At 64.9% G+C, this 49,128-nt stretch carries 46 protein-coding genes; 13 read left to right on the top strand and 33 right to left on the bottom strand.

All coding sequences use genetic code 11. The annotated features are described in order from the left end of the window. On the bottom strand, positions 1 to 756 hold a 756-nt coding region (locus ON44_RS05020), incomplete at its 3' end, for a cupin-like domain-containing protein (protein WP_040686615.1). Positions 757 to 995: 239 nt separating this feature from the next. On the opposite strand from ON44_RS05020, the gene ON44_RS46505 reads away from it, so the two are divergent. From ON44_RS46505 to ON44_RS05005, 3 genes are all read left to right on the top strand, one after another. Further along, positions 996 to 2,519, top strand: coding sequence for a hypothetical protein (locus ON44_RS46505; RefSeq protein ID WP_051181540.1), 1,524 nt, complete (start codon positions 996 to 998; stop codon positions 2,517 to 2,519). Positions 2,520 to 2,562: 43 nt separating this feature from the next. Next, positions 2,563 to 2,994 carry a D-aminoacyl-tRNA deacylase gene (gene dtd, locus ON44_RS05010; RefSeq protein ID WP_040686614.1) on the top strand — a complete coding sequence of 144 codons (432 nt, stop codon included), beginning with the start codon at positions 2,563 to 2,565 and terminating at the stop codon, positions 2,992 to 2,994. A 256-nt stretch (positions 2,995 to 3,250) separates the two neighbouring features. Then, positions 3,251 to 4,753 (top strand): hypothetical protein, encoded by a 1,503-nt coding sequence (locus ON44_RS05005; protein WP_040686622.1) that lies wholly within the window; start codon positions 3,251 to 3,253, stop codon positions 4,751 to 4,753. A gap of 62 nt (positions 4,754 to 4,815) precedes the next feature. Here ON44_RS05005 and ON44_RS05000 read toward each other — a convergent pair whose 3' ends face one another. Genes ON44_RS05000 through ON44_RS04990 form a run of 3 tightly spaced genes read right to left on the bottom strand, consistent with a single transcriptional unit; the run spans position 4,816 to position 8,296 of the window. Then, positions 4,816 to 6,108, bottom strand: coding sequence for a glycoside hydrolase family 130 protein (locus ON44_RS05000; protein WP_040686613.1), 1,293 nt, complete (start codon positions 6,106 to 6,108; stop codon positions 4,816 to 4,818). Continuing rightward, positions 6,108 to 7,118, bottom strand: coding sequence for a hypothetical protein (locus tag ON44_RS04995; RefSeq protein ID WP_040686612.1), 1,011 nt, complete (start codon positions 7,116 to 7,118; stop codon positions 6,108 to 6,110). The genes ON44_RS05000 and ON44_RS04995 overlap by 1 nt, the downstream gene beginning before the upstream one ends. After that, positions 7,115 to 8,296 (bottom strand): glycosyltransferase, encoded by a 1,182-nt coding sequence (locus tag ON44_RS04990; protein WP_040686611.1) that lies wholly within the window; start codon positions 8,294 to 8,296, stop codon positions 7,115 to 7,117. The genes ON44_RS04995 and ON44_RS04990 overlap by 4 nt, the downstream gene beginning before the upstream one ends. 246 nt (positions 8,297 to 8,542) lie before the next feature. Between ON44_RS04990 and ON44_RS04985 the strand changes: the two genes are divergently transcribed. Continuing rightward, the gene (locus tag ON44_RS04985) at positions 8,543 to 9,634 is read left to right on the top strand and encodes a glycosyltransferase family 4 protein (RefSeq protein ID WP_040686610.1); all 1,092 of its coding nucleotides are present in this window, start codon (positions 8,543 to 8,545) and stop codon (positions 9,632 to 9,634) included. Between the two features lie 17 nt (positions 9,635 to 9,651). Here the strand turns inward: ON44_RS04985 and ON44_RS04980 are convergent, their stop codons facing one another. The 3 genes from ON44_RS04980 to ON44_RS53915 form a co-directional block, all read right to left on the bottom strand. Next, a complete protein-coding gene (locus ON44_RS04980) occupies positions 9,652 to 10,101 on the bottom strand; it encodes a DUF5994 family protein (RefSeq protein ID WP_040686609.1) in 450 nt (149 codons plus the stop codon). A gap of 41 nt (positions 10,102 to 10,142) precedes the next feature. Further along, entirely contained in the window at positions 10,143 to 10,592 is a 450-nt protein-coding gene (locus ON44_RS04975; RefSeq protein WP_040686608.1) for a DUF5994 family protein, read from the bottom strand. An 86-nt stretch (positions 10,593 to 10,678) separates the two neighbouring features. Further along, positions 10,679 to 10,801, bottom strand: coding sequence for a DUF6131 family protein (locus ON44_RS53915; RefSeq protein WP_373283127.1), 123 nt, complete (start codon positions 10,799 to 10,801; stop codon positions 10,679 to 10,681). A gap of 61 nt (positions 10,802 to 10,862) precedes the next feature. On the opposite strand from ON44_RS53915, the gene ON44_RS04970 reads away from it, so the two are divergent. After that, a complete protein-coding gene (locus ON44_RS04970) occupies positions 10,863 to 11,579 on the top strand; it encodes a TetR/AcrR family transcriptional regulator C-terminal domain-containing protein (protein ID WP_040686607.1) in 717 nt (238 codons plus the stop codon). An 11-nt stretch (positions 11,580 to 11,590) separates the two neighbouring features. Here the strand turns inward: ON44_RS04970 and ON44_RS04965 are convergent, their stop codons facing one another. Together ON44_RS04965 and ON44_RS04960 are read right to left on the bottom strand one after the other, a co-directional pair. Next, positions 11,591 to 12,004 carry a DUF5994 family protein gene (locus ON44_RS04965; RefSeq protein WP_040686606.1) on the bottom strand — a complete coding sequence of 138 codons (414 nt, stop codon included), beginning with the start codon at positions 12,002 to 12,004 and terminating at the stop codon, positions 11,591 to 11,593. Beyond that, on the bottom strand, positions 11,970 to 12,656 hold the full coding sequence (locus ON44_RS04960) for a TetR/AcrR family transcriptional regulator C-terminal domain-containing protein (RefSeq protein WP_245567013.1): 687 nt from the start codon (positions 12,654 to 12,656) through the stop codon (positions 11,970 to 11,972). Before ON44_RS04960 ends, ON44_RS04965 begins: the two co-directional genes overlap by 35 nt. A 272-nt stretch (positions 12,657 to 12,928) precedes the next feature. Between ON44_RS04960 and ON44_RS49950 the strand changes: the two genes are divergently transcribed. From ON44_RS49950 to ON44_RS47665, 3 genes are read left to right on the top strand one after another with little or no spacing between them, the layout of a single operon-like run. Next, the gene (locus ON44_RS49950; protein ID WP_157187052.1) at positions 12,929 to 13,102 is read left to right on the top strand and encodes a hypothetical protein; all 174 of its coding nucleotides are present in this window, start codon (positions 12,929 to 12,931) and stop codon (positions 13,100 to 13,102) included. A 20-nt stretch (positions 13,103 to 13,122) separates the two neighbouring features. After that, a complete protein-coding gene (locus ON44_RS04955; RefSeq protein WP_051181538.1) occupies positions 13,123 to 14,391 on the top strand; it encodes a fatty acid desaturase family protein in 1,269 nt (422 codons plus the stop codon). Next, on the top strand, positions 14,372 to 15,046 hold the full coding sequence (locus ON44_RS47665; RefSeq protein ID WP_306306462.1) for a class I SAM-dependent methyltransferase: 675 nt from the start codon (positions 14,372 to 14,374) through the stop codon (positions 15,044 to 15,046). Before ON44_RS04955 ends, ON44_RS47665 begins: the two co-directional genes overlap by 20 nt. Before the next feature lie 513 nt (positions 15,047 to 15,559). Here the strand turns inward: ON44_RS47665 and ON44_RS04945 are convergent. The 11 genes from ON44_RS04945 to rpsH form a co-directional block, all read right to left on the bottom strand. After that, complete coding sequence (locus tag ON44_RS04945) at positions 15,560 to 15,907, bottom strand: type II toxin-antitoxin system PemK/MazF family toxin (RefSeq protein ID WP_174414996.1); 348 nt, start codon at positions 15,905 to 15,907, stop codon at positions 15,560 to 15,562. Further along, entirely contained in the window at positions 15,904 to 16,122 is a 219-nt protein-coding gene (locus ON44_RS04940) for a ribbon-helix-helix protein, CopG family (RefSeq protein ID WP_040686604.1), read from the bottom strand. The genes ON44_RS04945 and ON44_RS04940 overlap by 4 nt, the downstream gene beginning before the upstream one ends. 50 nt (positions 16,123 to 16,172) lie before the next feature. Beyond that, entirely contained in the window at positions 16,173 to 16,970 is a 798-nt protein-coding gene (map, locus tag ON44_RS04935) for a type I methionyl aminopeptidase (RefSeq protein WP_040686603.1), read from the bottom strand. A 6-nt stretch (positions 16,971 to 16,976) separates the two neighbouring features. Then, positions 16,977 to 17,522 carry an adenylate kinase gene (locus ON44_RS04930; RefSeq protein WP_040686602.1) on the bottom strand — a complete coding sequence of 182 codons (546 nt, stop codon included), beginning with the start codon at positions 17,520 to 17,522 and terminating at the stop codon, positions 16,977 to 16,979. After that, positions 17,519 to 18,841, bottom strand: coding sequence for a preprotein translocase subunit SecY (secY, locus tag ON44_RS04925; protein WP_040686601.1), 1,323 nt, complete (start codon positions 18,839 to 18,841; stop codon positions 17,519 to 17,521). The genes ON44_RS04930 and secY overlap by 4 nt, the downstream gene beginning before the upstream one ends. 138 nt (positions 18,842 to 18,979) lie before the next feature. Then, positions 18,980 to 19,423, bottom strand: a complete 444-nt coding sequence (gene rplO / locus ON44_RS04920; protein WP_040686600.1) for a 50S ribosomal protein L15 — start codon at positions 19,421 to 19,423, stop codon at positions 18,980 to 18,982. A gap of 1 nt (position 19,424) precedes the next feature. Continuing rightward, complete coding sequence (gene rpmD, locus ON44_RS04915) at positions 19,425 to 19,616, bottom strand: 50S ribosomal protein L30 (RefSeq protein ID WP_040686599.1); 192 nt, start codon at positions 19,614 to 19,616, stop codon at positions 19,425 to 19,427. A gap of 2 nt (positions 19,617 to 19,618) precedes the next feature. Then, positions 19,619 to 20,281, bottom strand: coding sequence for a 30S ribosomal protein S5 (gene rpsE, locus ON44_RS04910; RefSeq protein WP_040686598.1), 663 nt, complete (start codon positions 20,279 to 20,281; stop codon positions 19,619 to 19,621). A gap of 31 nt (positions 20,282 to 20,312) precedes the next feature. Then, positions 20,313 to 20,720: a 50S ribosomal protein L18 gene (rplR, locus tag ON44_RS04905; protein WP_040686597.1), complete on the bottom strand. Its 408-nt coding sequence runs from the start codon at positions 20,718 to 20,720 to the stop codon at positions 20,313 to 20,315. A gap of 2 nt (positions 20,721 to 20,722) precedes the next feature. Continuing rightward, positions 20,723 to 21,262, bottom strand: a complete 540-nt coding sequence (gene rplF, locus ON44_RS04900) for a 50S ribosomal protein L6 (RefSeq protein ID WP_040686596.1) — start codon at positions 21,260 to 21,262, stop codon at positions 20,723 to 20,725. A gap of 14 nt (positions 21,263 to 21,276) precedes the next feature. After that, complete coding sequence (gene rpsH, locus ON44_RS04895; protein ID WP_040686595.1) at positions 21,277 to 21,675, bottom strand: 30S ribosomal protein S8; 399 nt, start codon at positions 21,673 to 21,675, stop codon at positions 21,277 to 21,279. A gap of 275 nt (positions 21,676 to 21,950) precedes the next feature. Between rpsH and ON44_RS04890 the strand changes: the two genes are divergently transcribed. After that, entirely contained in the window at positions 21,951 to 24,728 is a 2,778-nt protein-coding gene (locus ON44_RS04890) for an ATP-binding protein (protein ID WP_040686594.1), read from the top strand. A gap of 73 nt (positions 24,729 to 24,801) precedes the next feature. Here the strand turns inward: ON44_RS04890 and ON44_RS04885 are convergent, their stop codons facing one another. Continuing rightward, positions 24,802 to 25,758: an endonuclease/exonuclease/phosphatase family protein gene (locus tag ON44_RS04885; protein WP_040686619.1), complete on the bottom strand. Its 957-nt coding sequence runs from the start codon at positions 25,756 to 25,758 to the stop codon at positions 24,802 to 24,804. Positions 25,759 to 25,989: 231 nt separating this feature from the next. On the opposite strand from ON44_RS04885, the gene ON44_RS04880 reads away from it, so the two are divergent. Continuing rightward, the gene (locus ON44_RS04880) at positions 25,990 to 26,643 is read left to right on the top strand and encodes a Uma2 family endonuclease (RefSeq protein WP_051181534.1); all 654 of its coding nucleotides are present in this window, start codon (positions 25,990 to 25,992) and stop codon (positions 26,641 to 26,643) included. Between the two features lie 97 nt (positions 26,644 to 26,740). On the opposite strand, the gene ON44_RS04875 is transcribed toward ON44_RS04880, so the two are convergent. Genes ON44_RS04875 through rplN form a run of 4 tightly spaced genes read right to left on the bottom strand, consistent with a single transcriptional unit; the run spans position 26,741 to position 28,183 of the window. Further along, a complete protein-coding gene (locus ON44_RS04875) occupies positions 26,741 to 26,926 on the bottom strand; it encodes a type Z 30S ribosomal protein S14 (protein WP_014981705.1) in 186 nt (61 codons plus the stop codon). A 4-nt stretch (positions 26,927 to 26,930) separates the two neighbouring features. Beyond that, positions 26,931 to 27,494, bottom strand: coding sequence for a 50S ribosomal protein L5 (gene rplE / locus ON44_RS04870; RefSeq protein ID WP_040686593.1), 564 nt, complete (start codon positions 27,492 to 27,494; stop codon positions 26,931 to 26,933). Position 27,495: 1 nt separating this feature from the next. Further along, positions 27,496 to 27,813, bottom strand: coding sequence for a 50S ribosomal protein L24 (gene rplX / locus ON44_RS04865; RefSeq protein ID WP_040686592.1), 318 nt, complete (start codon positions 27,811 to 27,813; stop codon positions 27,496 to 27,498). 1 nt (position 27,814) lies between these two features. Then, on the bottom strand, positions 27,815 to 28,183 hold the full coding sequence (rplN, locus tag ON44_RS04860; RefSeq protein ID WP_040686591.1) for a 50S ribosomal protein L14: 369 nt from the start codon (positions 28,181 to 28,183) through the stop codon (positions 27,815 to 27,817). Between the two features lie 346 nt (positions 28,184 to 28,529). Here rplN and ON44_RS04855 point away from each other — a divergent pair, with 346 nt between their 5' ends. Then, on the top strand, positions 28,530 to 30,575 hold the full coding sequence (locus tag ON44_RS04855; RefSeq protein WP_083897659.1) for a M13 family metallopeptidase: 2,046 nt from the start codon (positions 28,530 to 28,532) through the stop codon (positions 30,573 to 30,575). Between the two features lie 97 nt (positions 30,576 to 30,672). After that, positions 30,673 to 32,709, top strand: coding sequence for a M13 family metallopeptidase (locus tag ON44_RS04850; RefSeq protein ID WP_245567011.1), 2,037 nt, complete (start codon positions 30,673 to 30,675; stop codon positions 32,707 to 32,709). Positions 32,710 to 32,881: 172 nt separating this feature from the next. On the opposite strand, the gene ON44_RS49945 is transcribed toward ON44_RS04850, so the two are convergent. After that, positions 32,882 to 33,229: a hypothetical protein gene (locus tag ON44_RS49945; protein ID WP_040686590.1), complete on the bottom strand. Its 348-nt coding sequence runs from the start codon at positions 33,227 to 33,229 to the stop codon at positions 32,882 to 32,884. Between the two features lie 271 nt (positions 33,230 to 33,500). On the opposite strand from ON44_RS49945, the gene ON44_RS04840 reads away from it, so the two are divergent. Beyond that, positions 33,501 to 34,484: an ABC transporter substrate-binding protein gene (locus tag ON44_RS04840; RefSeq protein WP_040686589.1), complete on the top strand. Its 984-nt coding sequence runs from the start codon at positions 33,501 to 33,503 to the stop codon at positions 34,482 to 34,484. Between the two features lie 2 nt (positions 34,485 to 34,486). Here the strand turns inward: ON44_RS04840 and ON44_RS04835 are convergent, their stop codons facing one another. The 7 genes from ON44_RS04835 to ON44_RS04805 all read right to left on the bottom strand — a co-directional run. Continuing rightward, positions 34,487 to 35,551 (bottom strand): MAB_1171c family putative transporter, encoded by a 1,065-nt coding sequence (locus ON44_RS04835; protein WP_040686588.1) that lies wholly within the window; start codon positions 35,549 to 35,551, stop codon positions 34,487 to 34,489. 44 nt (positions 35,552 to 35,595) lie between these two features. Beyond that, positions 35,596 to 37,365, bottom strand: coding sequence for an MFS transporter (locus tag ON44_RS04830; RefSeq protein ID WP_040686587.1), 1,770 nt, complete (start codon positions 37,363 to 37,365; stop codon positions 35,596 to 35,598). A gap of 85 nt (positions 37,366 to 37,450) precedes the next feature. Further along, complete coding sequence (locus ON44_RS04825) at positions 37,451 to 38,215, bottom strand: ABC transporter permease (RefSeq protein ID WP_040686586.1); 765 nt, start codon at positions 38,213 to 38,215, stop codon at positions 37,451 to 37,453. Continuing rightward, positions 38,212 to 38,976 carry an ABC transporter permease gene (locus tag ON44_RS04820; RefSeq protein ID WP_040686585.1) on the bottom strand — a complete coding sequence of 255 codons (765 nt, stop codon included), beginning with the start codon at positions 38,974 to 38,976 and terminating at the stop codon, positions 38,212 to 38,214. Before ON44_RS04820 ends, ON44_RS04825 begins: the two co-directional genes overlap by 4 nt. Beyond that, entirely contained in the window at positions 38,973 to 39,929 is a 957-nt protein-coding gene (locus ON44_RS04815; RefSeq protein WP_040686584.1) for a daunorubicin resistance protein DrrA family ABC transporter ATP-binding protein, read from the bottom strand. The genes ON44_RS04820 and ON44_RS04815 overlap by 4 nt, the downstream gene beginning before the upstream one ends. Next, a complete protein-coding gene (locus ON44_RS04810) occupies positions 39,926 to 44,485 on the bottom strand; it encodes a non-ribosomal peptide synthetase (protein ID WP_040686583.1) in 4,560 nt (1,519 codons plus the stop codon). Before ON44_RS04810 ends, ON44_RS04815 begins: the two co-directional genes overlap by 4 nt. Before the next feature lie 70 nt (positions 44,486 to 44,555). Continuing rightward, positions 44,556 to 49,128: non-ribosomal peptide synthetase (locus tag ON44_RS04805; RefSeq protein WP_040686582.1), on the bottom strand; the 4,573-nt coding region annotated here is incomplete at its 5' end.

Genomic DNA, 49,128 nt, shown 5'->3' with positions numbered 1-49,128 from the left:
CCACCAGAACATCGGGATGTAGAGGATGTCGCCGGTCTCGAGAACCACGTCGTAGCAGGACGCATCCTGCAGCTTCTCGAAGCTGCTCACATCCGGGTCGAACTCGTCGGGGAGTCCGGTGTAGGGGTCCGAAACCTTCATCGGAATCCGGCCGTACACATTGCGGTACTCATTCGGCGGAAACAGCCGGACCCGCTTGCGGCCGTGCAGCTGAATCAGCAGGCCGTGCCATGGATCATTGTGCAGCGGTGTCAGATTGCCCTGCTGGCCGATCCACACACTGCTCGCCGCCGAGCTCTGCTGCCGGGTGCCGACGCGCGAGGGCAGCTGATCGGCGAGCGGCTGCGGGTCGGCGGCGGCACGCGAGTAGTAGTTCTTGCCCGGCTTCGGCTCGTCGAAAACCGCTGCCATGACATCACGGTATTCGAGCACCTCGACCGGCGACGTCTCCTGTGTGAAAACGTTGGTCGTACTGGTCAACGCGGCGACCTTCTGGTCGCCGTATTTCTCTCGCAGCGCTTGCGGCTGAAAGTCCTCGAATACCGGCCAAGTTGTTGCGACACCGCGGAATACGACCGGAGTCTGTTTATCGAAGACGGCCTCGAGTTGGAAATCTCGATCGGGTACGACCAGCCCCTGCTGCCCACCCGTCGACCGATTCAGTACATCGCGGACACTTCGACCGGCCCACAGCACGAAACTGGCTAGGAAAATAGGAGCCAGCGTGACCGGCCTCTCATCGTAACCCTTAGTCATATCCCCGTGTCTTCTAAGAATTGGTGCACTGCTTCGACTTTCGGTTGCCCGAAGCAACCCTCACTGCGCCGTGAGCCCGACCCTATCGACAACCTCGAATCTACCGTCCCGATCCGTGCCCACTGCTGGGAAGATCGGGACACGCAATCACGGCCCGAGCAGGTGGACCTCCCACGGACGGCAACAACCGGCGCGGGGCGCTGGCTTAGGGTCGGGGTACGCCGATTTCAGGAGATGTCGTGCCCGACTTGCCTTCGGACCCATTGATTTCGCTGGTGACCGTGCGTGGACTTATCAAGACGCGGTTCGCGTCGTCGGACACCATCGCGGGCATCGACATTGCCGGACAATACGTCGCGCCGGGCATCATTCAGGTGGTCGTGCTCGAGCAACTCCGCACCGCCGAGGCCGTCACTTCCGACCAGCTCGCCCACTGGGCGATCGACACCACCGAACTCTTCGAAGTGGCCGAGGCGAACACTCGTGCCGCCGACCGCCTGGAGATCGAATGGCGGAACTACAACAATGCGCACTTCGCAATTCTGAGCGGCTCGGATTTCGCAAGTGCCCACTCGAAGTGGCTCGGCGACTATCCGGTAATCGGAACGTACGGAGCACTTTTCGTAATCTCGCACGAGGGCAACCTCTACGCACATCCGATTGTCGGGCCGAATGCGCGGACGGCGATGATCCTGCTGGGCAAAGTCGCCGCCAACACCTATCGCAGCGAGCCGCGGCCCATCAGTCCGGCGGTCTACTGGTGGCGGGACGGTGCGATCAGCCTCGCCGCCATAACCGAGATCGATCCCGACCACAATGTCGAGGTGCGCCCGACCCCGGAATTCGAGGCGTTACTGACCAGCCTGGCGGTGACCTGCGAGTTCGCGGTGGTGCCCGCCGACACGGTCGATACCGCTCTCGACGCGCTGGAGCAGTACCGGCAAATGTGCGCCGCGCCGGACCACAGTGCGACCACACCCATCGTCGACAACCTCATTGCCGAGATCGAGCGCAACGGCGCCACCATCGGATTCGTTGCGGCCGTAGCGGATTCGCGCGGCGCCGTACTGCGCACCTGGGGATCGGACCGGGGTAGGCATCTGCTCGCGGTACTGGAACTCACCAAGGACCGCGACCTCGCTGTGTTCGATGTCGAGACGGGCCACCTCTATGACCCTCGCGGCCACGTCGATGTCCACGTGACCGTCGGTGACGGCCGGTCACTGCCCTACCTCACCCCCGCACTGCTCGAGGACTTGGTGGTCGCCGCCGCCGACCCGGACGACCCGTTCCTGGTCGTCGCACGCGCGGACGAGACCTACATTCGAACGCGCCGCCACGAGTGGGTCTACGAAATCGAGCACCGGGCGGGATCCGCGTCGGAACACTTTCGCGTATACACCCTGCGGCACAAGTTCGTTCGCGACGTCATCTGGGCGTGGGCCTGCGGTGACCCGTCATGGACGGTCGCGGTGCACTGGCGGCGGGTCGATCCGACATCGCCCGGCATCGAAGCGGCGTCCGGGCAGGAAATCCTGCGGGACGAATTGTCGTCCACCGGTTCCGGCCTCACGCCCGACGCACTTGCGCTCCTCGATACCTTTCTGACACTTCGTGATACGCCGATCCCGTCGATGGATCTCGCTCCGCTTGACGACCTTGCGATCGACCCCGCAATCTTGCGCGACCTGGCGTCATCACATACCGAAGACGCACACCCGATCGCCGAAGCCGAGACAACCGACGACCCCGACGAGATCTGAGGGCGGACCGGCCGCAGGTGCACCCGGGTGCGAGGATCGACGAATGCGAGTACTGGTGCAGCGCGTATCCGCCGCGCAAGTGACCGTCGACGGACAGACCGTGGGCCGGATCGAACCGAACCCGCAAGGCCTGGTCACCCTCGTCGGCGTGACGCATGAGGACACCGAATCCACCGCGAAGGCATTGGCGGACAAGGTGTGGCGGTTGCGAATCCTGGAGGGGGAACGCGCGGCCGCGGATCTGGATGCGCCCATTCTCGTGGTCAGCCAGTTCACCCTCTACGCCGATACCGCCAAGGGGCGGCGGCCGTCCTGGTCCGCCGCCGCGCCCGGCCCCGTCGCCGAACCGCTGGTCGAGACCTTCGCTCAGGCACTGCGCGAGCTCGGCGCAACCGTCGCCACCGGGCGGTTCGGCGCGCATATGCATGTCGAACTCGTCAATGACGGTCCCGTGACACTGCTGTTGGAGGGCTGAACACAACCGCCCGAGCGCAACCACCCCTGACAACGTCGCGAACCGTTGGTTTGCTCGGCTACACTCACGAACCACGCGGAACAGCCACGGCGTCCGCGAGCGCGGTTGCCATGGCTGTCAACAGGTCGATCGCGGCGGCACCGGTCGCCGGTTGATTGCCTGCTCATTCCGGCCATTTCTATGGCAAACTCGGTCGAGCAGAATGCGGCCGCTCGACGACCGTGACGCGGAAGGTGAAGCGGGAGTTGAGGTCGCGATGGATCTGAGTGCACTCGAGCGTCGGGTAGCCGAGGATCGCCGGGCAGCGATCGACCGGACGGTCGAGAACGAATTGCGTCTGGCCTCGTCGCTGTGTGACCTCGCAAAAGGCCTGGTCGCGACCAAGAACGGCCCCGGCAGGGATCGGACCGCCGAGGCGCTGGCGCCATCGCAGGAGTCCGTCGGCATCCGGCTGCACTGGCTCGCCGCCGGTCGCGTTACCGCCGAGTTCGCGGGCGAGGTCCAGGATGCGCTACGCGTCTTCGAGCAGGCGACCCGGCACATCGGCCACCGAGAGCTCGCGGCGAGCACCATCCGCAATGCCTGCCACACCTATCGCCAAGTATCGCGGACGCATCCGCAGGTGGCCGCGGTCTGCGCGGACGGGCTGTCGAAATGCGGCGTCTGGTTGTGCCGCCTCGACCCGAAGGCCGCCGTCGCCGCCAGCGAGGACGCCGTGCGCATCCGCAGCGCGCTGTTCGCGGCGAATCCGGAACAGTCCGGGAAATATTTGGCCAGCCTGAATATGCTGCTGCGCACGCTGATGGTCGGCCGCCAGCGCAAACAAGCCGTGGCGATGTACCGCGAGCGATATGCCGCACTGACCTCACCGGAGATGACGGCACGGCTGCGCGAAACCCGGATCGAGGACATCGACCTCACCAACAAGACCTTCACCGCGCTCACCAAACTCGAAGCCCGGACCTTGCAGCGCGCGGGACATCTGACGCAGCAGCAGATTCTGTACCAAACCTCCGGCGATCTCGCCACGATCGAGGAGATCAACTGGAAGCTCGCTTTGGTCGGCCTGAAGCCGCTGGCCGCGGGTGCACTACCCGATCCCCCGTCCCGGCCGGTGGAAATCGGTGCGACCTTCGGCGCATTGAGTGTCCGCTGCAGCGCACGCGACGCCGTCGCCCAGGTTCGCGCCGCGATCATCGCGGCCTACGCCACCGACAACGCGCGCCAGGTCGATCGCTCGGCCGTGCGCGGCGCACACGAAACCCATTGGCATACCTTCGATCCCGAACTGAACTCCGCCGAATCTCTCGGCGATGACGTAGTGCTGATCGAACAGCCCTACGGCGGTTCGGTTGTCGTCATGAGCCTGAACTGGGAGATCGCACCGGTCGGCAAACACCCACTGGCACAGCACCTTTCCGCGCGCTGGCCGGTGATCAGCGTTACCGCGAACGAGAAGATGTCCTACGAGCTGTGCCGATACGAGGACGGCGTGGCCACCCAATACGCCGCACTCGGCCGCCCGAGCGGACAAGCCCCGCTCGATGCCCCATTGGCACCCCTGGATTTCGCGGCCCTGGCCGACTACGGCGCGGACTATGCGTCCGAAACCCAGGTCCGTGCCGCTTTCGGCAACACCGATATGTTCGCGAAACTCACCCATCTGCCCGCCAGCGGCATCCGGCAAGCGGCACTGGCCATTCCGCTCGCGGACTACGGCGACAACGTCCTTTTCTTCCGCAAGTCGAGCGCGGGCTGACGAAATACCCCGACTCCTTGTGCCTGTCGAGATCGGTCACCCGGATCCCGGCGCCGACAGATCTAAGCGATGAGCTGTCGGCGCAGAGCGGACAGGTCGACGAACGCGAACCTGATAGCGGAGTCACCGCAGCCGTAGGGCAGCACCAGGGTATTCCGGTGGACGAGCGCGCCGCACGAGTACACGACGTTGGGAACATAGCCGTCGCGTTCGTCTTCGTTCGGGGTCAGCAGCGGCTCACGGAGGGCGCCGATGAGTCGAGTCGGGTCGTCGAGATCGAGCAGGATCGCGCCGATGCCGTACGTGCGCATCGGACCGACGCCGTGGGTCAGCACCAGCCAGCCGTCGGGTGTCTCGATCGGTGGACCGCAGTTGCCGAGTTGGATCAGTTCCCAGGGTTGGGTCGGTCGATAGACGGTGACCGGCGCACGCCACACACGGGCGTCGGAAGAGCTGACCACACTGATGTTTTCCCGGTCCCACCGCGAGAGCATCAGGTAGCGGTCGTCGACGCGGCGCGGAAACAGTGCCATCCCTTTGTCTTCGGCGCCGGACCCGGCCAGCCGAGTGCTGACGAACGTGCCGAAATCGTTGGTGCGCAACAGCCGTGGCGCGATATGGGCGCCGTCGAAGGCGGTGTAGGTGCCGTAGTAGGTGACCGTCCCATCCGCCTCGGTGAACCGGGTCAGCCTCGCGTCCTCGATGCCGCGGCTCTCGTCGGGGCTCTCGGGAAAGAGCACCCGCTCCGATAGCGGACGATCGGCGGGGAAGTTCACGGTGTAGTTGCCTGCCGCCGAGGCGGCGACCCGGCCGGTATCCAGGAACGGCGAAGGCTTGTCGAGGCGAACCGAATCATGTTGTGCGACTGTGCCGGTCCGGAATTCGATGCTCGAGAGGTGCCCCTCGCCGAGTGCGCGCACGCTCATGACGAACCGCAGTTCGCCCGACGCCAGACCGGATTGGTCCGGGTGCGCGACGATCGACGGATTGAACAGCGCCGCGGCTTCGACCGCATACTCCTGGGTGAAGTACGCGCCGATGAGCTGTCTGCGCGCGGGCGTCAGTGTCCCCCTCCGCGGCAGCAGATGTTCGACGAGCGCCGCGTGCGTGGCGAATATCGCGTCGATATCGCGGTGGCGATCGCCGAACCGGCGGCGCACGGAAGCCAGGCCGGCCAGCATGTCCGCATCGGTGAGTGCGAGCACCCGGTCGATGATGGCCTCGGCCCGTGAAATCCCTTGTCCGAGAATCTCTTGGCCGGGCAGAAATAGCCTGGCCGAGACTCTGCGGGCATCCGGCAGCAGCACCACGGTACTGCGCCGGACGAGATCGGCGGGATTGGCGGAGTTGGCCACTACCCGGCAAGCGTGAGTCGGCGCGCCTGTTGCTGCGTGGAGATCAGCGCGAGCGTCGACTCGGCGCCCTGGTTCTCGTTTCGGCCGGTGTGCTCGAGTCCGTCGCAGCAGCCGCCGCTGATCGGGTCGATCAGGGGAGTGTCGACGTCGTTCGTGCCGCGGAACCACGCTTCACACAGCAGTACCGCATCCTTCCACTGCTGGTCACCGGTGTCGTCGTAGGCGCGAGCGCAGGCGTCCGCCAAGGTCGCGACCTCGATGGGTTGCTGGTCGAAGCCGGGCCGGGTTTCGCCCGTCGCCCAGCCGTCGACCGGGGTGACCGATAGATGGTCACCCGAGGTTTCGATCTCGAGTAGCCAGCGCAGCATCGCGAGTCCATCGGCGTACACGCGGCCCTGTCCGGGCAGTAGCGTGCCGACCGCGAGCAGCGCTTCGGCCAGCACCGCGTTGGCATAGTGCAACCGCGGCTCGGGCCAGCGCCAGTCGAGACGGCGGGTCGGCGGGCCGATCCGGCCGCCGGCGGCGGCCAGTAGTTCACGCGCTTGTGTGTTTCCCGGCTGGACACGCAGCACCTCGGCGGCGCCGAGTGCGGCGAAGGCCATTGCCCGGGGAAATGGGGACCGCCGGTGCGCCCCGATGGTGAAGTGTGCCAACGCGACCTGCGCCAGATCGGGTTTGCGGGCGACGACGGAGCCGAGTGCCCACAGGGCGCGGCCCCAGTGATCTTCGAGGCTCGGTTCGTCCTGCCAACTCCGGTCCGTACCCCGTCGATTGTGGCAGCTTCCGTCCTTGTTCAGTGCCGCGATGATGAAGTCCAGATACACGCCGGTGTTGTCGAGTAGTTGTTCGGTCGGCTCGGGCTCGCGAACGGCCACCACGAGTGCGCGCGCGACATCGTCGACGCAGTAGCCATTTTCGATGCGGGGCGTGGTGAGCTTCGCGTGCTCGAAGATGCCGCACTCGTCGCTGAGTCGGTAGAGGTGCGCGAAGGAGATGCTGATGGTATTCATGCCGTGGCCAGCTTCCTATCGGCCCGCAGCGTTTCCGCTGCCAGGTCCCGGTACTTTCGGCTTACCGAAGTCCAAAGCAGTTCGGGTGCGATACGTTTCGCTTCGGCACCCATTCTCGCCGCAAGGCCCGGTTCGGTGATCACGCGGCGCAGTGCGGCGGCGATATCGGTCGGCGACTCTCGATCGACCAGCAGACCCGCGCCGCTCGACAGCAGTTCTTCGGCATGCGGGAAGGCGGTCGATACCACCGGTTTGCCCGCCGCCACCGCCTCGATCAGCACGCCGGACGTCACTTGCTCGCGGGAATCGTAGGGCAGCAGAACGATATCCGCCTGCCTGATCAGCCGGTACAGCTCGACGTTGGAGAGGTAGCGGGCGTCGAAGTGGACGGCGTTGGCGACGCCGCGGCGCTGGGCACGGTCGACTAGGCCGGTGCGATAGGACTCACCTTGGCGCGCAAGCACTCTCGGATGTGTCTGTCCCACCACCCGGTACTGTGCGGCCGGGCGCAAGTCGGCTAAGTGTGCCATCGCGTCGATGCCCCATTCGATGCCTTTTCCCTCGCCGAGCAGTCCCCAGGTCAGGATTACCGGCGTCCGGGAGATCGGCTGGTGTTGGTCGCCTGGCTGTCCGGAGCGATTGTCGGTGGCACCGTGCGGAATCACCCGTACCTTGGCCGGGTCGACGGCGTAGTGGTCGATGAGTCGTCGGCGAGCCGTATTCGTCATGGTGACGACGGCCGCGCAATCGCGAACAAGCTGCTCGAGGATCATCCGCTGCTGTGGTGTCGGGGTGACCAGCACCGTATGCAACACGACGATGGCCGGAACCCGAAGGGCGCGAACGATTTCGAGGACATCGACGCCGTCCCGCCCGCTATAGATGCCATATTCGTGCTGAATGATCGCAATATCGAAGCCGTTGAGTGCGATGGCCGCGGCGGTGGCACCCCGGTGGTCGCTACGCTCCCACTGATGTGCCACCTCAGGGGGCGGTGTCGGATCCGGACTGTCGACCACGGAGACGACGCCGACGGTTGGGCGGCGCCCGAAATCGACCGACACGAAACCGATTTCGCCGGGTGCGGTCAACGCATCGACGAGTGCGCCGGTGAAGGTCGCCAGCCCGCACTGGGTCGGTGAATAGGTACTCAGAACGCCATAGGACCGAACCGACACTACGCCAGCCTTTCCGCTTCGAGGCAGCGCCGAAGGTGCCGCTGTCTGCAGCCACTCAATTGGCTGATCGTGTTGCGCTGAAGCGCTTGAGAATCCGCTCCGGAGAAAAGACACGCAGGGATCGGCAACCAGGTCACGATCATAACACTCGGATCTGCGGAAATTAGTGTGATATGATCGGCGCATCATGTTCGCCCACATCTGGGGCGGCTCTCGGCGGTCTTGCCGCCAGTAATCGAGGATTTTATGAGAATCGGCGTTATCGCGTCGGTCGCACACCGTACACCTCCGAAAAACTATGGTCCGTGGGAGCAAATCGCTTCGACGCTGGCCGAGGGGTTTGTCGCGCGTGGGCACGATGTCACACTGTTCGCAACGGCGGACTCCGCGACCTCGGCACGGCTGGTCTCCGCCGTCCCGTCGGGATACGAGGAAACGACCGGTGCGGATGCGAAAGTCTGCGAAGCACTGCATAATTCGACGGTATTCGCGCGGGCCGGTGAATTCGACATACTCGCCAACCATTTCGACTTCATGCCACTGACTTACAGCAGGCTGGTGTCCACACCGATGGTGACGACTATTCACGGCTTCTATTCACCGAAAATCGTTCCGGTTTATCGTGAATTCAGTGATATCGCCCACTATGTGGCGGTCACCGATGCCGATCGTGACCCGGATCTGCGCTATGCCGCAACGATTCATCACGGTATCGATCTCGCCCAGTTCACATTTCGTCCGAAGCACGGCGAATATTTGCTCTTTCTGGGCAGAATTCATCCGGATAAAGGGACGCACCTGGCGATCGAGGTGGCGCGTAAGGCCGGACTGCCATTGATCATCGCGGGCGTGATCCAAGACGAGGAATACTTCCGCTCGGCGGTCGAACCGCATCTCACCGGCACCGATGTGACCTACCTCGGTCCGGTCGGTCCGGCAGAGCGGGACGCGCTACTCGGGGGCGCCCGTGCACTACTGCATTTGATCGGTTTCGCCGAGCCGTTCGGCCTGTCGGTCGTCGAAGCCATGGCCACCGGGACACCGGTCATCGCAACACCATTGGGTTCGATGCCGGAGATCATCCGCCACGGTCGCACCGGATTTCTCGTCGCCGATGTGGCGGGTGCGGTCGCGGCGGTATCGGACCTCGGGCGACTCGACCGTGCCGCCTGCCGAGACGATGTCTTCGAACGGTTCACCGCTGATCGCATGATCGATGCCTATCTAGCGCTATTCGAGCGGATCGTACGAGATTCCGGACATCGCACCGAATCGGCCGAGCCGGTACCGCAACAGGCCATCGGCTCGCCCGGACTGTTCTCGCACGCCGGACTGTAATCGACAGTGCCCCAGCGTTATCGGGTCCCAGCCGGGGTGCCGATTTGGTGCGACGTTTCGGTTCGCGTCGCCCACCGCATGCGACTGTTCGCTTGATCGGGCGGGGTATCGGCGGGGATGACCAGCAGGGCCAGATGAGCGCCGCCTGCGCCTACCAGATGCATGACATCGTGTGGTTGGGCAGCGCCTGGTCCGTGCAGTCGGATGCCGTCGTCGTGGTCGATGCGGCGTTGCGCGAGGCTGACCGCGTTCCAGCCGAAACCGATTCGCACGGTCGCGCCGAGGCGTGGGGTGAGGACGTTGATCAGATCGTGCAATTCGGCGGTGAGATTGGCCGTCCACGGCCACCATGCGCCGTCGACATGCCCCGGGCCGGAGCCGCTGCCGCGCAGTAGCAGGCGTGGCGTGCGGGTAGGTGTCCGGAACGGTTGCAGGTTACGTAGGGGCGGGCCGATGTTCCCGGTCATATCCCGGTGATTGGTTATCGGGCGGTGCGCCCTGATGTGAGTCATGATCTTGTCTCGATTCCACTGGCGGCCAGGGTCGCCGGTTCGGGGTTGACGGCGGCCATCAGGGCCGCATGCGCGATGTCCTCGGCAGTGGCCGACGGGATTACGCGGAGCACGATCAAGCCGCTGTCGCGGCCGAAGACGAACATCGTGTTCCACCGCTCGAAGCGATAGGGATCGAGCCGGACCGCGCGGTTGCCGACGGTCATTTGCTGGGGTGCGCGTGACCAGCACGCGGGGTCATAGACGACGCGCCAGACCGGACCGAGCCCCACCGATAGGACCGCCAGCAGATCTGGCAGTTCGGCGGTGAGTTCGCCGGATCGGGGCCACCAGGCGCCATCGATATATCCATCGCGGTCGGCCTTCGGCTTCAGCCTCAATCGCGGCGTGTATTCCGGCGGGACGCGATGTCGAGCGGCCGGTGAGCGGATCTTTTTCGGTGCCATGATGGTGCTCCTGTTTCGGCTGTGGTGCCCGCCGATTGATGGGCGTCGCGGGTATACGCGACGGTGCCCGCGTGCCGTCTGGACGGTCAGTAGAAGTGGCGGCGACCGTGGATGGGGTGGCCGCTGGTGCCCGCGAGCGTGAGCACCAATCCAATGACGACGACAATGACTGGTTCTTCCAGTAGACGCCGATTATGCCGTAATGTCAACGCTGTAGGTCTACGATAATGACCTACAGTGGAGATCCCGGGAACTGGAGAATGCTTCGAAATGACCGAACCACCGACCGATCACACGAACTCCCGATCCGGGCGACCCACAGGCCGGGGCGACGGTCCGGTGACCAGGGCGACGGTGCTGCAAGCTGCACTCGAGATCGTAGATCGGGACGGGATCGACGGACTTTCGATGCGGCGGCTGGCCGACGCGGTGGGCCGGGATCCGATGGTGGTCTACCGGCATGTGGCCAATAAGGCCGCGGTGCTCGACGGCGTCGCCGAGGTCGTCTTCGCGCAGTTGTCGGTCGATGCCTCCGATGCGGACTGGGCTGCTCAATTGCGAGTGATCGCACGCGATTTCCGGCGCTTGGCGCTGGCCCATCCGAAGGCGGTGCCGCTGCTGGTGACCCGGCCGTTGGCGACACCGTTGGGGCTGCGTCCGCAGGCAGTGGTCCGCCCCCTCGAAGACATCCTCGCGCTGCTCACCGGTGCCGGGTTTTCCGGTGCGGATGCCCTGCACATCTACCGTGCGCTGTTCGGCTTTCTCTACGGTCACGTACTCAACGAATTGCAGGAGATCGTGGAGCGTCCCGAGGAAACCGACGAGGTGCTGCGCCTCGGGCTGCATCGGCTGCCCATCGCGGAGTTTCCGTTGCTGCGCGAGCTCGCTCCGGCGCTGGCGGCCTATGACGGCGCCACCGAACTCGAACGAGGTCTCGATATTCTGCTCACCGGACTCGCGGCGACGCTGCCGGGCCAAGGGCGATGATCGTTTGCCACTCAGGCCCACGCTCCGCCTTCTGAGTCCCAACGTTGCTGTGCCGCAGTCGTTTCGGTGTCGGCCGGGGTAACCACCACTAGCGTGAGCTCGGTACCGCTTACCCCGAGAACAGCGAGCGTATGCCGGTCCTTGTGCCGGTAGCCGTCGAGCCGCACCAGTCGCCCGCCACTGGCGAGTTTCCGTGGCGCTGCGGCCCATTCGTCGAGGTGATAGATCACTCGATGGATCGGGCCGAGCCGGGCCGCGACCGCGGTGAGCAGATCCGGCAGTTCGGCCACGAGGTCATTGCCGCGCGGACGCCACATGCCGTCGACCGAGCCGGCGGCGTCCGTCGTGAATTCGAGTTCCTGTCGCAGCCGACGGGAATTCGGTGGGTGTCTACCCGAGTCGATTCGGGTCAGTTGGTGCGTCATGGTCGACGCTCCCCTCTGGGCCGCGTGGCGGCCGTGTCATGGTGGCGGTGAGGCCGGTGAGCAGAATGTCCAGGCCCTGTTCGAGTTCGACGACGCCGTCGTAAGCAGCCAGGTCGGTGGCGAGACCGCGTAGCAGCGGGAATTCGCCGATCGGCAGGCGGTGCAAGCCCAGGCGCAGCAGATCGGTTGCCTCTTCGGGGCGTTCGACCAGTTCCTGTCGTTCGTTGAGGATGTGACCGTAGAGAAAGCCGAACAGCGCACGGTAGATGTGCAGCGCATCGGTGCCGCTGAATTCGGCACCGGTGAGCAGCGCGAGGATGTCCTCCAGCGGACGCAGCGTGCCTACCGGTCGGAGCCCGAGCGGGGTGGCCAGCGGGTGGGTGACCAGCAGCGGAACAACATTCGGATGGTCGACCGCGAGACGGCGGAAGTCGCGCGCGATGCTGCGCAGCTGATGGCGCCAGTCGTGATCGGTGGTGTCGACGGTCAACTGCTCGAGCACGATCTCGGCGACTCCGTCGAGGAGCGCCGCCTTATTCGCGGCGTGCCGGTAGAGCACCATGGGGTCCCGGCCGAGGGCTGCGCCGAGGCGTCGCATCGATAGCCGGTCGATGCTGTCGCGGTCGATGATCTCGAGCGCGGCCGCCAGCATCGCGGCCCTGGTCAATGGGGTATTCCCGGCGTTGACGCGGTGCGCGCTTGCTGCCGGATTCTTGGGGGAACCGATGGGCCCTTCCCTGATTCCGTTCATCTGATTCAGCGCCTCTCGATAAACAGCAGAACTGTTAACGATGTAAGCCTACGCCGTAGACAGGCGACGTAGATAGGGCCTAAGCTGTGGATATACCGGATCGTGCGGCGGCTGGTCGGACAGTTTCGGCTGTCCACCACCGATGACCCGCATCCGGGGACAGGAATATTCCGATGACGATCGAAGACAAGGTCGCGCAGCAGGTTCGGGCAGTCCGCACAAGCTTGCGGAAGCTGCTCGCCAAACCGGACGAAGACAGTCGGCGTCGGACCGACATCGGCGGCAAGCACCCCAACGACGTGGTCGAACGGATCTCGAAATCGCTGCGGGACGCATTCAAACGCTGACCCGATCGGGGACATGAGGAATGGCAATCACACAGGTCGCGGTCTACGCGCATCTGACCGCGGCCGATATCGAGGCACTCGGTGACGAGCTCGATGCGATTCACCGCGATATTACCGATCAGCGCGGTGCGCGGGATGCGGCCTACATCCGCCGCACGATCGCCTTCCAGCGGGCACTGGACGCCGGGTCGCGGCTGATGATCGGTCTCAGTCGCAAGCGGACCGGTTGGATACTCGGGACTGCCGGATTGGCGATGGCGAAGAGCATCGAGAATATGGAGATCGGCCACAATGTCTGCCACGGCCAATGGGATTGGATGAACGACCCGGAAATCCATTCCAGCACTTGGGAATGGGATATGGCGGGTCTGTCGTCGCAGTGGCGTTATTCGCACAACTATCGCCATCACGTCTTCACGAATGTGCTCGGCATGGATGAGGACATCGGATTCGGTGTCATCCGCGTGACCCGCGATGACCGTTGGCGTCCAGCGAATCTGCTGCAGCCGTTGCTGAACCTGGTGCTGGCGGCCACCTTCGAGTGGGGCATCGCGCTGCACGGCCTCGACTCCGAACGCCTCCGCGCGACGTCCCCGGCACAGAAGGCGATCCAGGCCAGAGCGTTCCTCGGCAAGATCGCCCGGCAAGCCGGCAAGGACTATCTGCTGTTCCCCGCGTTCAGCGGGCGGCGCTGGCGGCGCACCTTGGCCGCGGATGCCAGCGCCAATGTCCTGCGCAGCCTATGGGCCTATCTCGTGATCTTCTGCGGGCATTTCCCCGATGGCGCAGAGAAATTCGCGCCGACCGTCCTGGAACACGAGACAAAACCGGAGTGGTATCTGCGCCAGATGCTCGGCACCGCGAATTTCGACGCGGGCCCGGTGCTGGCCTTCCTCAGCGGCAACCTCTGCTACCAGATCGAACACCACCTGTTCCCCGACCTGCCGAGCAACCGGTACGCCGAGATCGCCCTGCGCGTGCGGGCACTATGCGACAAATACGACCTGCCGTACACCACAGGTCCATTGCTGCACCAATATCTGCTGACGCTACGCACCATCCACAAACTGGCACTGCCCGACAGCCTCCTGATCGCCACCTCCGACGACGCACCCGAAACCGCATCCGAACATAAGTTCAAGGGAATCGATTCGTCCACGGTCGTCGACGCCGACCGGACGCCGGGACATCGCGGGTTGCGCACGGCGTTGCGACGACTGGCGAGCAATCGTGCGCGCGTCCCGAACTGGGAGTGGCCCCTGGTGAACGGTGATCCGCGCAGTAAATAGCCTGCGTCAGCGCGGGCGGGCGCGGTACCGTCGTCGCGTGTGGGACTTCGGGCAATCCGCTGACGGAACAACGAATCGGACCCGACTCCGGGCCGAACGTGCCTCCTCATTCGGCGCACATGCCGCGGCGTACGCCGAGCATCGACCCGACTATCCCGCCGAGAGCATTCGCTGGGCGCTGGAGCCCGTTGGCACCAATGCACCGGTCGTTCTCGATCTTGGCGCAGGCACCGGCAAACTCACCGAGGGGCTGCTTGCCATCGGCGCGGAAGTTGTCGCCGTCGAACCCGATGCCGCGATGCGCGCCGAACTGGCCCGCCGCTTTCCCGAGGTGATCGCGTCGGCCGGTGCGGCAGAGGCGATTCCATTGGCCGACGGCTCGGTGGACGCGGTACTCGCGGGCCGACTTTCCCCACCGCCAGCGCCGCACCGCCGAATCCCTCACCGCGACAATCGGAACGCATTCGCACACGCTGGTCATCCCCACACAGGCACGCAACGAGTTGCTCGAACGAATCTCCGAATACCTGCGCGGCAGACCCGAGACAGCGGCCGGCGAATTCGACCTCCCCATCCGCACCGATGTCCTGCGCGCCGTACGCCGCCCGGTCGATACTCGAACACCGCAGCCGAATTGAGCCGCGCCGCGGTCTAGCGGAAGTCGCTACCTACTCGGTGCGCCACGCACCCCGCAGCACCGCCCCTGAGCTGTACGGAAACCCGTACCGCCGTTCCTGAAGCGCCCATCGAACGATCACTGTTCGCCGCAGAACTACGCAATCCCACAACGGAATTCGAGTAGCCATCTACTCGGGTGAGCACCCCTCCCCCGGCCATACGCTTCTCCCATCGTTGAAGTTCAGCACGAATCGGAGGAGAAATCATCGCCACTGTGGTCAGCGGTCGATCGCCTGGATGACCCCCGAGATGCGGTAAGACGCACGAGCGCGGGTGCAAGGAACGACGTCACCGATCCAGCGCAAGCTGGGTAATGTCAGGGCAGGCGTGGACGCATTGTGTCCGAAGCCGTTCGGTACCAGACATTTACGACCTGCGGGCGTCGGTGCGGCTCGGCTCCTCGCCGCGCGACGTCACCGAACTCGGAGTCGGACAGTGACCGACCACCACACACGGCACAATGTTCGCCGAATCCAGGAACAGAGTCGAGCTACAGACTCAAATGTAGTCGTAGCGCCCGATCGAGTTCGGCCGCAAGGGTTTCGGGCAGTCGGCCCAACGTACGCCCGACTCTCTCGACTGATACCGAACGCACTTGCTCGGCCTGAGCTTTCGAGGGAACCCGCAGACCCGGCACATCCTTCAATAAGACCTGGAACGGAAAAACCTTCTCGGTGTTGCTGGTAACCGGGACGACCGTGACAACACCTCGGCCAAGTTGTTCAGCGCGACGATTGGCACCGTCGTTACTCACGACAATCGCGGGACGAAGCTTACTGACCTCGTTCCCCCGAACCGGATCGAAATCCACGAGCACGAGATCACCACGGCGCATCACATCAGCCCGTCGTCGGCACTCGCCGACCACACAACTTCCTCACCGGCTGCGTCCCACTCATCCCATGCCTCTTCGTAGGCGTCTTCGAGAGCACGACTACGCAACAGCGCGATCGCCTTGTGAACGGCGGCCGACCGCCCGGGCAGGCCGGACCGACACACCTCCGCGTCGAGCACCGCCACATCCTCATCCGACAGGCTCACACTAAGCTTCATACCAGCAATGCTACCAGGGTAGGAATACGTGGGATACTGCTCGGAGCCACCTACTCCGGACGAACCGTGAGAATCCGCGGCCCATCCTCGGTAACCGCAACCGAATGTTCCCAGTGCGCGGCCCGACTACCGTCCAGCGTCACCACGGTCCAGTCGTCGTCGAGCACCTTTGTCTGCGTAGTGCCCAACGTCAACATCGGCTCGATCGCAAGTACCGATCCGACCACGAGTTTCGGCCCCTTACCCGGCGCACCCTCGTTGGCCAGGAACGGATCCATATGCATCTCCCGGCCGATGGCGTGCCCACCGTAACCGTCGACGATGCCGTAGGAGCGGCCGTGTTCCTTTTCGGCCGCGCGCGTACCCATTTCGATGGCATGCGAGACGTCGGTCAGCCGGTTGCCGGGCAGCATTGCCGCGATACCCGCCTCCATCGACATCTTGGTGGCGTCGCTCAGCAGCTGATCGGCCTCGATGATCGTGCCCACACCGAAGGTCCAGGCCGAATCACCGTGCCAGCCTTCGAGAATCGCGCCACAGTCGATCGAGACCAGATCACCTTCGGTCAGGATCTCGGACGAGGTCGGAATCCCGTGCACCACACGGTCGTTCACCGATGCGCAGATCGAACCCGGAAAGCCGTGATATCCCTTGAACGATGGCACGGCGCCCGCATCGCGGATCACCTGCTCGGCGATCTCGTCCAGCTCCAGGGTGGAAACACCGGGCTTGGCCGACGCGCGCACCGCGACGAGTGCGCGGCCGACGACCGCGCCCGCCGCCGCCATCGCATCCAGTTCGCCTGCCGTCCGGAACGGCACGACCTTCTTCTTGCGGTTGAAGACCATCCGGCCTCAGTGTCCCAGGGCGCGCAGCGCGCGTGCGTTGACCTCGTCGATCTCACCGACACCGTCGACCGAGACGACCAGACCGTCGTAATGCTCCAGCAGCGGCTCGGTCTCCTCGCGGTACACCCGGAGCCGGTTGCGGATCACGTCCTCGTTGTCGTCGTTGCGACCGCGCGCCATCATCCGGCCGACCACGGTCTCCTCGGGCACGACGAAGCAGAGCACCGCGTCGAGCTTCTTGTCCATATCCGCGAGGATCTTCTCCAGCGCGTCGGCCTGATCGACCGTGCGCGGGTAACCGTCCAACACAAAGCCGTTCGCGGCATCCGGCTCGGCGACCCGAGCCTCGACCATGCGGTTGGTCACATCGCTCGGTACCAGATCGCCTGCGTCGATGTACTTCTGTGCCTCCCGACCCAGCGGCGTCTGAGCGGAGATATTGGTGCGGAACAGGTCCCCGGTGGAGATGTGCGGGACGCCCAGTTTGTCCGACAGTAGGTCGGCCTGGGTGCCCTTGCCGGCTCCCGGCGGTCCGAGCAGTACAAGTCTCACTTGAGGAACCCTTCGTAATTTCGATTCATCAGCTGGCTTTCGATCTGCTTCACGGTGTCCAAGCCGACACTCACCATGATCAGCACCGAGGTGCCACCGAACGGAAGGTTCTGGGTGCCACCGGACGCGCCGATATCGAGGAACAGATTCGGCAGGACGGCCACGAGACCGAGGTAGATCGAGCCGGGCAGAGTGATGCGGCTCAATACAAAGTTGAGGTAGTCGGCCGTCGGCCTACCCGGGCGATACCCCGGAATGAAGCCGCCGAACTTCTTCATCTCGTCGGCGCGTTCCTCCGGGTTGAAGGTGATCGCGACATAGAAGTAGGTGAAGAACACGATCAGACCGAAGTAGATCGCGATGTATACCGGGTTCCCCGGGTTCACCAGGTATTTCTGGATACTCTCCTGCCACCAACTGGGGTTGGGGTTGTTCTTCGAGGACGTCAGCTGTGCGACCAGGTTCGGCAGATACAACAGCGACGACGCGAAGATCACCGGGATAACACCGGCCTGGTTGACCTTCAGCGGCAGGTAGGTCGAGGATCCGCCGTACATCTTGCGGCCGACCACACGCTTGGCGTACTGCACCGGGATCCGGCGCTGGCCCTGCTCGACGAAGATGACGCCGCTGACGATGGCGAACGCGGCGACACAGACCAGACCGAAGACCAGTCCGCCGCGGTTCTGCAGAATGTTGTTGCCCTCGTTCGGGATGCGCGCGGCGATACCGGCGAAGATCAGCAGCGACATGCCGTTGCCGATGCCGCGCTCGGTGATCTGCTCGCCGAACCACATGACCAGTGCGGCACCGGCGGTCATCACGAGCACGATGATGATCATGCCGAAGATGCTGGTATCGGCCAGGATGTCCTTCTGGCAGCCCTGCAGCAGCTGACCGCGGGCCGCGAGCGCGACCAGACCGGTGGCCTGCAGGATCGCCAGCGCGATCGAGAGGTACCTGGTGTACTGCGTCATCTTGTTCTGGCCCGTTTGGCCTTCTTTGCGCAGTTCTTCGAATCGCGGGATGACGACGGTGAGCAGCTGGATAATGATGCTCGCGGTGATGTAGGGCATGATGCCGATCGCGAAGACCGACAGTTGCAGCAGCGCACCACCGGAGAACAGGTTGATCAGCTGATAGATACCGGCGGAATCACCGCCGGAGACCAGGTCGATGCATTCCTGCACGCTCTTGTAATCGACACCGGGGGACGGCAGCGACGCACCCAAGCGGTACAGCGCGATCAACCCCAGCGTGAAGAGAATCTTCCGCCGTAAGTCCGGAGTCCGGAAGGCCGATACGAAGGCGGAAAGCACAGATCCTCCTGGCGAACGACATGGTCATGCCACGGATATAGAAAACCCATGACGAGGCTTGGCAGACAACAATTGAACTCTAACAGTGGCACCGGACGAGCTCTTCACTCGTCCGGTGCCACTATCTGCAGAGTACCGTCAGCCCAGCTCGGTGACAGTGCCACCGGCCGCGGTGATCTTCTCCTTGGCGGCGCCGGTCACCTTGTCGACGGTCACCTGGACCGCGACGCCGATCTCGCCATCGCCGAGAACCTTGACCAGCTGGTTCTTGCGAACCGCGCCGGCGGCCACCAGCTCCGCCTTGCCGATCGCGCCGCCCTCGGGGAACAGCTTGGCGATCGCGCCGACGTTCACGACCTGGTATTCCGTGCGGAACCGGTTCGTGAAGCCCTTGAGCTTGGGCAGCCGCATGTGAATCGGCATCTGCCCACCCTCGAAGGCGGCTGGGACGTTCTTGCGAGCCTTGGTGCCCTTGGTACCGCGGCCCGCGGTCTTGCCCTTGGAGCCTTCACCGCGACCCACACGGGTCTTCTCGGTCTTGGCGCCGGTGGCCGGACGCAGGTGATGCAACTTGATGGTCATGTCAGACCTCCTCAACTGTTACGAGGTGGCGCACGACGTTGATCAGCCCACGGTTCTGAGGGTTGTCCTCACGAACCACGGTCTGGCGGATCTTGCGCAGGCCGAGCGTACGAAGGCTCTCCCGCTGGTTCGCCTTTGCGCCGATCGACGACTTGATCTGGGTCACCTTGAGCTGGGTCGATTCCTGGGCCATATTTACCGACCTCCCGCTGCCTGAGCGCGCGCACGCAGCATGCCAGCCGGAGCGACATCCTCGAGCGGCAGGCCACGGCGAGCCGCGACCTCTTCCGGACGCTGCAGCATCTTGAGCGCCGCAACCGTCGCGTGCACGACGTTGATGGCGTTGTCGCTACCGAGCGACTTCGCCAGAATGTCATGGATACCAGCGCATTCCAGTACGGCACGAGCCGCACCACCGGCGATCACACCGGTACCGGGCGAGGCCGGACGCAGCATGACCACACCGGCCGCCGCCTCACCCTGCACCGGGTGGGTGATGGTCGAGCCGATCATCGGAACGCGGAAGAAGCCCTTGCGAGCCTCCTCGACACCCTTCTGGATGGCCGCGGGAACTTCCTTGGCCTTGCCATAGCCGACGCCGACCAGACCGTTGCCGTCGCCGACGATCACCAGGGCGGTGAAGCTGAAGCGACGACCACCCTTCACGACCTTGGAGACGCGGTTGATCGCGACGACGCGCTCGAGCTGGTTCTTGTCGGCCTGCTGGTCACGACGGTCACCACCGCCACGACGATCGCGGCCACCGCCGCGGCCGTCACGGCTGTCGCCGCCACCGGCGGCACCATTCTGCTGTCCGGCGGGTCCGCTGCCGCCGTCACGCCTCTGACGTCCCGGCATCAGACGTTCCTTCCGTAAATGTTTGCAGTCATCAGAACTTCAACCCACCTTCGCGAGCGGCATCGGCGAGCGCCGCGATGCGGCCGTGGTAGTCGTGGCCACCACGGTCGAACACGACGGCCTCGATACCGGCGGCCTTGGCACGCTCGGCGATCAGTTCGCCGACCTTCTTGCCCTTGGCCGACTTGTCGCCGTCCAGTGCGCGCACATCGGCCTCGATCGAGGACGCGGCGGCGATGGTCTTGCCGAGCGAGTCGTCGATGAGCTGTGCGTGCAGGTGACGCGAGGAGCGGTTGACCACCAGACGCGGACGCTCGGTGGTGCCGACGACCTTCTTGCGCAGACGGAAGTGACGGCGGGTCTTCGACAGACGACGCGTCGTCGACACGTCCTTGCCACGCGGAATGCGCTTGGCCTTCTGATTTTCGGTTTGCGCCATGATCACTTACCCGTCTTTCCGACCTTGCGGCGAACGACCTCGCCGGCGTAGCGGATGCCCTTGCCCTTATAGGGATCGGGCTTACGCAGTCCGTGGATGACAGCGGAGATCTGGCCGACCTTCTGCTTGTCGATTCCGGACACGGAGAACTTGGTGGGCGATTCCACCGCGAAGGTGATGCCCTCCGGGGCCTCGATCGGCACCGGGTGCGAGTAGCCGAGGGCGAACTCCAGGTTGGAGCCCTTGGCCGCGACACGGTAACCGACGCCGAAGATTTCCATCTTCTTCTCGTAGCCCTTGGTGACGCCCTCGATCATGTTGGAGACCAGGGTGCGGGTCAGGCCGTGCAGCGAGCGGTTCTGGCGCTGGTCGTCCGGGCGGGCAACCTCGAGCTGGCCGTCCTCACCCTTGGTGACGGTGATCGGCTCGGCGACGACGTGGGTCAGGGTGCCCTTGGGACCCTTCACCGACACGCTCTGGCCGTCGATGGCAACCTCGACACCGGCAGGAATGGCGATGGGCTTCTTACCAATACGCGACATTTGTCCTACCTCCCTTACCAGACGTAGGCGAGGACTTCGCCGCCCACGCCCTGCTTGGCCGCCTGACGATCGGTGAGCAGACCGGTCGACGTGGAAATGATCGCCACGCCGAGGCCGCCCAGGACCTTGGGCAGGTTGGTGGACTTCGCGTACACACGCAGACCCGGCTTCGACACGCGGCGCAGGCCCTGCAGGCTGCGCTCACGGCTGGGGCCGTACTTGAGGTCGACGACGAGGGTCTTGCCCACCTGCGCGTCCTCGGTCCGGTAGTCGGCGATGTAGCCCTCGCGCTTGAGAATCTCGGCGATATTCGCCTTGAGCTTCGAGTGCGGAGCCTTCACCTGATCGTGGTACGCCGAGTTGGCGTTGCGCAGACGTGTCAGGAAGTCTGCGATCGGATCAGTCATGGTCATAGTTCGACCTTGACACCTTTCTCGCTACGGTTCCCATGCAACACCCGCGTACACATCGGCACGCCAGCCGTGGGCCTATAGCAATTCGGCGGTCCGGCCGACACTTGCCGACCGGATTGAGTTCTCATATGAGCTCTCGGTGCGAGGGCCGTCCACACGTCGATGCAGCTTCGCATCAAGAACACGCGGACACAGAGGTGCCCAAGCAACCGCTCTAGTGTAGGCAAGGTCGCTACCAGGACAAAATCCGGGTCCGGCCCCTTACACTCACCCGCGTGCAGGATTCCATCGCGACCGCGTTCGTGGGTCGCGATGCCGAACTAACGAGTCTGGCGGCACTCGGTCAGCGGGCGGCCGCCGGTCGCGGGTGCGTGGTTTTGCTCGAGGGCGAGCCGGGGATCGGCAAATCGGCGCTGCTGGAAGCGGCGCGAATTCCATTGGCGGCAGCGGGCCTTCACATCCGGGTCGGCGCAGCCGAGGAGTTGTGGCAGGGCGTGCCGTTCGCCGGGGTGCGCTCCTGGCTGGACGACGCGGGCACGACATCCCCGATCGACGCGTTGCGCAGCGGAGATCGCGTGGGTGATGTGGCGGCGACCCATGAACTCGCCATTGCCGAGGCGATTCTGGACCAGATCGATACCTGGTGCGCGTTGGGCCCGGTTGCCCTGGTCATGGACGATGTGCACTGGGCGGATCGTTCGAGCCTGGCGCTGCTGCACCGGCTCTGCACACTCGTCGACGAGCTGCCGCTGCTGCTGGTACTCGCGGCCAGGCCACTTCCGCACGATCCGGACTTCGCCGCACTGTCGGCCGAACTGGTGGCACGGCAGGCCCCGGTACTGCGGCTCGGCGCCCTGCCCGACACGGATGCCGCGGAGCTCGTGCGTCATCTGGTCGGTGCCGAACCGGGTCATCGGTTGTCGGAAAAGGTGGCCGAGGCCGGTGGGAATCCGCTGCATATCACAGAATTGGTGGCCGCTTTGCTGCGCGACGGGGCGATCAAGGTGATCGCCGACACTGCCGATCCGGCAGGCGCTGGTGTCGCGGACCCGTCCGCGTCGTTGGCCGAGGCGATTACGCAGCGGCTGGACTTCCTGTCCCGTCCGACGCGGGATGTGCTGCCGATGGCCGCGGCCCTCGGTCCGACCCTTGATGTCGCGGCCCTGGCGATGGTGTTGAAGATCCCAATTCTGGATGCCTGGAGCGCTGTCACCGAGGCGCTGGACGGCGGGCTGCTCGTCCGCGTCGACGCCGAGTTGGTGTTTCGGCACGATCTGATCCGGCATGCGCTGGCGGATCTGCTACCTGCTTCACTGCGGTCGGATCTGCTCCAGCAGGCCGGACAGGCGCTCCAGTCGACCGACGCGCCGATCGAGCGGGTTGCCTATTACTTGTGGGTCGCGGATCGCGAATTGGATAGGACCAGCCTCGACTGGCTCATCGGTGTCGCCGACAAGCTGATCGTTCGCGCGCCCGAACTGGCGAAACGATTGTTGAGCCGCGTCGCGACTGCACCAGATCTCGACGCTGGAATGCGTTCGGTACTGATCCGGCTGAGAATTCACGCCCTGCTCTGGGATGGAAACGCCGCCGAGGCCGAATCGGTGGTGCGTGAGGCGTTGCTTACCCAGCCGGACATCGAACTTCACTGGCTGCTCGCCCAGATCTATCAAGCCCAGGCCCGATTGGCCGATGCGGTCGCAGTGGCCGAGGAGGTGCTGTCCACCAGGGAACTCGACGCCGAGAACGCCGCCCGGTTTCTGGGCATGTCCGGACTCGGCAATTTCTTCGTCGAGCGATTCACGGCGGCCGAGCAGGCCGGTCGGCAGGCCGTGGCGCTGGGCGAGAGCACCGGGAACCCGCTGGCCACCGGATACGGACTCACGGCGGTGGGCGCGGTGCGCTATACCCAGGGCCGTCTCGATGAGGCGCTGCACCTGAGTGCTCGGATCCCGGCCCTCTTCGAAGACGGGACCGGGCCCGACCAATTCGATCCATACGCGCTCTACGCCCACTGCTTGATCGAACTCGATCGGCTGGGCGACGCCGAGGAGGTGCTGAAAACGGCCATCGGTCGCAACCGTCGATTCCGCGGCGTCTATCTGTCCTCCAACTTGGTTGCCAAGGCGCGAATGTATCTGGTGGGCGGACGCTGGGACGACGCGCTGGCCGAATGCACGGCGAGCATGCAGACGCCCGATGTGCTCGGTTATGCGACGGTCGCGCACAGCATCGCGACGCTCATCGGAATTCGCCGCGGCACCTTCCTGCCGGACCCTGATGGTCTGCCCGCACCGGACGATCGACCGGGCAATATCGGCTACGCGCATTTCCATCCGTGGGTCAAGGCGCTGATACATGAGGCGCACGGCCGTCCCGACCTGGCACTCGAGGTGCTCGTCGGCACGCATCAGCGACTCGCCGACGGATTGGCTGCGGCCACACTGCATTACATCTTCCCGGATATCGCGCGCTTGGCCGCGGACATCGGGGACACGCATGCGGCCCGTTCGATCGCGGCCAGCGCGGATCTGCTCGTCACCCGACAGCCGACCGCATCGCGCACCGGAACGGCCCTGCTGTGTCGAAGCCTCGCCGACTCCGATCCCGACGGCCTCCTCGCGGCAGCACACGCGTTCCATCGATCCGGCCGCCCAATGTTCGAGGCCCAGGCGCACGAAAACGCCGCCGCCCTACTCGCCGCAGCGGGCCGAGGCTCCGAATCCCGCACCGCATTGGACACCGCGGTCGAACTGTATTCCGGCCTCGGCGCAGCCTGGGATTCCGCCCGTGCGATGGCACGCGTGCGCCCATACGGAATCCGCCGCGGCGTCCGCGGCCCCCGCAAGCGCCCCAAAACCGGCTGGGCAGCCCTGACCGATACCGAACGAAAGGTTGCCGCGCAGGTCGCCGATGGCCTGTCCAATACCGACATCGCAGCCCAAATGTTCTTGTCCCGCCGCACAATTCAGTCCCACGTCTCGAATATCCTCGCGAAACTGGACCTCAGCTCCCGTCGCGAGATCGCCACCGCCATGCCCCAACCTCAGTGAATCTCTACGGCGCCACCGACCATGCGCCCCACGGCCGCCACGCGCCGGACTGACGAACTCCAGAACTCGAACATCACCGGCGCTCGCGGTCCAGGAGGAGCTGCGCCACCAGGGTGCGGTGGTCTGCGCCGGGTAGGGGCACTGTTTCCACCGCGACTGCGTGACCACCGGCGATGAGAATGTGGTCGATGCCGACCAGGGGTGGCCAACGCTTGTCCGTCGGGTAGGTGACCAGATATCCGGCACCGGATTGTTCGGCGGCATCGGCGAAACGTCCGGACAGCATCGAGCGGAATTGCGAATGGTCGTAGGTCGCGTTGAAGTCGCCGCCGACGATCGCAGGCCGATTCGATGGCGACCGGTCGAGAATTTCGCGCAGACGGGATAATTCGTCGGCCCAGACCTCGGTGCCGTACACCGGTGGCACCGGGTGAAAGGCGTACACCGTGACCGGCCCGACGTCGGGGATGCTTGCGGTTGCCGAGAGTTGGTTCAGCACGTACCCGTCATATTCGACGGTTTCGGACAGCGGATAGCTGCTCCAGATTCCCGTCCCGGTCGCGGTTCGGCCGGGGGAAAGATATCGATGTGGCAGTAACTGGTCCAGTCCGGCCCGGCCGAGCGCCTCGACCGCCGCTGGTGTGAGCTCATTGACGGTGAGCACACCGATATTCCGCGCGCGAACCTCGTCGACCAGCGCCCGCGGATCGGCTCCGTCGAACAACAGATTCGCCTGCATCACCCGCACCGAGTGCCCGTCGTCGCCGGAACGACCGATGTACAACGGGGCTTGGGTCCACGTCGCGGCGGCAACGACAATGCTCGCCACCGCCGTACCGCTCCGGTGCCGCATGGCTACGAACGCCACCACCCCGACGAGAGCGGAACACATCAGATACGGCGCGCCCGAGGCCGCCAGGACCAATATGCGAGACCGCGACGGACTGAAATGCAACGCGATCCCAGCGGCTCCTGCCAATGTCGCAATCCACGCGAGCACGCGGACACCGACCCGAACCACCTTCGACATCACATCTGACAGCCAACCACGAGAGATCACCCAATTCACAACGGCCGAACCGTCTTTGAACACAGCTGAAGAGAATTCCGAGCTCTCCGAGGCAACAAATGCGAAGGTTGCCTCGTCGCGCAAATCTTCCCGACACCTCGCACACCGACTCACCGCATGAAACGCAGCGGCCCCGAACGCGAAGATCTGCGAGGACCCCGAGTGTTCCGCGGTCGAGATTAGGATTGGACGATGTCGCTTCCGCGCATCGAACGGCCCGACCTCCCCGAGTACATGACGTGGGAGGAGCTCGAGCAGTTGCCCGAGGATGTCGCCGGGCAGATCGAACTATGGGAGGGACGGGTTGTATGGCTCCGACGCGGACCGGCCGAGCACCAGGCGTTCACGTTTGCGTTGACCAGCGCGCTCGAGCGATGTGCGCGGGCGGGGATGACGCAGCAGCCACAGGAGCGCTGGCGCGTCGACTTCGAAACCAACGTGTTCTTCGGTGAAACCGGAAAGTCCGACTTCGTCACGCCCGATTTCCTCGCCTACCGCTGCCTCGATGCGCCCTACCAGGACATCCGAGCCAGCGACGTTCTCCTTGCGGGGGAGGTGCTGTCTCCGTCGAACACCCAGACCGATATGGAAGCCAAGAAAGCTCGCTATGCGCAAGCCGGTATCCCGTGGTACTGGAAAGTCACCCTGGAACGTGAGAAGAGCGCGATCTCGGTGGTGCACGCCTATGCGCTGGAAACCACACACGGCCAGCTCCCCGCCGGTGTGCACCCGCTCTATCCGGCCAACTACCTGCTGACCGGCTCATGGGCGCCGAAGGACTCCGACGCGATCACCACGGACTTCCCGTTCCCGATTCGCATCTCCTGGTCTGAGCTCGAATTCTGAACTCCCCCAACGCAACTGAAACAAGCAAGGGCACGGCCTCGTCGGAGGCCGTGCCCTTGTTCAGTTTCGTGCGGGTGCGCTCACCGGGAGCGCGAGCTCACCAGGAGCTCTTGTGCACGCCCGGGAGCTCACCGCGGTGCGCCATTTCGCGCAGGCACACGCGGCAGAGGCCGAATTTGCGGTAGACGGCGTGGGGCCGGCCGCAGCGCTGGCAGCGGGTGTAAGCCCGGACCGCGAACTTCGGCTTGGCGTTGGCCTTGTTGACCAGTGCTTTCTTAGCCATGTGCTCAGTTCTCCTTGAACGGGAAGCCGAGGTGCTTGAGCAGGGCACGGCCTTCTTCGTTGTTGGTCGCGGTGGTCACCACCGTGATGTCCATACCACGCGGGCGGTCGATGGAGTCCACATCGATCTCGTGGAACATCGACTGCTCGCTCAGGCCGAACGTGTAGTTGCCGTTCCCGTCGAACTGCTTCGGCGACAGACCGCGGAAGTCGCGGATACGGGGCAGCGCGATGGAGACCAGGCGGTCCAGGAACTCCCACATGCGGTCGCCGCGCAGGGTGACCTTCGCGCCGATCGGCATGCCCTCACGCAGCTTGAACTGCGCGATCGACTTGGTGGCCTTGCGGATCTCGGGCTTCTGACCGGTGATCAGTTCCAGATCCCGGACCGCGCCGTTGATGAGCTTGGCGTCGCGCGCGGCGTCACCGACACCCATGTTCACGACGACCTTGACCACGCCCGGAATCTGCATCACGTTGGCGTAGTCGAACTCGCTGTTCAGCGCGTCCTTGATCTCGGCACGGTAGCGCGCCTTCAGACGCGGCTGAGTCTTCTCAGAGGTGGTCATGTCAGATGTCCTTCCCGTTCTTACGGGAGATCCGGACCCGCTTGCCGCTCTCCTCGTCCGCCCGGTAGCCGACGCGGGTCGGCTTGCCGTCGGAGTCGACGACCATCACGTTGGACACGTGGATCGGAGCTTCCTGGGTCACGATGCCGCCCGAGGAGGCACCACGCTGGTTGGTGGAGTTGGCAACGTGCTTCTTGATCCGGTTCACGCCCTCGACCAGGACCCGGTTCTCCTTCGGGTAGGCCTGGATGACCTTGCCCTTGGCGCCCTTGTCCTTACCCGAGATGACGAGCACCGTGTCGCCCTTGTGCACCTTCATGTCAGAGCACCTCCGGAGCCAGCGAAACGATCTTCATGAACTTCTTCTCGCGCAGCTCGCGGCCGACCGGGCCGAAGATACGAGTGCCACGCGGGTCGTTGTCCGCCTTGATCAGCACGGCCGCGTTCTCGTCGAACTTGATGTACGAACCGTCCGGGCGACGACGCTCCTTGACGGTGCGCACGACGACGGCCTTGACGACCTCGCCCTTCTTGACGTTGCCGCCGGGGACAGCGTCCTTGACGGTGGCGACGATGATGTCGCCGATGCCGGCATAGCGACGCGACGAACCACCGAGAACGCGGATGCAGAGGATTTCCTTCGCACCCGTGTTGTCGGCGACGCGCAGTCGCGACTCCTGCTGAATCACTTCAGCCTCCTTGACCTGGATGTATACGCACGCCGGATTGCCGACCCGACGGGCATGGTCGTGTTACCACCCGAACGCGCGCCTGCCAGCGGTTTTCTCGATCGGATGGATCAACCACTGGGGGTTCGCGGCCGGATTGCGGGCACAGCTCCCGCAGGCAACCGGTTCAGTGTAGGGGAATCCCCAGGTCGGTCCCAAATCGGGGCCTCGCCAGCACAGGCTGAACTTCCGCTGTGAAACCCGCGTGGATCAGTGCTCGCGGGCTGTCCCGTTACTACCCTCGGAACGAGCAAGATCACCGGATGAGCTGTGCACATTCCAAATCGTCGCTGAATAGGGGGTTTCCTTGAGTTCGTCTGCGCGTTCCACTCGGCTCGGTCGTCGTACCTTTCTGATCGCCCTCGGTGTGATTCCGGCCACCACAGCGCTGGTCTCCTGTAGCCGGGAGCAGTCGGTGCAGCTCACCGGTGTCGATATGCGGGGTGAGGATCCGGCGATTCGGCCGCAGGACGATCTGTTCCGGTACGTCAACGGCGGCTGGCTGCGCGATTATCAGCTGCCGCCGGATAAGTCGTCCTACACCACCTTCGACGAGGTCGGCGACCGGGTGGAGCAGCAGCTGCGGGAGATCATCGACGGGATCCACGACCCGAAGGCCGGGACGGCCGAGCAGCAGATCCGCGATCTCTACGACGCCCGGGTCGATCTGGCCGAAATCGAGCGGCTCGGCGTGACCCCGCTGGCGGATCTGTTCGCGGCGATCGACGGCGCGACGACCAAACCGGATCTGGCCAAGGTGATGGGCGGGCTGCCGATCGGCGGACTCATCGGTTTGTCCGTCGAGGTCGATCAGAAGAATTCGGCCGAATACGTCACGAACATCTCCCAGTCCGGTATCGACCCGAATATGGGCGAGCAGTATTACCGCAAGCCCGAATACGCCGAGCAGCGCGCCGCCTATCAGACCTATCTGCAACGCGTTGCCGCGGGCGCGGGCTTTCCCGATCCGGCGGGCACCGCCGAGCGGGTATTCGAGCTGGAGACCAAGATCGCCGCAGGTTTCTGGGACGATGTTCGCCTGCGCAATCCCGATGCCGTCTACAACCCGATGAGCTGGATCCAATTGACCGCGCTCGCACCGCAATTCGACTGGGAGCCGTGGCTGGCGGGCAGTACCGACCGACCGCGCGCACTGTTCGATCGCGTGGTGGTCGGCGAGCCGTCGTTCGTGACGACAGCCGGAAAGCTCTGGGCCGAGGTCGATATCGCGGCCTGGCGGGAGTATCTGCGCCTGGCGGTGGTCAAACAGTTCGCATCGCTGCTACCCAAGGCCATTGCCGATGCCGAATTCGATTTCGTCGGCAAGGTGCTGCAAGGGTCGCAGGAGCGTCCGGAGCTGTGGAAGGACGGCATTACGACCGTCAATGCGAACCTGAGCCAACCGCTCGGGAAACTCTATGTGGACAAACACTTTCCGGCCGCGGCCAAAGAGCGCGCCTTGGCGATGGTCGCCGATCTCATATCCGCCTACCGGGCCGACTTCACCGATTCGACCTGGATGTCGCCGCCGACCAGACAGGCCGCCATCGCGAAGCTCGACAAGATCGTCACGAAGATCGGGTATCCGGACAACTGGATCGACTACTCGGGATTGACGATCACACGCGGCAAGTTGATCGAATCCGTCCGCGCCGCACAGCGTTTCGAGACCCAGCGCGGTTTCGCGCGCCTTGGCACCCCGGTCGACAAGTCCGAATGGCGGATGCCGCCGCAGCTGGTGAATGCCCAGTACAACCCGAATGCCAATTCGATCTCGTTTCCGGCCGCCATTCTGCAGCCGCCGTTCTTCGACTCCGATGCCGCGACCGCGGTCAATTACGGCGCGATCGGGGCGGTCATCGGTCATGAGATCGGACATGGCTTCGACGATCAGGGTTCGCGCTACGACGGTGACGGCAATCTGCGCGACTGGTGGACGCCCGAGGACCGGGCCGCATTCGAGATCAAGACCAAGCAGCTCATCGATCAGTACAACGCGCTGGTCCCGGCCGGTCTCGACCCGAGCAAGCACGTCGACGGCGCGCTCACGGTCGGGGAGAATCTCGCGGATCTGCGCGGTCTCGGTATCGCCGTGGCCGCCCTCGGCATCGCCGATAAACGCGACGGCAAGGGCGCCCCGGACAACCGCACGCTGTTCCTGTCCTGGGCCCGGATCTGGCGGGAGAAATCGACGAAGCAGCACATGGAACTGCGACTGGCCATGGATCCACACGCGCCCAACGAGTTCCGCTGCAACCAGGTGGTCCGCAATATCGACGAGTTCTACACCACCTTCGCCGTCGAACCGAGCGACAAGCTGTACCTGGCCCGGGACCAGCGGGTCTCGCTCTGATCCGACGGGCTGGCAACGCCGGAGACAGGTAGCCTCGGGCCAGCACTATCGCGCCTGACGAGGATGCGGCCGGACCGCATCGGGAGAGGAAATCCTCGTGACATCAACCGGTCGTCTCGGTCAGCTGGACCGTCGTGCCTTCCTGATCGCGCTCGGGGTGGTGCCCGCGGCCGTCGCCCTGGTCTCCTGCTCGAAGAATGAGCATCCGGTGCAGCTCACCGCGGTCGATATGGGCGGTGCGGACGAGGCGATCCGGCCGCAGGACGATCTGTACCGGCATGTCAACGGCAAGTGGCTGCGGGAGTACCAGCTGCCGCCGGATAAGGCCGCGGTCGGCGCGATCAGCGATGCGAGCGATCGGACGCTGGATCAGCTGCGCGAGATCATCGAGGGCATCAAGGATCCGAGGCCGGGTTCGGAGGCGCAGCAGATTCGCGATCTCTACGATGCGCGCCTCGATGAGACCGCCTTCGAAACGCTCGGCATGACACCGTTGACCGATCTCTTCGCCAAGATCGATGGCGCGGCGACCAAACCGGATCTGGCCAAGGTGATGGCGGAGCTGCCGATCGCCGGGCTGATCGGTATCGGAGTCGGGATCGATCGCAAGGACTCCAATGCCTATATCCCCACCATCAGTCAGTCGGGCATCACGCTGAGCGAGCAGTACTATCGCAAGCCGGAATACGCCAAACAACTCGCGGGCTACAAGACCTACCTCGAGAAGATGTCCGCGGGCGCTGGGTTCGCCGATCCGGCGGGAATCGCACAGCGCATGGTCGATCTGGAGACCAAAATCGCGGCGGCGCATTGGGACAGCGTGCGCAATCGCAATACCGATGCCACCTACAACGTGATGGGCTGGCACGATCTGGTCGCGCTCGGACCGCAATTCGATTGGGATCCGTGGATGGCGGGCAATACCGATCGGCCGCGCTCGCTGTTCGACAAGATCGTGGTGGCGCAGCCATCCTTCGTGACCGCGGCCGCGCAACTGTGGGCCGATACCGATATCGCGCTGTGGCGAGAGTTCCTGCGGGTCAATGTGGTCGCGGAGTTCGCCCGATTCCTGCCCAAGGCGATCCGCGACGCCCGGTTCGATTTCGTCGGCAAGGTGCTCAGCGGACTCGAGGAGCGGCCGGAGACTTGGAAGTCCGGCGTCGGCGTCGTAGACGACAATCTCGGTGACCAGCTCGGCAAACTGTATGTGGACAAGTACTTTCCGCCGGCCGCCAAGGATCGAGCCGAGGAGATGGTGGCCGACCTCATGGCCGCCTATCGGGAGAACTTCACCAATTCGACCTGGATGTCCAAGCCGACCAGGGACGCCTCGATCGTCAAGCTGGACAAGATCGAGGCCAGGATCGGATATCCGGATAAGTGGGACGACTACTCCGCGCTGAAGATCACCCGGGGCAAGCTGATCGAATCCCTGCGCGCCGTCAATGCTTTCGAATCCAAGAAGGCGTTCAACCGGCTCGGCACTCCGGTCGACAAGTCCGAATGGGGTATGTCGCCGCAGACCGTCAATGCCTACTACTCACCAACCAGCAACCAGATCACCTTCCCCGCCGCTTATCTGCAGCCGCCGTTCTTCGACAAGGACGCGACAACCGCGGTCAATTACGGTGCGGTCGGCGCGACCATCGGTCACGAGATCGGCCACGGCTTCGACGATCAGGGCCGTAAATACGACGCCAGCGGTAACCGCAGCGACTGGTGGACGCCCGAGGACCTGGCCGCATTCGAAGCCAAGACCAAACAGCTGATCGATCAATTCGATGTGCTGGTCCCCGAGGGCCTCGATCCCAAATACCACGTCGACGGCGCACTCACCGTCGGCGAAAACCTCGCCGATCTGCGCGGACTGCAAATCGCCGTCGAGGCCTACCGCATCGCCGCCAAGCGCGACGGCATCGACCCCGACTACCAGCAGATGTTCTTCTCTTACGCACGCAGCTGGCGCGAAAAGCAGACCGAGGAATCCACCATCAGCCTGCTCCAGGACGTCCACGCCCCCAACGAATTCCGCTGCAACCAGATCGTCCGCAATATCGCCCAGTTCTACAACACCTTCGCCGTCAAGGAAGGCGACAAACTCTTCCTCCCCGAATACCAGCGCATCACCCTCTGACCCTCGAAGCAGCCCGGCCCACGCTGGGCTGCTCGGTTATCGAACCAGGTCAGCGAAACTGATCTCGCCCAGCAAGTCGTCGGATAGATGTGAATAAGCCCGGCTGCTGTCCGGGCTTATTCATACGGGAAGGGCTTCGAGGGGAATGACTTGCGCCGCCGAGTGGCTGGGGTCAGAAGGCGCTGCCGGTGGAGGGCATGGGGAAATAGCCCGGCCAGCCCGGGTAGCCGAACCAACCGCCGTAACCACCCCAGCCACCGTAACCACCCCAGCCGCCACGACCACCCCAGCCACCATTGCCCCAGCCGCCACGACCACCCCAGCCACCATGGCCCCAGCCGCCGTGGCCGTGGATGTCGTCGGCCTGATCCACCAACACAATGGCCGGGCCCTGGGTGTCGGTCGTGTCGGCGAGCGCAGGGCCCGCGACCGCGGCGATCGGGGCCAGGGCAAGGGCGGAGGTGATGGCGATACGGGCGACCATGGGGCGGACGCGTCCGGCGGAATTCTTTTGATTCATCGGAACTAACCTCAATTCGGTATGCGTCAGTCGTGCGAAGACCCGCGTGCTCACGGGTTCGACGTCGATGCCTCCCGGACGAGAGGATCATTATTGACGTCATTTAACGTACCGCTAGATAGCGGCACGTTCAATAGGTTCACTACAGATGACGCGTCAGCAACCGACAAGCCGGGGTGGTGCGGCAATCAATGTAGGTTAGGCTGACCTTTGCTGTTGCGGCTCGAAGGGAGCCGAGTCGGGGAATTCCTCGATGAAGGAGAGGGTGTCGATGGAGTCTGTACGGACGTCTCGTGGCTGGAAGCGGGCGGCGGTTGCCGTGCTGGCCGGTGCACTGACCCTGGGTATCGCCGCATGTGGGTCGTCGAGCGATGACGCGGGGTCCGGCGGTGGCGCACCCGTCACCATCAACCACGCCCGCGGCACGACAACGGTGCAGGGCACCCCGAAAAAGGTTGTCACGCTGGGGAATCAGTGGCTGGATTCGACGCTGGCGCTCGGCGTGACCCCGGTCGGCTATATCGACAATGTTGCCTCGGTCTCCAAGAGCACCCCGGCGTGGGAGCCGAAGTCGCTCGAATCGGCGAAGGCCTTGAATACCACCGGCAATATCGCCGAGCAGGTCGCGGCGCTGGAGCCGGATCTGATTCTGGTGGACGGATTCCTGGCCGACCAGAAGACCTATGACGAGCTGTCCAAGGTCGCTCCGACGCTGCCCGCACTCAGCTCAGCGTCGATCCAGCCCTGGCAGGACCTGGTGACCACGCTCGGCAAGGTACTGCACAAAGAAGACGACGCGACCCGCGTGATCGCCGATGTGGACAAGAAGGTGGAGACCATCGGCCAGGCCAATCCGGGCCTGAAGGGCAAGACCTTCGCGAGCACCTGGTTGGCCAGCCCGGCCCAGCTGATGGTGCTGACCGATCCGAACGACGGGTCCAGCAAGATCTTCACCCAGCTCGGACTGAGCATTCCGAAGAACCTCACCGATCAGCCGTCGAATCAGGGCCGGCTGGCGCTGTCCCCGGAGCGGGTCGACGAGCTCACCGCCGATCTGCTGCTCGCGGGCTACTCCCCCGGTATGGACGACAAGTACCGGCAGCTCCCCGGATACGCCGATCTGCCCGCGGTGAAGAAGGGTTCGGTGGTCTTCCTCACGGTGCAGGAGATCAGCGCCGTCAACCAGCCGACCGCGCTGTCGGTGCCCTACCTGTTGAACAAGCTGGAGCCCGCCTTCGCCAACGCGGCGAAGTAGGTTCAGCGCGCCGGAGATTCGAGGCCCGCACGCACCAGCGCGCGGGCCTTCGGCCATTCCGCGGCCAGGGCCAGCAGGTACCTGAGTTCATCGGTCCGGTCACGTAGGTCGACCGGAGTGGCGCGACCGGAGGCCGTCGCGGGCGACCCACCAGCAGCTTTGGTCTGCACGGCCTGCGCGATACACCGCGCGTATTCGCGGATATCGGTGTGCGCCTCGGTATCCGGTGCGTATGGCCGCAATTGCACCAGGGCGTCACGTATTTCGACTGTCATCCGATAAAGCCGTGACGAGGAACCACTACTCGGCCGAGCCAGCACCACCTCGGGTACGGCATCGGTGAGCGCCCGCCACAGCGGACGCAGTCGGCGACAGCAGCGTCCGGCCCGATCCAATTCCGCCCGAACCAGTACCGCATTCCACAGCGGGATTCCGATCAGGCCGGCGAGCAGGACCAATGTCGCGTATGTTCCGATCGCCCAGATCACTCCCTGTTCATCGGGTCGAGTGCCGGTGAACATCCGCACGAGCGAGACCACCGTCGCGCTCGCGGCATACCCGGCGACGATCAGCAGTGCGCCGTAGGTCAGTCGCTCCTTCGCCGTGATCCCCCCGGTGCGCAACTCCCGCACGCAGGCCCGTGTCATCAGCATGCCGGACAAGGCGGTCGGCACCGAGGTAAGCGACCAGACGGTCAGCCCCCAATCTCGCTGCGGGGCCACCACTATGCCGACCAGCACAACACCTCCGGCCAGCACGGCGATCCGGTCGTAGATGCGCTGCCGCCGCATGGCGGTTCGCGTATCCGCGCCATCGAGCAATCGTGCGAATCCGAAAACATTCGCCACCGCCAGCGCGCCGAAGATCGTGAACAGATCGAGCGCGAGATGAGCCCGACCGAGCCGACCGACGCAGATGAAGACGAGCAGACCGACCAGATCCCAGGCCAATGCGCGATTGATGAGGCGGTCGCTGAGGGTCTCGTCGACCAGGAACCACCGGCCGATGGTGATCGCCGCGACGAATCCGAGGATCACCACCACGGGCGCGACCGGCAGCGAGTTCATGGCCCAGACAGTAGAGTCCGAGCGCGGCACGCACCAGCCGTAGCTCAGCGCGCGGCGACGAGTTCGTCGGCCTCGGCGAGTTCGGCCAGTTCCTCCTCGACATACTTATCGCCCGCGAAGTACGAGGCCGCCGCGGCCAGGAACATCATCAGGGCGGCCGAGACGAACACCACGATCAGACCCGAGTGGAACGGTCCGGTGAGCAGATGCGGGAAGAACTCCTGACCGGTGAGGGTGTCCGCATTGACGCCCGGTTTGTCCAATTCGCCGCTGGGGCCGAGCAATTCCTGGATCGGGTTGTAACCGAGGAAGGCGGCGAACATGCTCGCGACGGGGGGCAGGTCGGCGAGTTGGGACGCGGCGCCCGCGGATACGCCCTGGGCGCGCAGACCACTGTCGAGTGCCGAAGGCAGGCTCGCGGCGAGGCCGACGACCATGAGCGAGAAGAAGATTCCCATCGACAGCGCATTGCCGCCGTTGAACAGGGTGCCGCGCATGCCGGAGGCCGCACCGCGCTGGGACGCGGGCACGCTCGACATGATGGCGGCGGTGTTCGGTGAGAAGAACAGTCCGCAACCGATTCCGTTGAGCAGCACGATCGTGGCGAACACCCAGTAGTTGAAGTCGACCGGGATGACGAGCAGCAGCAGGAAGGTGAGCCCGGCCAGTGTCGCGCCGCCGGTGGTGAACCGGCGCGATCCGTAGCGGTCCGACAGCCAACCCGAAACCGGTCCGGCGGCAAGGAATCCCACGGTCAGCGGCAACAGATAGATACCGGCCCACAGCGGCGTCGATTCGTAGTCGTAGCCGTGCAGCGGCAACCAGATGCCCTGCAGCCAGATGATCAGCATGAACTGCATGCCGCCGCGGCCGATCGAGACCATCAGATTGGCGAAATTGCCGAGGCCGAACGCGCGATTGCGGAACAGCGACAGATGGAACATCGGCTCGGCGACCTTGGTCTCCACCACGCAGAACGCCGCGAGCAAAGCGATGCCGCCCAGTACCGCGCCGAGCACCCAGGGGTTGGACCAGCCGGTGGGATGCCCGCCATGGGGCTGGATGCCGTAGGTGATGCCGGTGAGCAGTGCGGTCAGACCGAGGCCGAAGGTGATGGTGCCCGCCCAGTCGACCTTGCCCTTGGTGCGCATGCCCACCTCGTGCAGCGAGCGATAGGACCAGACCGAACCGATCACGGCGATCGGCACACTGACCCAGAACACCGCGCGCCAATCCCATTCCGAGAGCACGCCGCCGATGATCAGTCCGAGGAAGGAGCCCGCGACCGCGGCGACCATATTGATGCCGAGTGCGGTACCACGCTGTTTGGCCGGGAAGGCATCGGTGAGAATGGCCGTCGAATTGGCCGTCAGCATGGCGCCGCCGATGCCCTGCAGCACACGCCAGACGATGATCCACATCGCGCCCGAACCACCCTGGAACGGATCGAATGACAGCGCGACCGAGGTCACCGCGAAGACCGCGAACCCCAGGTTGTAGATACGGACGCGGCCGAAGATATCGCCGAGCCGTCCGAACATCACCACCAGCACCGCGGTGACGAGCAGATAGCCCATCAACATCCACAGCAGATAGCCGACATTGCCCGCTTCCAGCGGATTCAGTCCGATACCTCGGAAGATCGCGGGCAGCGAGATCAGCACGATCGACGCATTGACCGCGCTGAGCAGCACACCAATGGTGGTGTTGGTCAGGACGATCCATTTGTAGTGCGGGTGATCCCGGTCGTAGCGCAGGCGGCGGCGAATGGTCTGGACATCACCCAGATCGAGATCGGCGGATGGAATCGTCACGGCAGCCCCTTGCTGATTGTTACCTCAGGAAACTATATAGTTAGCCGATGTAACTATCAAACCGGGGCCCCACTCAGTGGACCGCTCAGCCCTCCGCGGCCTTGCGGTAACCGCGTACCGCGAAAGCGCCGAAGACCAGCGCGAGCCCAACGGACCAGGCGATGGTCTGCAGCAGCGGAGTGGCGATGGGGCCGCCGATCGTGCAGCCGCGCATTGCCTCGATGGCGCAGCTCATCGGCTGGACGCGCACCACCGGCTGCAACCAACCCGGGTAGTTCTCCACGGGTACGAATCCGGAATTGAAGAACATCCCGAGCAGCACGAGTGCCGAGAACAATTGCACGACCTTGTCGCCCGCTTTGCTGACGCCGACCGTGATCACCATGGTGGCGAAGCCGGGAATCAGGAGCACCGGAACCGCGAGCGCACCGAGCACACCCGACCAGCCCTGCTCGAAGCGCAATCCGAGCACGACGCCGAGGGCGACCACGATGATCGTCGCTATCAACGTGCGTCCGCATTCGGCGAGCAGTCGGCCGATCAGTCCGGCCGCACGGTGCACCGGCAGCACCCAAATACGCCGCAGCAGACCGCTTTCCCGTTCCGCGTAGAGCGAAAGGCCGGTCCCCATGGCACCGTACATCGCGCCGGTGACCGCGATCATCGGGACGAAACCGTAGATGGCGTCCACGCCGGAGGATGCGCTGAGGAATTTGTGGAGCACCAATTGGTACATCAACAGCAGCAGTACCGGCAGGATCAACGTCGAGGTCAGCACCTCCTGTTCGCGCGGCCAGCGTCGCAGCAGTCGGCCCGTTTCGACGAAGCTCTGATCGATCAGTTTTTTCACGGCCGCCGCCTTTCCACCCAGACCGAGATCGCGGTGAAGGCCACGATCAAGCCGAGAATCCAGGCCGCCGCAACGGCGACGGCCGAGGTGTATTCGCCATTGGCGAGATCACGCAGGGCAGCGGCGGCTTGTGATACCGGCTGATTGCGGACGAAGGGCTGGATCCACCCCGGAAAGCCTTCGGCCGGAACGAAACCCGTGGACATCATGATGAGCAGCAGTTGCGGTGCCAGCAGTGCGGACGCGCCGACTTCCGGCTCACCCGTGGCGACGCCGAGTGTGTCGGCACCGATGACCAGTGCCACGGCGAAGGCCAGTGACAATGCGATGAAGACGAGGGCCGCTGCCCCACTGTGGAATCGGAATCCGAAGGCCGTGCCGATGACCAGCGCTCCAGCGAGTCCGGCCAGCGCGCGAACCAGATTCGCGGACATCCGGGCGGCCAGCGGTACCCACGATTTGACCGGCATGGACCGCATGCGAGTTCCCATGCCGCTGAAAGTGTCTCGGGCGGCGCGGTCGGCCGCCGACATGGCGGTGAAGAACATGCCCTGCAGCACGATCACCGGCAGCAGGTACTGGGCGTAGTCCGCACCGGTCTGCTCCATCGACTTGCGCAGCGGGACATAGAAACAGACGAAGAAGATCATCGGCGCGACGAAACCGAAGGGCAGATCCCCCTCGCGCACCGCCGCGCGCACGGTGCGACCGCTCAGCGCGGTCCACTGCATTCCGGCGGGAATTGTGACTGATTCGGTCATGCTGTCACCAACCCCGGTTCGTCGGTGGTGAGCTTGATGAACACCTCGTCGAGTGACGGTCTGCGCAGCGCGATGTCGATGAGTTCGATACCGGCCTCGGTAATGCGGCGCAGCGCCTCGGCCAGCGTGGCGGCACCGTCGGGAGCGGGCAGCGACACTCGGTCCTCGGATTCGGCGACGGTGACCGCGCCGAGTCCGTCCAGCGCGGTGACCACGGCGGGCACGTCACCCGCGTCGACCGGAACGACCTCGCAGTAGCTCGAACCCGAGCGGGCCTTGAGTTCGTCCGCGGTGCCCTCGGCGATGACGCGGCCCTTGTCGATGACGATGATGTTGTCGCTCAACGCATCCGCCTCCTCGAGGTACTGCGTGGTGAGCAGGATCGTCACGCCCTGTTTCTTGAGCGAGCGCACCAGCGACCAAACACCCTGTCTGCTCACCGGATCCAGGCCGGTGGTGGGTTCGTCGAGGAAGACGACCTTGGGCGGGCGCACCAGTCCGCAGGCGATATCGATGCGTCTGCGCATACCGCCGGAGTAGCCGCCGACGCGGCGATCGGCCGCCTCGGTGAGATCGAACTGTTCGAGCAGTTCGGTGGCGCGGACCTTGGCCTGTTTCGGACGCAGACCCATCAGGCGGCCGAACAGGACGAGGTTCTCCCGGCCGGTCAGCACCTCGTCGAGCGCCGCATACTGGCCGGTGAGCATGATGGATGCCCGCACGTCCGCGGCCTCGCGCACGACGTCGTACCCCGCGACCAGGGCACGGCCCGCATCGGGCTTGGTCAGCGTGGACAGGATGGAGACCGTGGTGGTCTTGCCCGCGCCGTTCGGGCCGAGTACGCCAAGCACACTCCCGGCCGGCGCCGAGAAGGTCAGGCCGCGCACGGCGTGGACGTCGCCGAAGGACTTGCGGACGTCCTCGACCACGATGGCGTTTTCGATCGCGTTCATCGTTCTCCCGGAGTTGCGCTTGGTATGGCGGCGGCGACTGCGGTGATGCAGCGCTGCCAGATGGTGGCGAAACGGTCGATCTCGGTGGTGTCGAAAAGTGCGTCGCTCCAGCGGAACAGGGTGGCCAGCTGGGGTCCGTCTGCGCCGGGGTAGACGGCGACGACCAGGTCGAGTGCGTAGCGCAGCGGCATATCCGGTTCGGGGGCGACCGGAAGCCGTTGGTGCAGCGTGAGGTCGGTGATCGGGGCCCATGGACCCGATGCGCCTGCGGTGAGGTCCATGCGGCCCAGGTAGTCGAGCATTACCTGCGGATCCGGGTGCGGCTCGGTATCGCCGTAGCGGAGCAAGCCGTAGTCCAATCCCTTATTCGGGACGCTGTCCAGCTGGGCGGCAACAGCTTTCAGCAAACCCGCGGCCTCGGCCGAATCGGACTCGGCGCGGGTGACGTCGAGTGTCGAGCCCGTGCCGACGCGCAATGGGTACACGGTGGTGAACCAGCCGACCGTGCGTGAAGTGTCGACGTTGCCGACGGTGGCATCCTCGCGACCGTGGCCCTCGAGGGCGACCAGTGCGCCGGTGGAGCCGTCCTGGTCGCGTTCGGCTCGCCAGGTGGTCAGCGCGATTGTCAGTGCGGTGAGCAGCAATTCGTGCATGCCGAGACCGCTGCCGAGCCCGTCGAGGATCCGGCGGGTGGTGTCGGTCGGCATGAACGACGGCGTGAGGCGGTAGGAGGACCAGGTGTCGCGGGTCGGATCCGGACGGCGCAGGCCGAGTTCCGGATCGAGGCCGGTCAGTTGGTCGGTCCAGAAGTCGCGTTGGGCTGATACTTCCGATGCAGTGCGGCGCTTGTCGAGTAGTTCCGCCCAGCCGCGGTATCCAGTGAATTCTGATGCGACAGTGGCGGTTCGCCCTTGCGTGACTTGCGACCAGGCGTCGGCCAGATCCGCGAGGATGATGTGCCAGGAGACGGGATCCACCGCGAGGTGGTGGATCGACAGCAGCAGCACATCGGGGCCCGCGAAGCGGACGGCCTGAATCATGGTGCCGGTCTTCGGATCGATGCGATCGATCGCCGCTCGCACATGTTCCTCGAGTACGGTGCCGAAGTCGTCGGATACCCGGACCTCGTGCAGGATATCGGCGGCGCGCACGCTGCCCGGCGCTCTGGTTTCGAACCTGTTTTCGGCCGTCGACAGCTGGCCGCGCAGCATGTCGTGACCGTCGAGTAGTGCCTGTAGCACCGCTTCCAGCTGCGCCCGATCCACCTCGGCGGGCAGCGATACCAGCGTCGAGAGTGCGAGCCTGCGGAAGCCGCCGTACTCGTACATCCAGGACATGATCGGCGTCGGGAGTACCTCGCCGATCTCGGCGGGGCTGTTCTCCTGTTGTGCCGCACGGGAATCGATGGCGGCCGCCAGATCGCGGACGGTGGGGTTGGTCATGACCATGGCGGGACTGACCGAGAGTCCCGCGCGTCGCACCGCGTTCACCAGGGAGATAGCGACAATGCTGTCCATGCCGAGTTCGATGAAGTCTTCATCGATGCCGGGTGTGGAACCACCCAGTGCCTCGGCGAGCGCGCGGCAGAGGGTCCGCTCGGTATCGGTGCTCGGCAGGGTGCGCTGGGCGGAGCCCTGTAGGGCCGCCAACGCCAGCGCGTTCAGCGCTCGGACATCGAGCTTGCCGTTGGGGGTGACCGGCAGCTCGGGCAGCGCAATGACCCGCGCCGGAACCATATACGCAGGCAGGCGCTCCGCGAGACGAGCACGCAAGGTGGCCGAATCAGCACTGACCGCGAAGGCGACCAGACTCGGGCCGCTCGGCCGCTGTACAACCAACACCGCGCCCGCACGAACCTGCGGCAGCTGCAGCAAAGCCGTTTCGATATCGCCGATTTCGATTCGGTAGCCGCGAATCTTGACCTGGTCGTCGGCTCGGCCGAGATAGGCGAGATCGCCATTCGGCAACTGCCGCACCAGATCACCTGTGCGATACATGCGAGCGCCGAGCCGGAAGGGGTCGGCGATAAAGCGATCCGCGGTGACGGCGGGCTTACCGATATAGCCGCGTGCCACCTGAGCGCCGGACAAGTACAGCTCACCGACAACACCGCGCGGCACCGGCCGCAGCATGGCATCGAAGACATAGGCGGACATGCGATCCACCGGTCCGCCGATGGTGGGCTGGACATTCCCCGGCTCGTTGCGACCGGTATTCACCGTCGCGACCACCGCCTCGACCGTGGTCTCGGTGGGGCCGTAACAGTTGTAGACCGCGGTGCCCGGCAGCGCGCGCAGTTGCTCCCACATGGGCGCACCGATGGCCTCGCCGCCGAGGGCGAGCACGGTCAGTCGCTCACCGTCCACCAGTCCGGCGGCCGAGAGCTGGGTGAACATGGACGGCGAGGTGTCGATCATGTCGATCTGGTGCCGGACGATGCCGTCGACGAGGCCTTGCGCATCGCGCATTTCGGTCTCGTCGAACAGGTGGACGGCGTGGCCGTCGAACAGGCCGATCATCGGCTGCCAGGAGGCGTCGAAGCTCAGCGACCAGGCGTGCGCTATGCGCAGTCGGCGGCCGAGCCGGGCCACCGCCGGGCGGTAGACGCGGTCGCGATGGTCGGTGAAGTAGCTGGTCAGAGCGGCGTGGGTGCCGATGACGCCCTTCGGTTCGCCGGTCGAACCGGAGGTGAAGATGAGGTAGGCGGCGGCGTGTGGGGGGACCGGACGGTAGGGCCGGATGGGGTGGTTTGCGATTCGCTCCGCGGCGGCGGGATCGTCGAGTACCAGGACCGGGTGGGTGGTCTCGCCGAGCAGGTTTACGGACTCCCCAACCGTCAGAATGAGTTTCGGATCCGCTTGGCGCAGTATCGATTCGATGCGCGCGGCGGGTGCCGAGATGTCCACCGGCACATAGGCTCCGCCTGCTTCCGATACGGCGAGAATGGCGATGATAGACCGGGCCGATCGCGGTAATGCGAGGGCGACCACGGTTTCCGGGCCGATACCGTTGTTGATCAGCTCATTCGCCAGTTGCCCTGCGGCTGCTCGCAATTCACCGTAGGTGTAGCGATCCGAACCGGTGCTCAGTGCGATCGCATCGGGGGTGTCGGCGACCTGGTTCAGGAAGAGCTCGTAAGCCGTGCCATTCGCGCAGACCTGCTTCTCGGCGACGACGACTTTCTCATCGGCCAGCAGCAGATCCAGTGCATCGGGGCTCGAATCGCCATGAGCGGGCAGCTGACGCAGCACGGACAGGATCCGCGCACCGATTTCGGCGACCGGAAAGTGCGGTAGCGCTTCGGCGATCGCCTCGAGCATCACGACGAGAGTGCCGTCGTTCAGATGAGACACCACCGAAAGCGGGTAGTGCACCAGACTTTCCATCGCCACCGGCAGGAATCGGGTACCGCTCGCGGTGACGATCGGATCGGTGGCCGCGCCGATGGGCGCGTTCTCGAAGACGAATAGCACGTCGAACAGCGCACCGTGCCCGGCCGCGCGCTGAATGGTCGACAGGCTCACATATCCCGCATCCCGCATAGCCGCCGATTCACGCTGCAACTGTGCACATTGCTGGGCGACGGTTCTGGTTCGGTCGATAAGGACGCGCGCGGGCACCGTATTGATGAACAGCCCGATCATTGTTTCGACACCGGGCAGCGCATCCGGACGGCCGGAAATGGTGGTGCCGAAGACGACATCGCGTCGATCGGTTAGCCTGCCGAGTACGACGGCCCAGGCGAATTGGACGACCGTGCTCATGGTCAGGCCGTTCGCCCGTGCCCATTGCACCAGCCGCGTGGTTTCGGCATTGTCCAAGCTGAATCGGCTGCGGCGCGGAATCGCCGCGCCGACTTCGGCTGCCGTACCGGCGGCCAGCATGAGCGGACCGCTCAGCGGCGCGAGGTATTCGGTCCAGCTGCGGGTGATGGCGTCGGTGTCCTGCGCGGCGAGCCAGCCGATGTAATCGCGGTACGGCCGCGCCGGTGGCAGCGAATCCGCCTGTCCCCCGGCCTCGTACACCGCGATCAGCTCGCGGAAGAACACCGCGACCGCCCAGCCGTCCATGAGGATGTGATGCGCGGTCACGATCATCCTGCGCCTACCCACCCCGCCGACTCCGCAAGCTCCGTCGGCTGCCATCCCCCTGTGCCGCTCGTCGAGCAGCGTGACCAGCGTGATCCGCAGCGCCGGTCCGCGCGACAGATCGAACCGCTGCTGCCGGTCGGCCTCGGCGATGGCATCGAATTCCGCGGGTAGCGCGGAGATTTCGAACCAGGGCAGATCCACCCAGGTCGGCACGATCTGCACCGGCTTGGGTAGATCCTTATCCCAGAACGCGGCCCGCAGATTGGCGTGCCGCTCCAGCATCGCCTCGGCGCTGCGGCGCAGCATCGGCACGTCGATCGGACCGCCGATATCGATGACGAACTGCATCGTGTACAGATCGACCCCGTCGGCGGCCAACCGCGCCAACGAGAACAGCCCCTCCTGTAGTGGGCTGAGCGCGAGCACATCCTCGATTTCGGCCGGGACGCTCCGGTCCACAGTCATCGCAACGCCTTTCGGCCCACAGTCATCGCATCGCCGCTCGTCGGGCCCGCCGCTCGGAAGAAATCGCCCCTCATTGCGACTGCTTCCATGCCGCACCCAATGCGGCCAGCGCGTCCGAGCCGAGGCCGGATACGCTCATCGCGGCGTGCTGGTGGTTGTCGGTCGGCTCCTCGGGCTCGGCCTGCACTCCACCGGTACCGAAGGTGTCGCCGATGGTCGTGGTCACCCCGGCTGCTACCGCTTCGTCTACCGCGGCCGCGAGTTCGGCGATGGTGAGGTGCTCGAATACGAGCTGCGGGGACAGCGGGAGGCCGAGCTCATTGGCGCGGGCCGACCACTGGATGGAGATCACGCTGTCGCCGCCGAGTGCGAAGAAGCCGTCATCGGCGGTGACATCCTCGATCTCGAGCAGTTCCTCGAGGATCGCAATGAGCTGCCGTTCGGTCTCGGTGTGCTCGGCATCGGAAGATGCTTTGCCCGTGCTGGTTTCACCGGCACTATCGGTCCGGAACACGAGTCGCCCTGCGGTATCCCAGCGCGCCCGCTGCTCCGTGCGGAACAACCGGGCTCCCGGCAGATATGGGTCATCGATGAACGCGTTTGCCGAATCCTCGACGTATCCCTCGGCAAGCCCGGCACCACCGACGTACACATCGCCGTCAACGCCGGGCGCGACCGGTCGCAGGGCTTCATCCAGCACCAACACCCGGGCCCCCGGAATGGGTCGCGCACGTCCGCTGCCATCGACCGCACCGCGGGCCACCGCACCCACGTACTCCGGAATCCGGAAGTCGAAGGTGGCGACCGAACCGGCCGCGAGCGCGGGCAGCAGATCGGGAAGCGCTGCGGGCCAATCGGTTCCGACGACCTCCCAGCTGCGCACCGACGGCAGCATGGAGACGCCGGTCTGCACGAACCGCGACAGCGTTACCGGCTCGGCAACCACATGGGTGACCGAATGCGCACCGATCAGCTCGACGAGCGCGACCGGATCTTCACGTTGCTGTTCGGTGGTGAGGATCAGCGTCGCCCCATCGGCGAGCGCGGCCGGCAACTCGACTTCGATCTCGGATCCGGTCCAGGGTGCGGCGACGAGTCGCACATCCGCCGAACCCGTTGCCCGGTCCAGTGATTCGCTGCGGCGATCGGCGGCAATGGCGCGTCGATCGGCCACCGCGGCCGCCAGCGCCTCCCGGTCGAGCACAACCTGCGAAACCGCAATGGTCCCGCCGGTATTCACTGCCGCATCCAGTGCGGCAAGCCGGTGCACCAACCCGGCCGCCGAAGCGCCATCGGGCACCTGCGCCGCTGCCCCTCGATCGAGTTGCTCGAACAGCTGGCCGTAGGTGAGCGTCTCGGCACCGCAGCGCAGCGCGATCCTATCGGCAGGCACCCCGCGGCCACGCCGGATCAACTCGGCAATGCCCGGCAGCCAAGAGAGCTCCACACCGGTGGCCCATTCACCGAGGACCCGTTGCCGCTCGGCGGCAGGCATGATGTCGAGCTCACCGACCGTGCTGTCGGGTGCTTCGGCGAAGGCCGTCAGTACGCGAAGCATGCGCTGCGCGAACAACTCTCCGGTCGCAGGCTCGTACAGATCGGTATTGACGATGACGCTGGCATCGAAGCCGCCGTCGGGTCCCGCGAAGAAATTGATGCTGAGGTCCAGCAGCGAGGTGTCGAAATCCAACGGCAATACCGTCAGCGCGGTGTGCGCGTCCAAACCCTGACCCGCGCCGTCCCAGTTCTCCTCGCGGAAGTGCATCATGGCCTGGAACACCGGGTTCCTGGACCGGGACCGCGCCGGATTCAGCGCGTCGACCAGGCGTTCCATCGGAATGTCCTGATTGCTGTACGCGCCGAGCGCGGTATCGCGGGAGCGCTCCAGCACGGTCCGCAGCGTCGGATCGCCGGAAAGGTCATTGCGCAGCACCACCATATTGGCGAGCAGTCCGACCAATTCGGCGGCGGCCTGATCGACCCGGCCCGCGATCGGCGTGCCGAGCGGAATATCCACACCCGCACCGAGTTTGTGCAGCAGAGTCGCGACCGCGGCCTGGTAGAGCATGAACTCGCTGCTTCCGCTCGCCTCGGCGAGGGCCCCGAGCTTGCCGCGCAATTCGGCGGGCACCGCGAACGGCACCACATGTCCCTTCTTGCCGAGAACGCCGGGGCGCGGGCGGTCCAGGGCAACATTGATCTCGTCCGGCAGACCCGCGAGTGCGTCGCGCCAGTAATCCACCTGCGTGCCGAGTGTTTCGACCACCTCGCGCTGCCACAGCGCATAGTCGGCGTACTGCACGTCCAGGGGCGTCCAGTCCGGATCAGCGCCTGCGGTGCGCGCACGGTAGGCGGTGGCGAGGTCGTCCAGAATCGTTCGGAACGACCAGTGATCCGCCACCAGATGGTGTACGAGCAGCGACAGTACGTGGGTCTTGTCGTCCAGCACGAAGATTCGCGGTCGAATCAGCAGCTCGGTGGCAACGGCGAAGCAATGCCCGCCGGCCGCGGCGAGTTCCGCACGCAGCTTCTCCGGATCGTCCAGCTCGGTTACCGGCACATCGATCGGGCCGGCGGGCAGCACCAATTGATATGGCACGCCACCGTTCTCGGGGAAGACGGTGCGCAGCACCTCGTGCCGGGCAACGACATCGCCGAGTGCGGCAGTCAGCGCGTCGAGATCCAGCGGACCGTCCACCCGCACCGCGAATGGAATATTGCCGATCGCGCTCGGCCCCTCCAGCTTGCGCTGGAACCACAGCGCGAGCTGCGAGTAGGACAGCGGAATATGCTCGGGCCGTTTCCGTTTCAGCAACGCGGGCACGGCAGCGCAAGCCTGTGCCGGCGTGGCTTCGATGAGCGCGGCAAGTCCAGCGACGGTCGGGGTATCGAACGGTGCCCGCACATCGATCTCGACGCCGAATTCGGTGCGAATCCGCACGACCAGGCGGGTGGCCAGCAGCGAATGCCCGCCGAGTTCGAAGAAGGAGTCGTCCGCGCCGATCTGCTCGCGGCCGAAGATCTGCGCGAACAGGTCCGCGAGCCGGATCTCGGTGGCGGTGCTCGGCTCCCGGTATCGGTGCGTAGTGGCGCGTTCCGGATCCGGTAGCGCGCGACGGTCGAGTTTGCCGTGCACCGTCAACGGGATCTCGTCGATAACCGCGAAGGCGCTGGGCACCATGTACTCCGGCAGCGTCGCCGCGGCGTGCCTGCGCACCTCGTCGATATCGAGGGTCGATTCCGAAAGGCCATTGGCCGGAACCACATACGCGGCCAGCATCGCACCGACGGCCGCATCCTCGACCGCGATGACGACACAGTGGCCGACACCCGGATAGGACGCGATGGCCGCCTCGACCTCGCCGAGTTCGATCCGGAAACCTCGCACCTTGACCTGCTCGTCGGCCCGGCCGACGAATTCGATCTCGCCATTGGCATTGCGGCGCGCGAGATCGCCGGTCCGATACAGCCGAGCGCCCGGCGCGAATGGATCGGCGACGAACCGCTCTGCCGTCAGCCCGCGCCGATTCAGGTAGCCGCGCGCCAATTGCGCTCCGCCCAAATAGATCTCACCGACCACACCCGATGGCACCAGCTGCAGCGCCTGGTCGAGCAGATACACAGTGACGTTCTGATTCGGCACTCCGATCGGCACGATCCGCGTGCCCTGCGGGCCTTCCACATTCATATGCGTCGCACACACCACTGCCTCGGTCGGACCGTAGTGATTGCGCAGTTCGGCATCGAAGACGCCGGCGAACTTATCGGCCACCTCACCGGGCAGCGCCTCACCGCCCACCGGAACATGCCGCAGCGCCCGCCATTCGCTCACCTCCGGCAGCAACAGGAAGGTGCTCAACATCGACGGCACCATATGCAGCACGGTGACCCCGCAGCGGGTGATCAACTCGGCGACATACGGAATGTCGCGGAAGGCATCGGGCTTCGGGATGACCAGCCGGGCGCCGAGCGTCAGCGTCACGAAGATATCGAGCAGGGAGGCGTCGAAGCTCACCGAGGAGGACTGCAGCAGCCGGTCTTCGGCGGTCATACTCCATTCCGCGACGAAACCCGCGAGATGTTCGGCGATCGCGGCATGGGATACCGGGACGCCCTTGGGCTTTCCGGTGGACCCGGAGGTGTAGATGACGTACGCCAGATGGCCGGGCAGCAGCGGCCGCACCCGGTCCGTGTCGACAGGATCGGTGTCCGGAAGCTCGGCGGCCGCGGATTCGGCGGCATCCAGTTCGACCCGCCCGAGCACCAGCCGGGGCGCGGCATCCTCGACCAAGTAGTCGATGCGGTCGTCCGGGTAGGCCGGATCGATGGGTAGGTAGGCCGCACCGGATTTGAGCACGCCCAGCACCGCGACGACGAACTCCACCGAATTCGACAGCCGCAACCCGACGATGTCTTCGGTCCCGAGTCCGCACCCGATCAGCCAGTGCGCCAGGCGATTGGCGCGACGATTCAGTTCGGCATAGCTGAGTTCGGTGTCGGCGTTGCCACGTTCCGCGGGGGCGACGATAGCGAGCGCGTCGGGCGTTGCGGCGACCTGGTTTTCGAAGATCGCGACCATGGTGGTCGGTTCATCCTCGACGATCGGGCCGTGCGACAGTGCGAGGATCGCGGCACGATCGGCC

Origin of the sequence: Nocardia vinacea NBRC 16497, from assembly GCF_000308835.1 — a bacterium.
In the GTDB taxonomy this organism is placed as follows: domain Bacteria; phylum Actinomycetota; class Actinomycetes; order Mycobacteriales; family Mycobacteriaceae; genus Nocardia; species Nocardia vinacea.
Note: the sequence above shows the minus strand (reverse complement) of the source record. Positions and strands in the feature narration are given on the sequence as shown.

What these genes read in the sequence shown, in the direction of transcription:
- dtd (WP_040686614.1), top strand. Translation starts at nt 2,563, where the DNA reads ATGCGAGTACTGGTGCAGCGCGTATCCGCCGCGCAAGTGACCGTCGAC.
- ON44_RS05005 (WP_040686622.1), top strand. Translation starts at nt 3,251, where the DNA reads ATGGATCTGAGTGCACTCGAGCGTCGGGTAGCCGAGGATCGCCGGGCA.
- ON44_RS04995 (WP_040686612.1), bottom strand. Translation starts at nt 7,118, where the DNA reads ATGAATACCATCAGCATCTCCTTCGCGCACCTCTACCGACTCAGCGAC.
- ON44_RS04985 (WP_040686610.1), top strand. Translation starts at nt 8,543, where the DNA reads ATGAGAATCGGCGTTATCGCGTCGGTCGCACACCGTACACCTCCGAAA.
- ON44_RS04980 (WP_040686609.1), bottom strand. Translation starts at nt 10,101, where the DNA reads ATGACCGGGAACATCGGCCCGCCCCTACGTAACCTGCAACCGTTCCGG.
- ON44_RS04975 (WP_040686608.1), bottom strand. Translation starts at nt 10,592, where the DNA reads ATGGCACCGAAAAAGATCCGCTCACCGGCCGCTCGACATCGCGTCCCG.
- ON44_RS04970 (WP_040686607.1), top strand. Translation starts at nt 10,863, where the DNA reads ATGACCGAACCACCGACCGATCACACGAACTCCCGATCCGGGCGACCC.
- ON44_RS04965 (WP_040686606.1), bottom strand. Translation starts at nt 12,004, where the DNA reads ATGACGCACCAACTGACCCGAATCGACTCGGGTAGACACCCACCGAAT.
- ON44_RS04960 (WP_245567013.1), bottom strand. Translation starts at nt 12,656, where the DNA reads ATGCTGGCGGCCGCGCTCGAGATCATCGACCGCGACAGCATCGACCGG.
- ON44_RS49950 (WP_157187052.1), top strand. Translation starts at nt 12,929, where the DNA reads ATGACGATCGAAGACAAGGTCGCGCAGCAGGTTCGGGCAGTCCGCACA.
- ON44_RS04955 (WP_051181538.1), top strand. Translation starts at nt 13,123, where the DNA reads ATGGCAATCACACAGGTCGCGGTCTACGCGCATCTGACCGCGGCCGAT.
- ON44_RS04940 (WP_040686604.1), bottom strand. Translation starts at nt 16,122, where the DNA reads ATGAAGCTTAGTGTGAGCCTGTCGGATGAGGATGTGGCGGTGCTCGAC.
- map (WP_040686603.1), bottom strand. Translation starts at nt 16,970, where the DNA reads ATGGTCTTCAACCGCAAGAAGAAGGTCGTGCCGTTCCGGACGGCAGGC.
- rplO (WP_040686600.1), bottom strand. Translation starts at nt 19,423, where the DNA reads ATGACCATCAAGTTGCATCACCTGCGTCCGGCCACCGGCGCCAAGACC.
- rpmD (WP_040686599.1), bottom strand. Translation starts at nt 19,616, where the DNA reads ATGGCCCAGGAATCGACCCAGCTCAAGGTGACCCAGATCAAGTCGTCG.
- rpsE (WP_040686598.1), bottom strand. Translation starts at nt 20,281, where the DNA reads ATGCCGGGACGTCAGAGGCGTGACGGCGGCAGCGGACCCGCCGGACAG.
- rplR (WP_040686597.1), bottom strand. Translation starts at nt 20,720, where the DNA reads ATGGCGCAAACCGAAAATCAGAAGGCCAAGCGCATTCCGCGTGGCAAG.
- rplF (WP_040686596.1), bottom strand. Translation starts at nt 21,262, where the DNA reads ATGTCGCGTATTGGTAAGAAGCCCATCGCCATTCCTGCCGGTGTCGAG.
- rpsH (WP_040686595.1), bottom strand. Translation starts at nt 21,675, where the DNA reads ATGACCATGACTGATCCGATCGCAGACTTCCTGACACGTCTGCGCAAC.
- ON44_RS04885 (WP_040686619.1), bottom strand. Translation starts at nt 25,758, where the DNA reads ATGTCGAAGGTGGTTCGGGTCGGTGTCCGCGTGCTCGCGTGGATTGCG.
- ON44_RS04880 (WP_051181534.1), top strand. Translation starts at nt 25,990, where the DNA reads ATGTCGCTTCCGCGCATCGAACGGCCCGACCTCCCCGAGTACATGACG.
- ON44_RS04875 (WP_014981705.1), bottom strand. Translation starts at nt 26,926, where the DNA reads ATGGCTAAGAAAGCACTGGTCAACAAGGCCAACGCCAAGCCGAAGTTC.
- rplE (WP_040686593.1), bottom strand. Translation starts at nt 27,494, where the DNA reads ATGACCACCTCTGAGAAGACTCAGCCGCGTCTGAAGGCGCGCTACCGT.
- rplX (WP_040686592.1), bottom strand. Translation starts at nt 27,813, where the DNA reads ATGAAGGTGCACAAGGGCGACACGGTGCTCGTCATCTCGGGTAAGGAC.
- ON44_RS49945 (WP_040686590.1), bottom strand. Translation starts at nt 33,229, where the DNA reads ATGAATCAAAAGAATTCCGCCGGACGCGTCCGCCCCATGGTCGCCCGT.
- ON44_RS04840 (WP_040686589.1), top strand. Translation starts at nt 33,501, where the DNA reads ATGGAGTCTGTACGGACGTCTCGTGGCTGGAAGCGGGCGGCGGTTGCC.
- ON44_RS04835 (WP_040686588.1), bottom strand. Translation starts at nt 35,551, where the DNA reads ATGAACTCGCTGCCGGTCGCGCCCGTGGTGGTGATCCTCGGATTCGTC.
- ON44_RS04820 (WP_040686585.1), bottom strand. Translation starts at nt 38,976, where the DNA reads ATGACCGAATCAGTCACAATTCCCGCCGGAATGCAGTGGACCGCGCTG.
- ON44_RS04815 (WP_040686584.1), bottom strand. Translation starts at nt 39,929, where the DNA reads ATGAACGCGATCGAAAACGCCATCGTGGTCGAGGACGTCCGCAAGTCC.
- ON44_RS04810 (WP_040686583.1), bottom strand. Translation starts at nt 44,485, where the DNA reads ATGACTGTGGACCGGAGCGTCCCGGCCGAAATCGAGGATGTGCTCGCG.